Consider the following 56,337-nt stretch of genomic DNA (forward strand, 5'->3'; position numbering starts at 1 on the left):
AGGGCCAGATCTTCGTGAAGGGCGAGGTCATCAAGACCGTCCCCGAGTCACAGATCGTCGAGACCCTCATCGAGCAGGCCCTGCGCCTCGCCGAGGAGATGGGCGTCGACGTCGACCTCGACGACGACGCCGCCGGTCCGGAGGTCGTCGTCCGCTGACCCCGGCATTACAGTTCGCAATGCTCTGACTACACAATGGCAATGATCGGGTAGTACGGACCGTACACGGCCGATCACGTCGCGAAGCTGTCCTCTGCTGTTCGGAAGCAGAGGAGCAATGCCGGTGAAGCGGGTCGTTGGTGTGATCGCGGGCGTGGCGACGCTGGTCGCCGGGCTGGTCGGTCCGGAGGGGGTGGCCGCCGGGTCCGACCGGTCGGGGCACTGGGGGCCGCCGCAGCGTCCGCTCGAATGGAAGCAGTGCCCGCCGGAGACCAAGTCGGCCTCCGGCGGTCTGCTGGGTCTCGGCTCCGCCCGGCCGGTGTGGCCGGCCCGCCGGGGCGACCGGCGGGAGCCGGTGCAGGAGTGCGCGGAGCTACGCGTCCCGCTCGACTACCGCGAGCCGTACGGCCAGCAGATCACGCTGGCGCTCAACCGGATCAAGGGCGCCGCGTCACGTGACGGCAACCACCTCGGCGCGCTACTGGTGAACCCCGGTGGACCGGGCGGCGAGGGGCTCAGCCTGGCCAGATACGTCGCGGCACGGCTGCCGAAGGACGTCGCGGCGCGGTTCGACATCATCGGCTTCGCCCCGCGCGGGGTGGCGCCCAGCCAGCCCGCCATGTCGTGCGTGGACCCGGCCCGCTTCTACGCGCCGCCCCGCCCCGACAACGTGCCGAAGAACGACGCCGAGGAGCAGGTGCTGGTCGGCCGGGCCAGGCAGTACGCCGAGGGCTGCGGCAACCGCTGGGCCTGGTTCCTGCCCTACCTGACCACGGAGAACTCCGCGCGGGACATGGACGCCGTGCGCGCGGCGCTCGGCGAGGAGAAGATCAGCTACCTCGGCTACTCGTACGGCACCTACCTGGGGGCGGTCTACGCCACCCTGTTCCCGCAGCGGGTGCGCCGCCTCGTGCTCGACAGCGTGGTGGACCCCGACGGCGTCTGGTACGAGGCCAACATCGCCCAGGATCACAGCTTCGACCGGCGGCACCGCGACTTCCTCGCCTGGGTGGCCGAACACGACGACGTGTACAAGCTGGGCGCGACGCAGGCGGCGGTGTCCTTCGCGTGGTACTCCATGCGCTCCCGCCTGCACGACAGGCCCGCGGGCGGGGTCGTGGGCCCGAGCGAACTGGACGACGTCTTCTCCAACGGCGCCTACAGCGACCGGCTCTGGCCCTACCTGGGCGCCGCCTTCTCGTCCTACGTCCGCAACGGCGACCCCTCGGTCCTGGTGAAACTGTTCCACGCCGAGGCCGAGATGGACGCGGAGGAGGAGAACTCCTACGCGGTCTACCTGGGCGTGGAGTGCCGCGACGCCGCCTGGCCCCGGTCCTGGGACCGCTGGCGGGCCGACACGCGCCGGGCGCACATCGAGGCACCGTTCATGGCCTGGCCCAACGCCGTCTACAACGCGCCGTGCGCCTTCTGGCCCGAGAAGGGCGGCACGCCGGTCAAGGTGGGCACCTCGCACCTGCCGTCGGTCCTGCTGATCCAGGCCGAGCGCGACGCCGCCACGCCGTACGAGGGGGCGCTGCGCATGCGCCGCCTGTTCCCGACCGCGCGCCTGCTCACCTCGGGCGGCGGCAACCACGGCGTGTCGCTCGCCGGGAACGCCTGCGTGGATCGGCAACTGGCGGCCTACCTGCGCGACGCGGCGCTGTTGCCGCAGCGCAAGGGCAAGCGGGGCGCCGACGCGACCTGCCCGGGGGATCCGGAGCCGCGGGCCGCGCTGATGAAGGTCGCGACGGGTGCGCCGGGAACGGCGTCCCATGTCTCCGCCGTAGGGCGGTGAGCCCGGCCGGGCCGATACCTCCCAAACGCGAACCGTTCGCGTAGGCTGGGCCCGTGATGCTGCGAACATCGGCGTCGCGCGTGCTCGACGACAGCGATCGTGACGAGGTTCTGGCGCTCCTCGACACCGATCCGGTCGCCAATGTGTTCGTAGCGGCCCGGGTGAGGGCCGTCGGCCTCAGCCCTTCACGGCTCGGCGGTCAGATGTGGGGCTACGGCCCGCGCGGAGGGCTGGTGTCCCTGTGCTACGCGGGCGCCAACCTGGTGCCCGTGAACGCCACCCGCGAGGCCGTACACGCCTTCGCCGACCGGGCGCGCAAGCAGGGCCGTCGCTGCTCGTCCATCGTCGGCCCGGCCGGCGCCGTGGAACAGCTCTGGGAGCGGCTGGAGCCGCACTGGGGCGGCGCCCGGGCGATCCGGTGGGCGCAGCCGGTCATGGCGACCAGTTCCGCGCCGGCCGTCGAGCCGGACCCGCTCGTGCGTAGAGTCCGCCCCGAGGAGTTCGGCATCCTGCTGCCCGCCTGCGTGGCGATGTTCACCGAAGAGGTGGGCGTATCGCCGGACAACGGCGACGGTGGAGCGCTCTACCGGTCCAGGGTCGCCGAGCTCATCCGCATCGGGCGGTCGTACGCGCGCATCGACGACGGCCAGGTGGTCTTCAAGGCCGAGATCGGCGCGGTGACGCCGCAGGCCTGCCAGATCCAGGGCGTGTGGGTCCACCCCGACCTGCGCGGGCGCGGCCACGCCGCGGCGGGCATGGCCGCCGTGGTCGAGCAGGCGCTGAAGTACTTCGCCCCGGTCGTCAGCCTCTACGTGAACGACTTCAACCTCCCGGCCAGGGCCGTCTACCGCAAGGTGGGCTTCCAGGAGGTCGACACGTTCATGTCCGTGCTGTTCTGAGCGCGTGCTGTTCTAAGCGCTGAGGCCGGCCTTCGCCGGTCGCACCAGCCGGGTCAGCAGGTGGTCCAGCTCGGCCGCCGGGTCGGAGGTCAGCCCGGCGTGCACCGGCCCGGTCTGCACGACCGTGCTGCGCGGCGCGGTGAGCCAGCGGAACCGGGCGCCCAGCGGCTCCCCGCACAGGGGGCCCGCCTCCTCGCCACACGCCCGCTCGTAGGCGGCCAGGGCCAGCCGTACGCCGGGCATGTCCACCGGCGCGCCCAGCGCCAGCAGCCGGGCCTCGTCCAGCTCCACCCGCGCGCACAGGTAGCCGCGCGGCTGGCAGTAGAGGATGACCCCGGCGTTGACCAGTTCGCCCCGCTCCACGCTGGGCACCACGCGGATCACCGCGTACTCGTAGACGTCCAGGTCGCTCATCGGCCGCCCTCTCGCGCCGCACGCCAGAAACCGCCGATCGTCGCGCTCCGCTCGCCGCGGCGCGGCGCGGGAGCGGCGGCGTTGACGGCGGGGTCGGGCAGCCAGTCGCGGGGCCCGGCGACCCGGGCGAGCAGGTGCTCGGTGTAGGCCCGCCGCACGGCCTGCGCGTCCGCGAAGCCCGGCTCGCCCTCCAGCCACTCGTCCGGCACCAGCGCGGTCACCTCGTCGAGCAGCGGGCGGGTGACGAGCCCGGCCAGGTCCGCGTCGGCCTGCTCCAGCTTCGTCGCGAACGGCGCGAGCACGTGGTCGCGGCCGTCGAATCGGCGGCGGGGGTCGGCCGCCGGCCAGTTGTGGTGGAACCACAGGGCCGCGCCGTGGTCGATCAGCCACACCCCGCCGTGCCAGACCAGCAGGTTCGGGTTGCGCCAGCTCCGGTCGACGTTGTGGACGAACGCGTCGAACCACAGCACCCGGGAGGCGAACTCGGCGTCCGGCTCCCAGGCGAGCGGGTCGAAGCCGAGCGCCCCGGGCAGGAAGTCGATCGCGAGGTTGTGCCCGGCGCTCGCCGTGAGCAGGTCCTGGATCTCCTCGTCGGGCTCGCGGAGGCCGAGCTGCGGGTCGAGGTCGATGACCTTGAGCTCCGGCGTGGCGAAGCCGAGCCGCCTGGCGAGTTCGGCGCAGACGATCTCGGCGACGAGCACCCGCCGGCCCTGCCCTGCGCCGCGGAACTTCACGACGTACGTGCCGAGGTCGTCGGCTTCGACGACTCCGGGCAGCGACCCGCCCTCGCGCAGGGGCGCGACGTACCGGGTCGCCGTGATCTGTTCGAGCACGAGAGGAAGGCTACCGGCAGGACCGGCGGGCGCTCCCCTCCACGCGCCCGCCGGCCGCCCGGCCGACCCAGTCCGGCCGGCTCGGTTCGGTCAGCTCGGTTCGGTCGGTTCGCTTCGTCAGCTCAGCTCGGTCGGCTCAGTCGTCTCAGTTGGCCTTGCTCGGCAGCCACCACATCCGGCCCTCGGCGACGTCGTGATATACGTCGAGCAGGTCCATACCGGTGATCTTGCTGCGTGACTCGGCGGCGGCCCAGGCGTACACGCCGCGCGCGATCGAGCCGCGCTCCTGCTGGACCCGCAGCGCGTAGACGAGGGCCCTGATCTCGTGCACCCTCCGATTCTCCGGCTCGGCCTGCGCGGCGAGCTCGGCGAGCTGGCAGGCCAGGCGCAGGTCGCCGTCGGCCGCCGCGGCGACGGCCCGGCCCGCGACCGACGCCGCGCCCGCCGACAGCTCGGCGACCGCGCGAGCGAACACGGCGTCCGGTGCGGGCTTGAGGTTGGCGGGGTTGCCGTCGTGCCAGCCGCCGTGCAGCCGCCAGATGTTGCGCACGATGAACTCCGGCTCGTCGTGGCGCTCACGCAGGTAGGGCCGCCCGGCGAGCGCGGGCGGCGGCTTGACCGAGTGCAGGATCTCGTCCAGGCGGGCGCCGGCGTTCATCAGGTCGAGCGTCTGCTCCACCAGGCTGTCGAGGTAGTCGGCCGTGTCGGCGAGCGCGCGGCGCACCCGTTCGGGCCCGCGGATCGGCAGTCCCCGTCCGGGGAGCAGCAGATCGGCGTCGAGTGCGGCCATGGCCCGCAGCGCCACCGCCCAGTCGTCCGGATAGCGCTGGATCCGCTGTGGGTCGCCCGCCCCAGGGACCGTCCAGGCGAACAGGTCGCCGGTCAGCAGCACGCCCCGCTCGGGCAGGAACGCCCAGGTGGCGTCGTCGGTGTCACCACGGGCGTGCGTGAGCTGGAAGGTGACGTCTCCCAGTGACAGGGACAGCCGGTCGCGGTAGGTCAGGTCGGGGAGCCGCTGCGGCGGCGGCCAGACCATCCGGGGGAAGCCCTGCTCACGCAGGTCGACGACCGCGTTGTACCCGGCCGTCCTGCCCCGCTGGGCGAGCCTGTGGGCCAGCCCCTCCTGCGCCACTACCAGCGGGCGGGGGCCCGGCTCGGTGTCGAACTCCTCCATCCCGGCCAGCCGGTCCGCCCGGCTGCGGGAGAAGATCGCGTATTTGAGTGGTTCGGCCGACCACTTCCTGATCGCGCGGTACGACTGCTCGGCCTCATGGGCGTCGCCCGTGTCGAAGAGACCCAGCCCGTCTTCGCCACGGACGACGTACACGTTGCCGCACGCCGGCCACATCGCCACGCCGTAGGCGATCTCCTGCACTCCGTCGCGTCGCAGCTCCGCATAGGGCACGTCCTCGGGGCGCACCGAACCACGCCAGACCTCGTCGGCGTACGAAAGGATCGGTGATTCCATGGTCAAGAGCCTGATCCTCCGGGCGGACGGTGCACAGTAGGGAGATCCCTAATGTCAGTGCCGGGCCCTGCTGATTCGGGCCGGCCCGCGCCGAGACGCCGGCACCGATGGCCGGAGGTGCGGTGCCGAAGACATGCGGCGTTCAGACTGGCGGCACCCGTCACAGCTCGCCGCGTTCGACGGCCAGGGCGAGTTCGACGCGCGACCGCAGGCCGGTCTTCGCGTAGACGCGGGTGAGATAGACCTCTACAGTCTTGCGGCTGTAGTGCAGTTCCTCCGCGATCTGGGGGTTGCTCAGCCCGTCGGCGACCAGTTCGATGACGCGGCGCTCGCCGGGAGTGAGGCGGCCCGCCGGTTCGGGGACCATCCCGGCCTCCCGCAGGCGGCGTTCGGACAGCGCCGCCCAGGGCGCCGCGCCGAGCCGGGTGAAGATCGCGTGCGCGCGGGGGAGTTGCGTCGTGTCACCGAGCGCGCCGAGGACCAGCCGGGCCCGGGCCTCCTCGAACGGCAGGCCGTCGGCGCGGGCCTGCTCCAGCGCCGCGTCCGTCCGCGCGCGATCCCTGAACGCCCAGCCCACCGCCAGGTCGGCGGCGAGCCGGGCCCGGGGGGTGCCGTTCGCCGACCGCTCGTCAAGCCGGGAGGCCGCCGCCCGGCAGCCGACGTCGTCGCCCGCCGCTCCCGTCACCAGCACCTTGACCGCCAGGGCCCGGTGCACCACCTCGGGCACCTCGTACGCGAGGGCGCGGTCGAGTTCGCGCCGCGCCGCGGCGATGTCGCCCCGCCCGAGCGCCAGGCGCGCGCGGAACACGCATCGCATGCCCTGCTGCAGCGCGGAGCCGGGCGGCGGCTCGGCGAGGACCCGGGCGGCCTGGTCCAGCCTGCCCTGGTCGAGCAGGATGTCCAGCTCCATGTTGCGCAGCAGGGCGAGGTTCTCCAGAAGGCCCGCCTCGGCCAGTGCCCGGCTCGCGACCGCGATCTCCTCCAGCGCGCGTGCCCATTCGCCGCCCATCCGCCGGATCACGGCGATGGTCCGCACGTGCTGCCCGGCGATGTCGTGCCAGCCGAGGCCGCGGTGGATCTGCTCGGCCTGGTCGAGCACCTCGACGGCGCGGGAGCGCAGCCCGGCGATCGCCAGCACGTGCGCCGCCGACTCCAGCGACGCGAGCCGGGCGCCCGGCGGCAGCGCGGCGGCGAAGGTCAGCAGGTCGTCGACCGCCCGCTGCGTCTCGGCCCAGTCGCCCCGCACGAGCGCGTGGATGGCCAGATAGCCGACCGTGATCGCGCGGTCCTGCGGCGGGCAGTCGGACAGGCCCTCCCAGGCCCGCCGGGCGGTCTCCCTACTGGGGAGGCCCATCTCCGCGCTGACCAGCGCCTGCTGGGCCAGCAGCGCCGAGGCGTCGTCGGCCTTCGGGATCTGGCGGCGGGCCACGTCGAGGGCGATCTCGTACCAGCCCATCGCGTGGGCCGCGCCGACCGCGGTGTAGGCGGCGCGGGTGCGGCGGCGGCCGGAGGGCAATGCGGCGAGCGCCCGTTGCGCCGAGTTGAGCGCCAGCGCGGGACGTGACCCCTTCCAGTAGGCGAGAGCCTGCCTGGCCAGCAGTTCGCCGGGCTCGGGGGACAGCTCGGCGGCCTTGCCGTACCAGTGCGCGGCCGACAGCGGCGCGGTCCAGCGGGTCAGCTCGGCCGCGCGCAGCACCGCGGGCAGGGCCTCTGCGGGCGGCCCGGCCTCGGCCATGTGGGTGGCCCACTCCAGGACCCGCCTGGTCCCGGTCAGCCCCTCGCGATCGAGCATGTCGGCGATGCGGCGGTGCACCTCGCGCCGGCCGGAGGCGCCGAGGTCGTCGTAGAGCGCCTCGGCCACCAGCGGGTGCGCCAGCGCGTAGCCGTCGCCGTTCCTGGTGACCACGCCGTCCCTGACCAGCGCGCCAAAGGCGCGCTCGGCCTGATCAGGGTCGAGCCCGGCCAGTTCGGCGAGCGCGGGGAGGTCGGCGGCCTCCCTCGTGCGCGACAGCGCGGCCAGCACGCGGGCGAGGTCGCGTCCGCCCCGGTCGCGCTGGAACAGCCGGCTGAGGATCGCGCCGCGCCGCGCCCCGGGGTCCGCCGAGCGTACGGCGCCGCCCTGCACCAGGGCCAGCACGGCCTCCTGTGCGAACCACGGGTTGCCCCGGCTCGCGACGTGGATCCGCCGCAGGACGGTGTCGCTCGGCGTACGGCCGAGCAGCGTGGTGACCAGCTCGGCGACCTCGCTCATCGTCAGCGGCTGGAGCCGGACCGACAGGTCCACGTCGAGCGGGGGAGGGTGGCGGGCGGTGCCGAGGATCGCGACGCCATCGTGGCGGCGTGGCAGGGCCCGCAGCACGCTCAGCGTGTCGGCGTCGGCCAGGTGCAGGTCGTCGATGGCGAGGAGGGTGGGGCCGGGCAGCGACTCCAGCAGCCGGGCGGCCATCGCGCCGGGCGCCGCGGCGGGGTGCCCGAGCGCGGCCTGGTCGATCGCGTCGAGCAGGCCGGACAGGACGTCGGCCGCCTCGCCGCCCACTGTCCCGAGCGCCTCGACGAGTGGGGCGTAGGCGCGCCCGCCGTCCAGTTCGCGGGCCTGGCCGCGCAGCACGCGAAAGCCCTTCAGCCGCGCCGCGGCCTCACCGAGCAGATGGGTCTTGCCGATTCCGGGCTCGCCGAGGACGAGGACGGTCCGCGGCGTCTTCGACAGAGCCGAGACCACCTGGCCGAGCGCGCCCGCGCGGCCCTCCCCGACGGCCGGTACGTCCACGGCTGGCCGTCACTCCCTTCGCATCCGTCCCGCTGGTGTCACCTAGGACGCGGCGGAAAGGTTGAACGTTCACACGAAATGTGACGCGCTCCGAGAGTGATCGCAAGGGTATTGGTATATCAAGATTCGAACACGGCCACGGCGGCGGCGGTCAGCGTCTCCTCGACCACCTCGGCGGGCACGTCCATGGTCTTCACCACACCGGACTGCACCGCGCCGAGGGCGGCCCAGGCGCGTACGTGCGTGCCGGGAGAGGGGTCGGGCCCGGCCAGGCGGGCGAACAGCTCCCGGCCGAACTCCCTGATGGCCTCGCCCGGAGATCCGGGAGGGGCGCTGTCGGCGCCGCCGATGTCCTCGGTGAGCAGCCGGATCACCGCGCGGTGCCGTACGGCGAAGGCGGTGAACGCGCGCAGGAACTCCCGGTGGCCGGAGAACTCGCTGCCGAGCAGCGCGAGCAGGTCGTCGGCGGCCGGAGCGATGATCTCGGCCGCCAGCCGGTCCTTCGGATGGAAGTGGTAGGCGACCGCCGTCTTGGTCAGGCCGACCGCCGCTGCGATGTCGGCGAGCGACACGGCGGCGTATCCCCGCTCGGCGAACAGATCGCGAGCCGCGGCCAGGATGCGGGACCGGGTCGCGTTGCCCTGGTCGAGTGTGGTCATCGTCTCATTTTCCGGCGCGACGCTCGCCCGCCGATCAAATCCTTTTACCCTCGTTTTGTACGGCCGTACAGGACGGTCGTCAGACATGCTACCCGGGACGGACGGCGATGAGCGGGCTTCTGGGGCGGCTCGGCGGTTGGTGCGCACGCCACGGCTGGATCGTGCTGACAATGTGGGTGCTGGCGGCGGGCCTGCTGACGGCGGGCACCCTGGTGTGGGGCCGGCCGGTGAACAACAACGTGTCGATTCCCGGCACCGACGCGCAGCGGGCGCACGAGCTCATGCGCGAGGGCTTCGGACCGGGGTACGACCCCGGCGGGACGGTGCAGCTCGTCCTCTACACCGCGAACGGCACGTTGATCGACAAGTCTCGCAAACAGGCCGTCGAGCGGTCGATGGACGCCCTGCGGCGCACGCCGCACGTCGCCGAGGTGGAGACGCCGTACCGGATGGGCGGCATGTCGTCCAGCCTGCGGATCGGGATGATCACCGTACGGCTGAAGGGGCAGGACACCACCAAGCTCGCGCAGACCTCCGAGCAGCTCGTCGCGGCCGCCGCGCCGGCGGTGCGGGCGGGCATCGAGGTCGTCCCCTCCGACAGCTCCACGCCCGCGGACAAGCAGATCAAGACCGGTGCCAGCGAGATCGCCGGTGTCGTCTTCGCGCTGCTGGTGCTGCTGTTCGCCTTCGGGACGCTGGTCGCCGCGCTCGTGCCGATCTTCACCGCGCTGATCAGCATCGGCGTGGGGCTCGGCCTCATCGGGCTGCTCGGCCATGTCGTCGACGTGCCCTCGACCGCGTCGATCCTGGCCACGATGATCGGCCTCGGCGTCGGCATCGACTACGCGTTGTTCCTGCTGTCGCGGCACCGGACGCTGCTGGCCGAGGGCGTGCCCGTCCAGGAGGCGGTCCGGCGTACGGCGGCGTCGTCGGGCGGGGCCGTGCTGTTCGCCGGCGGCACGGTCGTGATCGCGCTGAGCGCGCTGATGTTCGCCGGGTTCCCGCTGCTGCGCACGCTCGGCTGGATCACCGGTGTCTCGGTCGTGTGCGCCGTGCTCACCTCGATCACGCTGGTGCCGGCGCTGCTCGGCCTCCTCGGGCGCCGGATCGACGCGCTGCGGCTGCCGCTGGCCGGGCGCACCGCCCGCCGCGACGGCCCGGCCACGGGCTGGGCCAAGCTGGGCGCATGGGTGGCGCGCCGCCCCTGGCGGGTGCTCGCCGTCACCGCGGTCGTGCTGGCGGCGCTCGCCGCCCCGGCCCTGACGATCAAGCTCGGCCCGCTCGACAACGGGTACGGCGACAAGGGCACCCCCGCCCGGCGGTCGTACGAGCTGATCGAGGCGGGCTTCGGCCCGGGGGCCAACGGCGGGCTCATCGTCGTGGCCGAACTGGACGAGAAGATCGCCAACTCGACCCCGCCCGACCCGGTCGTGCAGGTGCTGCGGCAGCGGGTCGAGCACACCGAGGGCGTCGCGTTCGCCGCCCCGCCGAAGGTCAACGAGGACGGCCGCTCCGTGCTCATCCAGGCCGTCCCCGACTACGCCCCGAGCGACCCGCGGGCCCTCGACGTGGTGAAACGGGTGCGGGCCATCGAGGTGCCGGGGGCGCACGTCCACGTCGGCGGCCAGGTGGCCGGGCTGGCGGACGCGGGTGACCGCATCATGGGCAGGACGCCGCTGGTCGTCGGCATCGTCGTGCTGCTCAGCGCCCTGCTCCTGCTGCTGGCCTTCCGCGCGCCCCTGGTCGCGATCAAGGCGGCGGTGATGAACCTCGTCTCACTCGGCGCCGCCTTCGGCGCGCTTGCCGTGGTGTTCTCCCATGGCCTGGGCAGTCGCCTGGTCGGCATGGACCCCCCGCCCTCGGCCGAGGGGTCCTACCTCGCCACCTTGTTCTTCTCGGTGCCCATCGACACGTACGTGCCGCTCATGCTGTTCGCCGTGCTGTTCGGCCTGTCGATGGACTACGAGGTCTTCCTGCTGACCTCCGTACGGCAGGCCTACTCGCGCAGCGGGGACAACCGGGGCGCGGTGGCCGAGGGACTGGGGTCCACCGGCCGCGTCATCACCTCCGCAGCCCTGATCATGGTGGCGGTGTTCACCGCGTTCATCGCCTACCCCGACCCCCTGGTCAAGGTGTTCGGCGTCGGGCTCGCCGTGGCCATCGCCGTCGACGCGACCCTGATCAGGGGCTTCCTCGTCCCCGCCACGATGGTGCTGCTCGACCGGCTCAACTGGTGGATCCCGCGCTGGCTCGACCGGATCCTGCCGAACCTGTCGATCGAGGGCCGCGAGGAGGACGGCGCGCCCGCCGAGGCGGAGCCCGAACTGGCCGGCACGGGCAGGCACGCCCGCGCCTGAACGCGGCCGCTCGATCGCGTACGGGATCAGAAGTTGCGGGCCGGCCGTCAGGACGGCGGTGAATATTTCACGCCTCCTGCTCGACGTCGCCGGTCAGGAGATCACCGGAGGGCGCGGGCTGTCCTGGGGATCGGGACTCCGCTGCCCCGGGTTTCCCGGTTCGGGGCTCTTCGGCTCGGGGCTATTTGGCTGGGGGTCGCGTGGTTCTGGGCTGCGGGACTCGGGCGGCGCGGGGCTCGTCGCCGGGCTGGGGTCCTTTGTTGGACCCGGACTCTCCTTCGTGGGCTCCGAGGGCGACTCCTGCGGCTTCGGGCACCGGGGGCCGGTGACCCGCACCTCGGCCTGGCGCGGCCCGCCGGGGGCGGCCGGATCGGTCGTGACGCGCACCCCGAACACGGCCCTCTTCCCGCACTCCACGGCGCCGAGGCCGGCGGCCACCGTGAACGAGTAGGACGTGCGGCCCGAGAGCGTGCGGGCGTCGGAGCCCGCCTCGCGGCCGTCGCGCGTGAAGACGCTGGAGACCCCGACCGGGCCCTTGCCCGAGGTCCGCACCGTCACCGCGGCCGTCCTGCCGTCCCAATCGTCGATCGCCACGCCCTCGACCGCGGGGGCCGGGCAGGGCGGCCCGGTCAGTTTCCGCGTGCGCGTACGGATTCCTCCCTGCGCGGCGGGGACCGTGGACACCTCGACCCGCCGGTAGACGGTGATTCCGCAGGCGGGGGAGGGGAAGGGCTGCTGCAGGCCGATGTGATAGGTCATCGCACCCCGCAGCCCGACCGTCTGCGAGGGCGCGGCGGTGAGCGCGTCCGGCGACGGCCCGGAGGCGAAACGCGCGGTGAGCAGGACCCGGGCCGCGGTGCTCGCCCGTACGTCGACCGCGACCGCCTGGCCGTCGAACGCCGCGATGCCGAGGTCGGTCACCCGCGCCGGCGCCGGCGACGCGGTCGCCCCCATGTGGGAGGGGGTGGCGCTCCCCTGCGGCCCGGAAGGTCCCGGCGGCACGGCAGGCCCGGTCGACACGGACGACACCGGTGTGCCGGACAGTTCGGGCGGCGTCGTCCCGGTGTTCTCGTCGGGCCCGGCATCGGCCGGTCCCGAAGCACCCTCCGAGGTATCGCCCGGTGCCGTATCGCCGGGTGCCGTCTCGTTGGTCGCTGATTCGCCGGGCGCCGTCTCGTCGGGCGCTGTCTCGCCGGGAGCGGCCGGCGGGGCCGTCTCGGCCGAGTCCGGAGCCGGGGGAAGCGCCGCCGGGGCGCTGTGCGGCGGCGGGGTGAGCAGGGTGTCCTGCGCGACCGGGGTCTGCCGGTTGGCCGCGACGACCGCCGCGATCACGGCGGCCGACAGCACGGCGGCGCCGATGGCGAACCGGGGCGCGAAGCGCGCGATCCGCTCGGACAGCACGGTCTGGGCGAGGGACGTGGACGCCTCGACCGGCTCGGCCGGAGCGGCCAGGGGAAACGTCAGCGCCAGCAGGGTCGCGAGTTCGGCCAGGTGCCGGCGGCCCCGCTGTTCCCAGTCGGACCCGTACGCGGCGGTCGCGGCGGTCTCCAGGTCGGCGATGAACGCCCGTGCCGTGGGCGGCCGGTCCGCCGGGTTCTTGGCCATGCCGCGCGTCACGAGGCCCCGCACCGAGCTCGGCACGTCCGCCGCGGGGATGGGAGCGCTGCGGTGCAGCATGCGCAGCGCCGTCAGATCGTCGGCCCGGTACGGCCGGCGCCCGGTGAGGCACTCGTAGAAGACGCAGGTGGCGGCGTAGACGTCGGCGGCCGGGCCGGCGGGCCCGCCGTACCACTGCTCGGGGGCCATGTAGGGCGGCGTGCCCGCGGAGGTCTCCGGCGAGCCGCTCGGCGTCGCGATGCCGAAGTCCGACAGCTTGCTGTTGCCGTCGGCCTGGATCAGCACGTTCTCCGGTTTGTAGTCCCGGTGGACGATGCCCGCGGCGTGCGCGGCCGACAGGCCCGCCAGCGAGCCCTTCAGCACGACCAGCGCCGCCTCCGGGCTGGTCGAGCCGTGCTCGGCGAGGATCCTGCGCAGCGAGACCCCGTCGACGAGTTCCATGACGATCGCCGCGCCGTCGCGCGCCTCGACGTACTCGTACAGGCGCACGATGTTCGGATCGTTCAGCTCCACCATGACCCGGGCCTCGTGCCGGAACCCGGCGAGGAAACGCCGATCCCGCCGCAGTTCCTCGCGCAGGTACTTGATCGCGACGTAGGCGCCGGTGGTCACGTAGGTCGCCAGCACGACCCGCCCGGCGCCGCCCGCGCCGAGTTCGCGCACCTCCCGGTAGCCCGGTACCGACCAGGCGTTCATGACGCCGCCCCCTCGGATAGCCCTGACTCAAGGTCTCATCCGAAAGGGCGGTTGTCACCGGAGCAAAAAAGTCACCTTGCGGATGTAGTCCTGGCCTGCGCGGTCACGTGGCGGGCCGCGCGGACGGCGAGGTCGCGGGCGCGGTCCACGTCCAGGCCCACCAGACGGCCCCCGCGCTTGACGACGCGCCCGCCGACCAGCACCGTGTCCACGGCGGCGGTGTCGGCCGCCGTGACGACCGCGGCGACCGGGTCGTGCACGGGCGCGAGGCCGGGGGCTCCGGCGTCCAGGATCACGATGTCGGCCTGCTTGCCGGGGCGCAGCGAGCCGATCCTGCGGTCCATCCCGATCGCGGCCGCGCCCTCGAGCGTCGCCATGCCGAGCACGTCGGACGCGGTGAGCTCCGGCTCCGCCTGTCCGGCGCGTCCGGCCGCGAACGCCGCGCGCATCACGGAGAACATGTCGCCCGGGACGTCGGTGACCGTGTCCACGCCGAGTCCCGTCGTGATCCCGGATGAGCGCAGCCTGCCGGTCTCGGGGTGGCCGTGCCCCATCTGCGACTCCACCGCCGGGGCAACCGAGGCCGTGCCGCCGCTGCCGGCGATCAGCTTCAGCGACTCGTCCGGGATGCCGTTGCAGTGCACGAACAGCACGTCCGGGCCGAGCAGACCGGCGTCGTGCAGCCGCTCGACCGGGCCCTCGCCGGTGGCGTGCAGGCTGAGGCGCAGGCCGAGGTCGCGGGCGAGCGCCCAGTCGGCCCGCGCGGCCTCGACCGAGCCGTAGACCGGGCCCCAGGCGGCGAAGGCGGGAGTGACCAGGTCGTCGTCGGACGGCAGGAGCTCCGAGCGGACCCGGCGCACCTCGTCCTCGGCGCGGTCGGCGTCGCCGGTTCCCCGATGGGCGTACCCGAAGACCGCCCGCAGGCCGGACTCGCGCAACGCCTCCACGGCCGCGTCGGTGTGGCCGGGGGTGAGCTGGATGTGCGACCAGTCGTACACGGTGGTGACGCCGGCGTTGAGCGCCTCGATCGCACCCCAGAGGTTGGCGGCGTACACGTCCTCCGCGCGGAACGCCGGGGTGAGGGTGCCGAGGACCAGGCCGAGGTACGCGCCGAGCGTCGCGTCGGCCGCGATGCCGCGCAGCACGCTCTGCCAGACGTGGCGGTGGGTGTCCACGAAGCCGGGCAGCACGATGCCGCCGGCGGCGTCGATGATCTCGGTGCCCTCCGCCGGGTCGTCCGGCCGCGGGCCGACCGACACGATGACGCCGTCCTCGACGACGACGGCCGCGTCCGGCACGACGTGCGGACGCGGCTCGGTGTCGACGACGGTGCCGTTGACGATGATCGTTCTCACAGCAGACCTCTTTTCGAAATGCTTTCTTAAAAGCTTTTTGAAAAGCTATCAGGGTGAGGGACTAGGCTCAACCTCATGCGACAGCGGGACCGGGTCGACGAGATGATCGAGGGATGGCGGGCCGAACTGCCGGAGGCGGCCACCGTCCAACTGGAGATCGTCAAGCGCGTCAGCCGGCTCAAGGCCCGCATCGAGGAGGTCACACAGGCGGTGCTCGGCCGCTACGGCCTGACGTACGCGGAGTTCGACGTGCTCGCCACCCTCCGTAGGGCCGGTCGGCCCTACCGGCTCAAGCCGAGCAGGCTCGCCTCCCACCTGATGCTCACGACCGGCGGGACGAGCAACATCCTGCAGCGGCTGGTCGCGGCGGGGCTGGTGGAGCGGGAGCCCGATCCGGCCGACGGGCGCAGCTCGTGGGTCCGGCTCACACCGCTCGGCGTCGAGAGGGCCGAGGAGCTGTCGCTGGCCACGACCGAGGCGCACCGGGAACTGCTGGCGGACGTGCCGGAACCGGCCACGCGCGCCCTGGCCGACCTGCTCAGGGACGTCCTGCTCGCACTCGGCGACCGCGCCCGGCCCTGACCGCGGGGCCTAAGGTGCTCTCATGCCGCGCAACCTCATCCTGTCCGGGGGAGTGGCCCACGACTTCCCGGCCACCTCGGCCGCCCTCGCGGGCGTGCTCGCCGAGATCGGCATCGAGTCGGAGATCACCGAGGACGTCGCCGGAGCCCTGGCCGCGCCGGCGCCGGCCGACCTGATCACGGTCAACGCGTTCCGCTGGAGGATGGACGGCGACGACTTCGCGGAGGAGCGGGACCGCTGGCGTTTCGAGACGCCGGACTCCGTCAGGCGGGCGCTGCTCGATCACCTCGCGGGGGGCGGCGGGCTGCTCGCCGTGCACACCGCCTCGCTCTGTTTCGACGACTGGCCCGAGTGGGCCGAGATCCTGGGCGGCGCCTGGAGGTGGGGCACGTCTTATCACCCGCCGATCGGCCCGGCGAAGGTCCGGCTCGGCGCCGGTCACCCGATCGTCGACGGCCTGACCGGTTTCGAGGTGACCGACGAGGTCTACACCGACCTCGACGTCCTCCCGGACGTGGAGCCGCTGGCGTACTCGGGAGACCAGCCCCTGCTGTGGGCGAGAACCGTGGCGGGCGGCAGGGTCGTGTACGACGCGCTCGGCCACGACACCCGGTCGTACGAGAACCCGGTGCGCCGCACCCTGCTGCGGCGGGCGGCGCGGTGGCTCCTCGGGAGCTGACCTCCGGAGACCTACCGCCCCCAGAGCGTCGCGGCGACGAGTTCGGGCACCAGCGTCTCGGTGAGCAGGGCGACGTCCGGGTCGTCGTCGTGGCGGTAGCGCACCGCCGCCGCCTGCCCCTCGACCTCCCCGCTGACGGCCAGCACGCGCGAACCGCGCAGGCGGATCCACTCCATCGCCTGCTCGTCGTAGCGCGACCCGGGGAACAGCACGGCGCGGTAGTCGCGGGTCTTGGTGAGATAGACGTCCACGTGCGCCCAGTCGCCCGTCTCGCACGCGTCCGCCTGGATGCGCGGCCCCTCACGGAACATCAGCGCCGACTGCTCCGCCGACGACAGCCGTTCGGCCGGCGCGATCGTGTAGACGCCGTGCGGCCCGTCGAGCAGCCCCACGGCGTCCGCCAGCCACTCACGCCGCCGCTCCAGCAGGTCGGCGGTGGCCGCCGCGGCCCGCCGTACGAGGCCCGCCACGGTGTCGGGGCCCTCGGCGAGCGTGAGCAGGAGGGCGAGCGTGTGCTGGAAGGTCCGGCAGGCGACGCCGCCCCGCTCCTCGCCCGCGAGCATCGGCACGACCAGGTCGGCGCCCTCGGTCACGGGGGAGCCCGGCCGGTTGGTCAGCGCCACGACGAACGACGTGCCCCGGTGACGGGCGAGGACGTCGAGCGTCTCCCGGCTGCCGCCCGTCGCCGACACGACGACGGCGGCGGTGCGCGGGCCGGGCGGGGTGCCGAGCGCGGCGGAGGCGTACTCCGCGACGGCGTCCACTCCGGCCGCCCGCAGCCGCTGCGCCGCCACCCCGGCCGCGTAGCGCGAACTGCCCATGCCGAGGAACACGACGCGGTCGAACCGCCCCTCCTTGAGCCGGGTGGCCAGCCCCTCGAACGGATCGCCGCCGTCCAGGAGGCCGGCCAGCGCCTCCAGCGCCTCCGGCTTCGCCTCCAGGTCGGCAAGGAAGAGCCCCGCGTCCACGTCCATCTCCTTCGAAGAGTCTTCAGGCGTACCAGGCCCGCAGCACGCCCATCGGCGCGTAACGCCAGCGCGGCAGATGGCGGGCGGCGTAGATCAGTTCGCGGCACTCCTGCTCGACCTCGAACGGCCGCAGCAGCGACCGGTCGAGCAGGTCGGCGCGGCCGGCCCGCGCGAGCGTCCGGGCGTAGGCCGCCGTCAGGGCCCGGCGTGCCGCGGCGGCCCAGGCGGCCGTCGCGTCCGGGTCGGCGGACCTGCGCATGACCGCGACCTGCCCCGCGTGGTCCACGCTGGTCGTGAGCTGCGCGAGGTCGCGGGCCGCGGGCTGGTAGGGGTCGGCGTCCGCCACGGTCGGGTTGCCGTCGAAGTCGACCACCGCGTAGCCGTCCCGCCAGCGCAGGATCTGTCCCACGTGCAGGTCGCCGTGGACGCGGATCAGCGGTGTGGCGGGGGCACGGGCGAGGGCCTCCAGTTCGCGGCGCAGGGCCTCGGCCCGCCCCGCCAGCCACGCGCCGTCCGCGCCGTCCGTCAGCGCCAGTGCCTCACGCAGCGCCTCCTCGGCGCGGGCCCGCCACGCCCCCTCGCCTGGCGGCGACAGCCGTACGGGGTCGGGGAAGACCGCGGACGGGGTGGCCATCGCGAGGTGCAGTTCGGCGGCGAGGCCGCCGACCTCGGCGGCGAAGCCGGTGCGGCCGGCCTCGGCCTCGTCGACGCACCACTCCCAGCCGTCCCGCGCCTCGGGCAGGTACGCCGTCACCAGGGCGACCAGCGCGTCCTCCCAGTAGACCGCCGCGTACGGCGTGGCCGTGCGGGCGAAGCCCGCCAGATGGGCGAGAAGCCCGGGCGCGGGGTGCGGGGCCCGCGACGGCCGGGGGAACCACTTGACGACCACGGTCTCGCCCGCGACGACCGAGTGGTTGGTCTGGTCCACCGTGATGGCCCGTTCCCCGGGGGGCACCGGCGGCAGCGGCCGCAGCGCCCGCACCGAGAAGGGCGGCGGAGCCGCTTCCCTCGCCAGGTCGCGCAGCACGCGCTCGGTGACCCCTTCGGCCGTCTCCAGCGTGAGGACGCCGTCAGGGCCCTCGGTCACTCGAGGCCAACGGGAGCCTTGCACTCGGTCTCCTGAACGTGGGTTCAACGCGGCAACAAAAGGAGCAGGTAGACGTAACGAGAAAAGTCTTGTCTATGTTGATCCGTCCTGCAACACTGGCCGCCATCCTCACGCAAGGGAGCCCCCCATGACGCGTCGCGTGCCCCTCGTCGTGGCCTCTGCCTTTCTGGCGTCCGCCCTGACCGCCTGTGGTGGAGGTGCGGCGACCGACTCCGCGGGTGCGCCCGCGACCCTCGACGCCAAGGCGGACCTGTCCAAGCAGAGCCTGACGATCTCGATCTGGGACGGTTACAGCCCGAAGGATCTTCCGCAGCGGGTGAAGGCCACGCTCGGTTTCGACGCCAAGGTCGCCATCCATGACACGAACGAGACGATCGTGGCCAAGCTGACCGCCGGAGGCGACAGCGGCATCGACGTGGCGTTCGTGTCCGGTCAGTACGCGCAGGCGCTCAACGCGCAGGGCCTGCTGGAGCCCATCCACCGTGAGCTGGTCCCCAACCTGAAGAACCTCTACCCCGAGGCGTCCCAGCTCGCCTACGACAAGGGGAACGTCTTCTCCGTCCCCTACACCTGGGGGACCACCGGGTTGTGTTATCGCAGCGACCTGGTGAAGACGCCGCCGACGAGCTGGAACGACCTGCTCAGCCCGGCTCCAGAGCTGAAGAAGAAGATCACCATGATGACCACCGAGCGGTGGCTGGCGCTTCCGGCGCTCAAGCTGCTCGGAGCCTCGGTCAACACGACCGACCAGGCCACGCTCGACAAGGCCAAGGAGCTGCTGCTGAAGGTCAAGCCCGACCTGCTGGCCTACGACGACACGACGTTCGGCGACCGGCTCAAGTCCGGCGAGGCGGTGATGGTCGAGGCGTGGGACGGCTGGTGCCCGACGTCGGAGAAGAACATCAAGTTCGTGGTGCCGAAGGAGGGCAGCGACCTCTGGGCGGACACGATGGTGATCCTCAAGAGCTCCAAGAACAAGGAGGCGGCGCACGCCTTCGTCAACTACATCCTCGACCCCGAGAACCACGGCTGGGTGCCCGCGAACATCCTCTACAGGATCCCCAACAAGGCGGCCATGGACACGGTCGACCCGGCGCTGCTCAAGAGCTACCCGGCGCTGGCGGAGCCGCCGTCCGAGCTGCTCAAGGGTGAGAGCCTGATCGACCTCGGCGAGGCGTCCACCGCGTACACGCGCCTGTCCACCGAGGTCTCGGCGGCGCAATGACGGCCCGACAGCCCGCCCGTGTCCTCGGCAAGGCGGCGGGCCGCCTCGCGACGATGGGGCCCGGGTTCGGCTACCTGACCGTCTTCCTGCTGGTCCCGCTGGCGCTGGTGCTGAGCTACACCGTGTTCAGGCGGGGCCGGTTCGGGGGAGTGGTCTACGAGCCGACCGGGGAGAACTTCACCCGCCTCGCCGACCCGCTCTACCTCGACGTGGTGATCGGGTCGGTGCGGCTCGCGGCGATCACGACGCTGCTCGCCCTGCTGCTCGGGTATCCGACGGCGTACATGATCGCGAGGCTGCCCGCCCGGTGGAAGGTCGTCGCCCTGGTGGCGGTCGTGCTGCCGTTCTGGACGAACTTCCTCATCCGTACGTACGCCTGGATCGTGCTGCTCAACTCCGAGGGGCCGGTGAACTCCGGGCTGAAGGCGCTCGGCCTGGGGCCGGTGGAGCTGCTCTACACGGACGGCGCCATCGTCGCCGGGCTGCTCTACGCCTATCTCCCGCTGATGATCCTCCCGCTGTACTCCGCCGTGGAGCGGCTGGATCCGCAGCTGCGGGAGGCCTCGGCGAACCTGGGCGCACGGCCGGCCAGGACGTTCTGGTCGGTGACGCTCCCGCTGTCGCTGCCCGGCGTGCTGACGGGATGCGTGTTCGTGTTCGTGCCGAGCCTGGGCAACTTCGTGATCCCGGAGCTGCTCGGCGGCGGACGCCGGATCATGGTCGGCAACCTCATCCGCGACCAGTTCCTCAAGGCCCGCGACTGGCCGTTCGGGTCGGTGCTGGCGCTGGCGGTGATCGCCGTGCTCGTGGTGCTGCTGTTCGCCCAGGCGTGGGCCTCGCGGAGGGCGGGACGCGGTGCGTAGACACGGCTGGCTCCGGCTGCCCTTCTGGCTGACTTATCTGTTCCTGTACGCGCCGATCGTCGTGCTCGTCGTGATGTCGTTCAACCGGAACAGGTCGCCCTACTCGTGGGGCGGCTTCTCGCTCGACTGGTACGGCAGGCTGGCGGGCAACGCGTCGATCCGTACCGGACTGCTGAACACGCTGATCGTCGCTCTCGGCTCGACGGCGCTGTCCACGGTGCTCGGCACGCTGCTCGCGGTCGGGCTGGCCCGCCACACGCGCTCGCGGCTGCTCGACGCGCTCTCGACGCTGCCCGCGATCCTGCCCGACCTCGTCATCGCGATCGGGCTGCTGGCGTTCTACTCCGCGATCAAGCTGACGCTCGGGCTGCACTCCGTGCTGATCGCGCACACCGTCTTCGGCATGGCCTTCGTCGCGGCCGTCGTCCGGGCCCGGCTCGGCGGCATGGACACCTCGCTCGAGGAGGCGTCCCGGGACCTCGGCGCGACCCCGCTGACCACGTTCGTCAAGGTCACCCTGCCCACGCTCGCCCCGGGCATCATCGCGGGCGCGCTGCTCGCCTTCACGCTCTCCCTGGACGAGTTCGTGATCGCGTTCTTCACCGCGGCTCCGTCCGAGCCGACGCTGCCGATCGTCATCTACTCCATGGTGCGGTTCGGCGTGACCCCCGAGATCAACGCGCTGGCGACGCTGCTGCTCGCGGTGAGCTTCACCGTCGTGATCGTCGCGCAGCGCCTGACCAGACTGACCGAGGCCCTGCGATGACTCTCATATCCATCGACGGCGTCAGCCGGCGGTTCGGCGAGGTGACCGCGCTCGACTCGGTCGACCTCGACATCCGGCAGGGCGAGTTCTTCGCCCTGCTGGGGCCGTCCGGCTGCGGCAAGACCACCCTGCTGCGGATCCTCGCCGGGTTCGAGCAGCCGGACACCGGCTCGGTGCGCCTCGACGGCGCCGACCTGCTCGCGATCCCCGCGCACCGCCGCCCGGTCAACCTCATGTTCCAGTCGTACGCCCTGTTCCCGCACATGAGCGTGGAGAAGAACGTGGCGTACGGCCTGGAACGGGAGCGGCTGCCCCGCGCGGAGATCCGCGAGCGGGTCGGCGCGGTGCTGGAGACCGTCGGCCTGGCCGCGCAGGCCCGCCGCAGGCCGCACGAGCTGTCGGGAGGGCAACGCCAGCGCGTCGCCCTGGCCAGGGCCGTCGTCAAGCGTCCCCGGCTGCTGCTGCTCGACGAGCCGCTGAGCGCCCTGGACAAGAAGGTCCGCTCCGAGATGCAGCTCGAACTCAAGCGGCTGCAGCACGAGGTCGGCATCACCTTCGTCGTGGTCACCCACGACCAGGAGGAGGCCATGTCGCTCGCCGACCGGATCGCGGTGATGAACGGCGGCAGGGTCGAGCAGGTGGACGCCCCCGTGGACCTCTACGAACGGCCGCGCACGCCCTTCGTGGCCGGCTTCATCGGGGCCAACAACCTCTTCACCGGCCGGGTCACGGGCAAGGGTCTGGAGGTCGGCGGGCTGGGCGTGCTCCCCGCGCCCGCGGGGAGCGGGGAGGGCGGGACGGCGATGCTCGCGGTGCGGCCGGAACGGATCCGCCTGGGCCCGGTCGCGGCCGGAGAAGGGGTGCTGCGCGGCCGGGTCGTCGACGTCAGCTTCTACGGCGGCGTCTCCCACGTGGCGCTGAGCGTGCCCGGTCACGACCGCGCGGTGCTGGCGGCCACGCAGGGGCGGGCGAGGGTGGAGGCCGGCGCCGAGGTCGCCGTCTCCTGGGACGCCGACGACGCCGCCCTCGTCGACGGGGTCAGCGGCGATCGGCGGGCCTGAGCGGGTTGCCCGTGGCCAGGCGGGCGTAGTCGAGGATCAGCTCGACGGCCTTGTCCGGGTCGATCGAGTGGTGCCGGGCGATGATGCGGTAGCCGTACGCGTCCTCGAGAGCGACGAGGTTGCGGGCGATGGTCTCGGAGTCCTGCGCCAGCGTGAAGACGCCGTGGGCGGCGCCCGTCTCCAGGATCGTCTGGTACATCGACACCTGCCGGTCGAACAGCGTGGTCAGCAGCGTCGCGTAGACGCGGTTGCGGCCGGCGGCGCCGCCGAGCTCGCACAGCAGCCGCACCCCCGCGTCGTCCGGGCCGTCGGGCAGGCCCGAGCGGATCGTGACGACGAGCCTGTCCGCCGGGTCGGAGATGCCGCTGATCTTCTTCATGCGCCGCTCGTAGAAGCGCTCCATGCCGGCGTGCTGGGCCTCGATCAGCAGCTCGCGCAGGTCGGGGTAGTGATAGAGCACCGCGCCGGAGGTGAGCCCCGCCTCCTCGGCGATCTGGTTGAGGTGGACCCCCTCGGCGCCGTGCTGGAGCATCGCCCTGTGAGCCGCGTCGATGAGGTCGAGCCGCCGGTCCGCCTTGCTCTTGCGCTGCGTCATCCCACCCCTCTCATTGCACCTCGCTTCACATCGCGCACACGATACTCCCCCAGCTCTTGACGGGTGTATCCCCCTCGTATTTGAATCTCGCTTCAATTAGCTTCGGAGGAGCCCCCCAATGACGGCCACGCCTTTGACGATCCTGTTCATGCCGGAGAGCGCCTACGGGCCGACGAACAACTGCGTCGGGATCGGCGACGTCCTGCGCCGCCGCGGCCACCGTGTGGTGTTCGCCGCCGAGGCGTCGTGGAAGGGCAAGCTGGAGGCGCTCGGTTTCGAGGAGGACCTGGTCGACCTGGCGCCGCCGGCGCCGGAGGAGGACGGGGCGGAGCAGGACCCGGGCCAGTTCTGGAAGGACTTCATCCGCGACACGGCGCCGGAGTACCGCAAGAGCACCCTGGACCAGCTGGAGACGGTCATCAAGCCGATCTGGGAGGCGCTCATCGACGGTGCCAAGTACTGCGAGCCGCAGCTCAAGGCCATCATCGAGCGGGTGCGGCCGGACGTGATCGTCGAGGACAACGTGGTGGCCTTCCCCGCCCTGGTGACGGCGGGCGTCCCGTTCGTACGGATCGTCTCGTGCAACCCGCTGGAGGTGAAGGGCCCGGGCGTGGCCCCGCCGTTCTCCGGACTGCCGGCCGACGGCGCCGGGTGGGCGGAGTTCCGGGCGGAGTACGACCGGACCCACCGGGAGATGTGGGAGGCGTTCAACGCGTGGGTGGTCGAGCAGGGCGCCCCGGCCCTGCAGGACCTGGAGTTCGTCCATGAGGGCGACGCGAACCTGTACGTGTATCCCGAGATCGCGGACTACACGGCGGAGCGTCCCCTGGGGGACTCCTGGACCCGCGTCGACTCGTCCGTGCGGGAGACCGACGAGGAGTTCACGCTGCCGGACATCCCCGGCGAGGGCGCGCTGATCTACTTCTCGCTGGGTTCGCTCGGCTCGGCCGACGTCGAGCTGATGCGCCGCGTGATCTCCGTGCTGGCCCGCACGCCGCATCGGTACATCGTCTCCAAGGGCCCGCTGCACGAGGAGATCGAGCTGGCCCCCAACATGTGGGGCGCGGAGTTCGTCCCGCAGACGAAGATCATTCCGCTGGTCGACCTGGTGATCACGCACGGTGGGAACAACACGACGACCGAGGCGTTCCACTTCGGCAAGCCCATGATCGTCATGCCGCTGTTCTGGGACCAGTACGACAACGCCCAGCGCGTGCACGAGACCGGGTACGGCATCCGCCTGGACACCTACGGATTCGCCGACGAGGAGCTGACCGGGGCCATCGAGAGACTGCTCGGCGACCAGGACCTGCGCGACCGGCTCGCGGCGGCCGGCGAGGAGATCCGCCGCCGCGACGGCCTGCGCGTGGCCGCGGACGTCATCGAGAACATCGCGACCAAATGACCAAGGGCAGCCGTCTGATCGAGGACGCCGCTCCACGGGTCTTCTGGACCGACCGGCCCGGGGCGCCCGGCCCGTACGAGCCCCTGCACGGCCGCAGCACGGCGGACCTGCTGGTGGTCGGCGGCGGCTTCACCGGCCTGTGGGCCGCCGTGCTGGCCAAGGAGGAGAACCCCGCCTGCGACGTCGTCCTGCTGGAGGCGCGCTCGATCGCCTACGGCGCGAGCGGCCGCAACGGCGGGTTCGTCTCCGACTCCCTGACCCACGGGCTGGGCCAGGGAGCCAGGCTGTGGCCGTCGGAGAACGCGGCCCTGCTCGCGCTCGGACGGGCGAACCTCGCGGCAATCGCCCGCTTCGCCGACGACCACGGCATCGACGCCGACCTCCGCCTGGTCGGCAAGACCACGGTCGCGGTGGCGCCCCACCAGGTGGAGGAGCTGAGGCGGGCCGAGAAGCTGCACCGCGAGCACGGCGAGGACGCGGTGTTCCTCGGCCGCGACGAGATGCGCGCGGACGTCGAATCGCCCACCTATCTCGCGGGGCTGCGCCTGCGCGGCACCGGCGGCGTCCTCGATCCCGCCGCGCTCGCGTGGGGCCTGGCCCGCGTCGCCGCGCGGCTCGGGGTGCGCGTCCACGAGGGCACCGAGGTCACCGCGCTGACCCGGACGCGGACCGGCGTGGAGGCCCGGACGGGAAACCGCGGCGCAGTGAGCGCCGGGCAGGTGCTGCTGGCCACCAACGCCTTTCCCTCGCCCCTGCGCAGGCTGGGCCTGTTCGTGCTGCCGGTCTGGGACTACGTGCTCGTCACCGAGCCGCTGTCGCCCGAGCGGCGGGCGTCGCTCCGGTGGCCGGAGGGCCAGGGCCTGACCGACGCGGGCAACCGGTTCCACTACTACCGGCTCACCCGCGACGATCGCATCCTGTGGGGCGGGTACGACGCGATCTACAACTTCGGGGGCGGCGGATCCGAGCAGCGCGACGCCACGCACGAGCGGCTCGCGCGGCACTTCTTCGCGACGTTCCCGCAGCTGCGTGGCCTGCGCTTCACGCACAGGTGGGGCGGGATGATCGACTCGACCAGCCGGTTCACCCCGTTCTTCGGCACGGCGATGGGCGGGCGGCTGGCCTACGCCCTTGGATACACCGGCCTCGGCGTCGGCGCGTCCAGGTTCGGCGCGCTGACCGGCCTCGACCTGCTGGCCCGGCGGTCCACCGCGCGGACGCGGCTGCGCATGGCCCGTCGCCACCCGGTGCCGTTCCCACCCGAGCCGCTGCGCTGGCCGGTGGTGCAGCTCACCCGCCGCGAACTCGCCCGCGCCGACGCGAACGAGGGCCGCAGGGGGCCCTGGTTGCGGTCACTCGACCGTTTCGGCATCGGATTCGACAGCTGAGGACGACCTCATGACGACATTGATCAATCCCGCCGACGGCCGGGCTGTCGAGGACGTGCCCGACACCCCGGTCGACGGGGTGGCGCGGGCCGTACGCCTGGCCAGGGAGGCCTTCGAGCAGTGGCGCGAGACGACGCCGGGGGAGCGGGCGCTGGTGCTGCTGCGCCTGGCGGACCTCGTCGAGCGGGACGCCGCGGAGCTGACCCGGCTGGAGGTCGAGGAGACCGGCAAGCCCGCCGCCGTGTTCCGGGACGGCGAACTGCCGTTCGCCGTCGACAACCTCCGGTTCTTCGCCGGCGCGGCCAGGTCCCTGGACGGCACGGGTGCCGGCGTGTTCAGCGCCGGATACACGTCCGTGCTGATCAGGCGGCCGATCGGGGTCGTGGGGGCGATCGCGCCGTGGAACTTCCCCCTCATCATGGCGGTCTGGAAGATCGGCCCGGCCGTCGCCGCGGGGAACGCCGTCGTGATCAAGCCGGCTCCCCGGACGCCCCGCACCACGCTACGGCTCGCCGAGCTGTTCGTCGAGGCCGGTGCCCCGGAGGGCCTCGTACGGGTGGTGACCGGCGGGGCGGACGTGGGGCGGGCCCTGGTGACCGACCCCGGCGTGGACATGGTCAGCGTCACCGGGTCCACCGCCACGGGCCGCGAGGTCATGCGCGGCGCTGTGGACGGCCTCAAGCGGGTCCATCTGGAGCTGGGCGGCAAGGCCCCCGCGCTCGTGTTCGCCGACGCCTCGCTGGAGGACATGGCGGCCGGGGTGGTCATGGGCGCCACCTACAACACCGGTCAGGACTGCACGGCCGCGACGAGGGTGTACGTCGAGAGATCGCGGTACGCCGAGGCGGTCGAGGCGCTGCGGGAGGCCGTCGCCCGCGTCCGGCCCGGCGACCCCTGGGCGCCGGACGCCGACATCGGGCCGCTGATCAGCGCCGAGCACCGTGAGCGGGTCCACGGCTTCGTGACCAGGGCGTCCGGCCGCGTCGTCCACGGGGGCGCGCCGATCGACGGCCCCGGCTTCCACTACGCGCCGACGCTGATCGCCGACGCCGACCCGGCGAGCGAGATCGTGCGGAGCGAGGTCTTCGGCCCGGTGCTGGTGGCGATGCCGTTCGACGGCGAGGACGAGGCGGTGCGGCTCGCCAACGCCACGCCGTACGGGCTGGCCTCGTCGGTGTGGTCCACGGACGTGTCCCGCGCCCTGCGCGTCTCCCACCGGCTGGACGTGGGCGTGACGTGGGTGAACGACCACCTGCCGATCGCCTCGGAGGCGCCGCACGGAGGCGTGAAGGGCAGCGGCTTCGGCAAGGACATGAGCCAGGAGGCCGTGCTGGAGTATTCGGTCACCCGGCACCTCATGATCAAGCACGCGGCCCCGCAGGCGCGCGACTCGTTCCGCCCCGCCTGAGCAGACCGCCCGCTCTACGCGTCAGGGAGGTTGCGCAGCGCCTCGCGGCGGCTCAGCCCGCTGATGCCCTGGTGCTTCACGTAGCGGAGCACCTCCTGCGGGTTGGTCTTCGCGTACTCCCGCAGCGCCCAGCCGATCGCCTTGCGGGCGAAGAAGTCGGTGTCCGACAGGCTCGGCTCGATGCAGGCGTAGAGCAGGTGGACGTCGGTGCGGTCCTTGAAGGAGTTCTGGCACAGGATGGCGGTGCGCCGCTTCCACAGGTCGGGGTCGTGCGCCCACTCCAGCACCAGGCGGCGCATGCTCTCGGGATACAGCCGCAGCAGCGTGCCGATCCGGTGCACGGCGATGTCGTCCACCAGGTCCCACCAGGCCCCGGTGACGATCATCTCCTCATACATGGGGATCGTGTAGAGCGTCTGCCAGGACCGGTAGAAGCGGTGCGCGGACAGCTCGATGGCGGCGTAGCGCTCCTCGCGGTATTCCGCCTCGCGCCACAGCGCCAGCACCGCCCTGCGCCACTCGGGGGCGCTGTCCAGCCGGTGCTCGGCGAAGACCTTGCGCAGCGCGGCCCGCCGCGGCACGGCCGTGACCCCGAGGAAGGGCATCTCCGACTTCATGTACGACCGCATGCCCTCGGCGCGCGCGGGGTCGGCCAGCTCGGTCAGCGCGAGCCGTACGGCCTTGAGTAGCGTCATGACGGCTGGCTCGCCCGCTCGCCGGTCGCCAGGCCGTCGAACAGCAGCTTGACGAAGTGGTCGGCCAGGGCGTCGGTGTCGAGCCTGCCGCCGGGGCGGAACCAGCGCACGGTCACCCAGATCGTGTCGCGGATCATCCGGTAGGTGAGCTTGGGATCGACGTCGGGGCGGAACTGGCCGGCGGCCTGGCCGCTCGTGATCTGCTCCACCCACATGCGCTCGACCTCGTCCTCGGCCCGCACCAGGTAGTCGAACCGGTCGCCGGGCAGCGAGCGCAGGTAGTTCCAGTCGTTCTGCATGACCGTGATGGCCGCCCGGTGGTCCTCCAGCGTGCCGAAGCCGATGCGGACCATCTCCGCCAGGACCGAGCGCGGGTCGGCGTGCGTGCCCAGCGCCGCGCGGTAGCGGTTGATCAGATCCTCGAGGAAGGTGCGCAGCACCTCGTCGACGATCGTCTCCTTGGAGTCGAAGTGGTGGTAGAGACTGCCGGACAGGATGCCGGCCTCCAACGCGATCTCCCGCACGGTGGTGGCCTGGAAGCCCTTGCGCGCGAACAACTCGGCGGCGAGCTTGACGAGGTGGTCGCGCCGTTCGGACGCCGAACCGGTCGCCCCCCGCTTCGCCTTGACCGGCGCGGCCGTGCCGCCGGAGTCCTTACGCTGGTTCACGGCTCCCATTATGGCCGTCGAGCAAGAGCTTGTTCACATTCTCGCCTCGTCCGACCTCCCCGCACGGGCGGGATCGGTAGGGCAGGATCGAACCCATGGCGAAAATGGGCTATCCGTTCACCTTGGGGGTGGCGTCAGGAGAGCCGTTATCCGACGGCGTGATCCTGTGGACCCGTCTGGCCCCCGAGCCGCTGCATCCGACACAGCCCGGCGGCATGCCCAACCGGGCGATGACCGTACGGTGGGAGCTCGCCGAGGACGAGGCGTTCACGAAGGTGATCCAGTCGGGCACCGCGCCCGCGCAGCCGGACTGGGCGCACAGCGTGCACGTACGGGTGACCGGGCTGCGACCCGCGGCCGACTACTTCTACCGCTTCTCCGCCGAGGGCCATGTCAGCCCGGTGGGCCGCACCAGGACGGCGCCCGGCCCGGATTCGACCGCCCCCGTCCGGTTCTGTTTCGTCTCCTGCCAGCGCTACGAGCACGGCTACTTCACGGCGCTGCGCCACCTCGCCGCCGAGCGGCCCGACCTGGTCCTCCACCTCGGCGACTACATCTACGAGTACGGCAAGCCGAAGAACCCCAAGCCGGGCCGCTGGGTGCGCCCGCTCGAGTCGACGGCCGAGGCAACGACGCTCGGCGCCTACCGCGACCGCTACGCCCGCTACAAGATGGACCCGGACCTGCAGGCCGCCCACGCCGCCGCGCCGTGGGTCGCGATCCCCGACGACCACGAGGTCCGCGACAACTGGGCGGGCGCGCTGCCCGGTGACGGCGGCAGCCCCGCCGCCTTCCTCAAGCGCAGGGCCGCCGCGTTCAAGGCGTACTACGAGCACCAGCCGCTGCGCGTCCATCCGTCCGGCTCCGGCCTGCAGAACTACCGCTGGCGGCCGTACGGCCGGGTGGCCGACTTCCTGCTCGCCGACACGCGGCAGTATCGCGAGGGGCGCGACATGCTCGGCGCCGAGCAGGAGAAGTGGCTGAAGGACCGGCTGCACGGCTCGACGGCCCGGTGGAAGGTGCTCGCGCAGGCGGTGTTCTTCTCCCAGCGGAAGTTCCCGCTCGAACCCGTCAGCGCCGACGCCTGGGACGGCTACCCCGACTCCCGCGCCCGCGTGCTCGCCGCCGCCCCCGACGGGCTGGTCGTGCTGAGCGGCGACGTGCACAGCGCGTACGCCTGCGACGTGCGCGCCGACTGGGCGGATCCGGCCTCCCGCGCGCTCGGGGTCGAGTTCGTCGGGCCGTCGGTGACGAGCATGCCGGGCGTCACCGACGCGAGCGCGATCCTCGATCTGAACCCGCACATCGCGTTCTTCGACAGCCGCCACGGCTACGTGTCCTGCGTGGCGGACATGGAGAACTTCCGGGCGGACTACCGGGCCGTGGCCTTCGTGGACCGTCCCGGCGCGCCGCTGACGACGATCGCCGGCTTCGAGGTGAAGGAGAACAGGCTCCACCGCACCGACGTGTGATCAGGAAACGGCGACAACCCAGGCATGCCCCCTAGCAAATAGGAAACTTTCCTATTAGATTGCGGGGCATGCCTGAGCGATGCCCTGCGGGCGCAGCATGAAGCGAAGCCCTGACCTGCTCCGACTGGCCGATACGGTCCTGTTGCCCGGCTTCACCGGGACCACCGCCCCCGACTGGGTGCGGCGGCGGCTCGCCGGCGGGCTCGCCGGTGTGGTGCTGTTCTCCCGGAACGTCGACACCCCGGCCCAGCTCGCCGCACTCACCTCGGCCCTGCGCGCGGAGAACCCCGAGATCCTGATCGGCATCGACGAGGAGGCCGGGGAGGTGACGAGGCTCGAGGCCCGCACGGGCAGCTCACGGCCGGGCAACTACGCCCTGGGCGTCGTGGACGACGTCGAGCTGACCGAGCGGGTGGCCCGGGCCATCGGGCGGGACCTGCGGGCGGCGGGGGTGAACATCGACTTCGCCCCGGCCGCCGACGTCAACTCCAACCCGGACAATCCCGTCATCGGTCTGCGGTCGTTCGGCGCCGATCCGCTGCTCGTCGCGCGGCACACGGCCGCCTGGATCCGCGGTCTGCAGTCCACCGGCGTGGCGGCCTGCGCCAAGCACTTCCCCGGGCACGGCGACACGTCGGTCGACTCCCATCACGGAGTCCCGCGCGTCACGGCCTCCCGGGAGGAGCTGGCCGAGGTCGAGCTGGAGCCGTTCCGGGTGGCCATCGACGAGGGCGTGCGCTCGATCATGACCGGCCACCTGCTGGTCACGGCGTACGACGAGGAGCTGCCTGCGACGCTCAGCCCCCGCGTCCTCACCGGCCTGCTGCGGGAGGAGCTGGGCTTCGAGGGCCTGATCGTCACCGACGGCATCGAGATGGCCGCCGTCTCGGGCCGGTACGGCCTGGGCGGCGCGAGCGCGATGGCCGTGGCGGCGGGGGCCGACGCGGTCTGCGTGGGCGGGGAGAACGCCGACGAGGCGACCCACGAGCACATCCGTGACGCCGTCGCGGACGCGGTGACCGAGGGCAGGCTGTCGGAGGAGCGGCTCGCGGACGCCGCCGCGCGGGTGCGCGCCCTGACCGCCTGGCAGGCGCAGGCCCCGTCCATGGACGACCGCCAGGACGAGATCGGGCTGGTCGCCGCCCGCCGGGCCGTACGCGTGACCCGGCGCGGGGCCGGCGTGCTGCCGCTGGCCGCCGCCCCGCACGTGGTGGAGCTGGCGCCGGAGACCAACCTCGCAATCGACAAGGACATGCCGTGGGGCGCGGGGGAGCCGCTGGGTAAGCTGCTGCCCGGCACCACGGTCGCCCGGCTGCGGCAGCCGGACGTCCACAACGGCGCCGCCGGCACGGTGCTGAGCCAGGCCGCCGACCGGCCGCTCGTCATCGTGGTGCGGGACGCCCACCGGCACCCCTGGCAGACCGACCTGCTGGAGCGCCTGCTGGCCGCCCGGCCGGACGGCGTCGTGGTCGAGATGGGGCTGCCGGGCCGTACGGACCTGGGGGCGGTGCACATCGCCACGCACGGCGCCGCGCGCGTCTGCGGCCAGGCGGCGGCGGAGGTGCTGGCCGGCCTCGCCTGACATTTCCCATAGCATTGGTCACTGCTGACATGCGGATGGGAGCGTCATGAAGGTCGCCTACGTCACCACCGACCATCCGGCCGCCGAGCACGACGACGAGCGGGAGATCGCTCTCGCCGCCTGGCTCGGGGCCGGCATCGAGGGCTCGCCGGTGAACTGGCGCGACCCCCGCGTCGACTGGTCCGAGTTCGACGCGGCGGTCGTCCGCTCCCCCTGGGACTACATCGACCGCCGTGACGAGTTCGTCGCGTGGGCCCACCGGGTGGAGTCGGTGACGCGGCTGTTCAACCCGGCGCAGGTGATCGAGTGGAACACCGACAAGACCTACCTGCGCACGCTCGGCGTGCCCACCGTCCCCACGCACTGGGCCGAACCCGGGACGGACCTGCCCGAATGGGACGAGTACGTGGTCAAGCCCGCCGTGTCCGCGGGGGCCCGTGACACCATCCGCACCACGGACCGGGACGCCGCCGCGAGCCACGCGGCGACGCTGCTCGCCGCGGGCCGCACGGTCATGGTGCAGCCGTACATCCCGTCCGTCGAGCAGGAGGGGGAGCTGTCGCTGCTGTATTTCGGCGGCCGGTTCAGCCACGCCGTACGACGGCACCCGATGCTCACCGGGGTGGCGGAGACCGCGGACAACCGCGCCACGCTGCGCGACCCGGACGACGACCAGTTCGCCCTCGCGGAGCGGGTCCTGGCCGCCGTGCCGGAAACCCTGCTGTACGCCCGGGTGGACCTGGTGCGGATGCCGGACGGCGAGCCGGTCCTGATCGAGCTGGAGCTCACCGAGCCCTACCTGTTCCTGCGGGACGAACTGGCCGCGCCCGACCTGTTCGCCGAGACCCTCGCCGAGATGCTCAAGGGCTGAGATCGTCTAGGGGCTGAGCGGGCGGGCCCGTCCGGCTGCGGCGAGCGCCAGCCATACGGCCTCGGCAGGGCCGGCGGCGGCCACCGGACCGGTCAGGGGACGGCCCTCGGCGTCGAGGATCCGCCAGCCCCCGAGGGTGATCACCGGCGTGCCGCCCCGTTGGGCGAGCGCCAGCTCCGAGAGCGTGCCCCAGGAGCCGCCCACGACGACGACCGCGTCGGCGGCGCGCACGATCAGCGCGTTGCGGGCCTCGCCCAGGCCGGTGGGAAGGGCCACGGTGAGGTCCGGGCTCGCCCCGGCGCGGTCCCGGCCGGACAGGACGCCGACCACGACGCCTCCGGCCTCCCGCGCGCCCGCCGCCGCGGCGGCCATCACCCCGCCGTACCCGCCGCACAGCACGACCGCGCCGCGCTCGGCCAGCAGGCGGCCCACGTCGCGGGCCGCCTCGGCCTCCTGCGGGGTGCACTCGCCCGGCCCGCACACCGCCACCTGCCGCATGCGCACAAGGCTAGGCGGAGATGCCGCCGTCCACCGGGATCACGGCGCCGGTCAGGTAGGACCCGGCGCGTGAGGCCAGGAAGACGGCCGCGCCCGCCATGTCGTCGGGCCTGCCGATGCGGCCGAGCGGGACGTTGCTCTCGATCGCGCCGCGCATCTGGGGGTCGTCGAGCGCGAAGGCCATCATCTTCGACTCGAACGGCCCGGGCGCGATCGCGTTGACCGTGATCGACTCCCGGGCGAGCTGGTGGGCGAGGTGCCGGGTCAGCATGTGGACGCCCGCCTTGGCCGCCGAGTACGCGTAGTTCTCCATGAACGGCACCCGGAGCCCGTCGATCGACCCGATGTTGATCACGCGTGCCGGGTCGTCGGGCGACGCGGCGGCGCGCAGCAGCGGCAGGAAGCGGCGGGTGAGGAAGAAGACGCCCTTGACGTTGATGTTCCAGAGCTTGTCGAAGGCGTGCTCCGGATACTCCTCCAGCGGCGCGCCCCAGCTCGCCCCCGCGTTGTTGACGAGCACGTCGAGCCGGCTCTCCCGCTCCGACACCGCCTGCGCCAGCGCCTCGACGCCGTCGGGGGTGGACAGGTCCGCCTGTACGGCGTGGCAGCCCAGCTCGGCGGCCGTGGCCTCCAGCTCGTCCTTCTTCCGTGAGGAGATGTAGACGGTGGCGCCCCCGTCGAGGAACCCCCGCGCGATCATCTTCCCGATGCCCCGGGACCCGCCCGTGACGACGACCGTCTTGCCTTCCACCGAGAACAGAGTCATGCGGGCAGCATACCGACCGGTCGGTTCCGCGTCAGGCACGTCTTCAGGACCGGAAGCCCCCGTACGCTCCGCGGAAGAACACCAGCGGGCCGCCGTCGTCGTGCCGGTCGAGCCCGGTGACCCGGGCGACGACGATCACGTGGTCGCCGGCCGGGTGCTCCTTGTCCACCGTGCAGTCGATCCAGGCGAGCGCGCCGTCCAGCACGGGCGCGCCGCCGGGGGACAGGGCCCACGACAGGCCGCCGAACTTGTCCCCGCCCTTCGCGGCGAGCCGATCGCACACCTGCTGCTGGTGGTCGGCGAGGACGTTGACGCAGAGGGCCGTCGCGGCCCTGAGGCGCGGCCAGCTCGTGCTGGTCCGCGAGACGCAGAACGACACCAGCGGCGGATCGAGGCTCACGGACGTGAAGGAGTTGACGGCCAGTCCGCACGGCTCCCCGGTCTCCGGGTCGGTCGCGGTGACGGCCACGACGCCGGTGGCGTACCTGCCGAGGACGTTCCTGAAGTGCTGGGGATTGACGGCCGGAATCCTCCTGGCGCCGTCATGGCCGACCCTCCGGACCACAGGGGTGCTCATCGCGCACGTGCCTCCTCAGTCGCCTCCCCATGAGTCAAGGAGGGCCGGAGTCGATGCATTCCCTGTGGGTGGTTAACGGTGGCGCGTCCTGGCGGGCGTGGGGGACCCGCCAGGACGCGCTCCGCCCCGGCGCGAGACCTCGACCCCGGCGAGGGTTGGGGTCGAGATCTCGTTCAATCGCACGGAGTCCAGGGGGAGCGGCCGTCCTCGACCGGCCGCTCCTGTGTGCGGTGGTACCGCGTGCTCGGGCATGTCACGCCGTTCCCGCACAAGGCGGTCATGTCGGTGGATACCGACAGCTCTGACATGTCGTTCCCGTCACTCTGATAGGTCTGGGCTCTGGTGGGCCTGGGCTCTGCAGGCCTGGGTCGGGGCTCGCGCCAGGGCGACTTCGGCGTTCTCGCACCGACCGCCCTCACGGGCCCACCTCCATTGGATGGATTTGTACCAACGTTTGGATAATGCGCGGCTGGGTGGGCTCTGGTCAAGGGGTTGTTTCCCGGTAGACCGAGATCCTCTAGATTTGTTGGAACAAAAGGGTGGATTGAGGAAAGATGGCACGATCGTCGCTCTACCAGCAGGTGGCCGCCGAGGTACGCAGGGCCATCTACGCGGGCGAACTCGCGCCGGGCGACCAGATCCCGACCGAGGCCGACCTCATGGAGGCGCACGGCGTCAGCCGCAACACCGTACGGCTGGCCCTGGGCGAGCTGGAGAACGAGGGTCTCATCCTGCGGATGCGCCGGCGTGGAACGTTCGTACGCGAGCGCCGTCCCCTCCTCATGCGCCCCCAGGACGAGTTCCTCCCGTACGACCACGAGGGGCGGCGGTTCGACACGTTCGTCCACGCGGTCCGCTCCGAGGGCCGTACGGCGGACCAGAGGATCGAGGTCTCGATCGTCGAGCCGCCCGAGGACGTGGCCACCCGCCTCGCCCTCGCCGACGGCGCACTGGCCGTCGTGCGCCGCCGGCTGCGCTTCGTGGACGGCCAGCCGTACAACACGCTGGACTCGTACTTCCCCCTGGAGATCGTGGGGGGCTCCGAGATCGCCCGGCCCGGCGACATCACGCGCGGGGCCAACAGGGTGCTGGAGGAGCTGGGCCATCTCCAGGTTCGCGTGATCGACGACCTGTCGGCTCGCATGCCGACCTCCGACGAGTCGTCGCGGCTCCAGCTGGAGCCCGGCACTCCGGTCGTCGTCCACACCCGGGTCGGCTACGACGCCGACGACACGCCCGTCCGCGTCGCCGTGTCCGTGCTGCCCGCCGACAAGCATCTGATCCGATACGAGCTGGAACGTCATTGACGAGGCCCGGACGCCCCCTGGCCTGAGCGGGCGTCCCCGGCCGCCGGGCCCTCCTCCGGAGGGCCGCTTCCGCGATTCCCGTCCTGACCCCGGCAGGGGACCGCGCCGCACCCGCGCGCCCTAGCGGGGTCCGCCGTCTCCGGACGGACGCTGTACGGCATTCAGCCGTCACTCTCAGTGATCAAACCGCCGCCGTCGGCACGAAAGGAATCAGGCATGCCCGCGAACACCCTGGATCTTGTTACGGAACTCACGCTGCGTCGCGCCACCCCGGCCGATCTGCAGGGGGTCCTCGCCCTGCTGGCGCGCACCGCCGGGTGGCTGAACGGTCTCGGCGTACGGCAGTGGCCCGCCGGGGGCTTTCCCGCCGAGCGCATCGAACCGCTGATCGGCGAGGGCGTCATGTACCTCCTGGACGCCGGCGAAGAGGCCGGACGGATGCCGGCCGCCACGATCGCCGTGGACGGCCATGCCGACCCGGAGTTCTGGACCCCCGCCGACCGCCCCGGGGACGCGCTCTACGTCCACAAGCTCGCCGTGGGCAGGACCTACTCGGGCCGGGGGCTGGGGGAGGCACTCCTCGACTGGGCCGCCCTGCGGGCCGCCGCTCACGACCGGCCGTACCTGCGGCTGGACTGCGCCAAGGACAACGCCCGCCTGCAGTCGTACTACCGGAAGGCGGGCTTCCGGCACGTCCGCACCGTCGACCTGCCGCACCGCGCCTCCGGCGCGTTGTTCGAGCGGGACGCCAGCGCCGCGATCCCGGCCGCGTTGTCCTATCACCGCACGCCGGCGGTGCCGGCCCAGCGCTCGGGACATGCGGCGCAAGCCTGGAGGGTTCTTGACATCACCGCCCACAACGAGTTGATCGAGTGCTGAACAGGGCGGATGCCGTGAGGCGCCGCAAAGGGACCGGATACTGTTCACTTCATGACGGGATCCCTCCTTGAAGTGATCGCGCTCGACCTGCGTGACGCCGTGGCCGCCGAGGAGGGCGGAGCGGATCGCCTGGAGATCGTGTCCGACATGGACTCGGACGGGCTCACCCCCTCGGCGGACCTCGTCGCGGCGATCGCGCGCGAGTGCGGGCTGCCGCAGATGGTCATGCTCCGCTGCAACGCCGGGTTCACCGTGACCCCGGAGGAGCTCGACCGGCTGCGCGGCCATGTCAAGGAACTCGCCGAGGCCGGCGCGGCGGGCTTCGTCTTCGGCTTCCTGTCCGAGGACGGGTCGGTCGACAGGGAGGCGACGGACGCGCTGATCCACGCGGTCTCGCCGCTGCCCTGGACCTTCCACCGCGCCGTGGACCACGCCGCCGACGTGCGGGCCGCCTGGCGTGCCGTACGGCTGCTGCCGAACCTGGCGACCGTACTCACGTCCGGTTCGCCCGAGGGCGTCGGCAGCGGCCTCGGCGTGTTACGCGCGCGGGCCGAGGCCGGGGACGCCTCGCTCGTGCTCGCCGGCGGCGGCCTGCGCGAGGAGCACGTGCCGGTGCTGCTCGATTACGGCGTCCGCGCCTTCCACGTGGGCAGCGCCGTGCGGGGTTCGTGGCGCGAGCCGGTCGACCCGGATCGCGTCCGGCGCTGGCGCCGCGTCGTCGACCGGCTGTGACCGCGCGGTTGTGACAGCACGGCTCAGGCGCGGCGGCGGGCGACCAGGACGGCGTCGCGGATGGTGACCTCGACGCCGTCCGGGTCCACCGCCGTGCGCGGCCGGGCCTCGGCCGCAGTGACCTCCCACTCGGCCGGATCGAGCGACGCCGCGACCTCCTCGGCCGTGAACATCATCTGCGGGAAGTGCATCCGCCGGGCCTTGGTCAGCAGGTCCGACGGGTGGTGCCCGACGATCAGCAGGGTGCCGCCAGGAGCCACCGAGGCGGCCAGCCGGGCGAACAGCGTCCGCCTGGCCTCGCCCGGCAGGTGCATGTACTGCGCCGACACCAGGTCGTACGCGCCCTCGGGAAGGGCGTGGTCGCGCAGGTCCGCGCGCACCCACTCGGTGCGGTCCGCGACGCCCGCGTCGGCGGCGTGGGCGGCGGCCCGCTCCAGCGCCGTGGCGGAGATGTCGGCTCCCGTCACCCGCCAGCCCCTTGTGGCGAGCCAGACGGCGTCGGCGCCCTCGCCGCTGCCGACGTCGAGGGCCCGGCCCGGGGGCAGCTGTTCGGCCTCGGCGACGAGCTGCGGGTTCGGGCGGCCGCTCCAGATCGCCGGGCGGGAGCGGTAGCGCTCCTCCCAGGCCGCCTCCTCGAACAGCGTGCGCACCTCGTGCCGGTAGGCGCCGACGGCCTCCCGGGTCTCCTCGGCGATGAGATCCATGTTGATCGCCGCGCCGGCGGCCAGGCCCGCCGCGGCGGACGCGATCACCACGGCGCGCACGTCCGTCACGTTCCCCGCCACCCAGACACCGGGCACGGCGGTCGCCCCGGTCGGATCCGCGGGGATCCGGGTGCCTGCCACGTGACCGCCGAGCTCCACCTCGACCGGCTTGAGCCCGAGCGATTCCAGCACCCCGGACCGGGCGGTGAGCGGCGCGCCGACGACGAGCGCGTCGAGCGCGACGACCTCGCCGGAGGCAAGCCGCACCCCGGTGAGCGCGTCGCCGCTCACCTCGATCTCCGTGACCGGGCCGTCGGCGACGGGGATCCTGCGCGCGGCGAGCCGCTCGGCGTCCTCCTCGGACGGCGCGGGGTAGTGGTGGGCCAGGACCACCACGTCCTCGCTCCACTGCCGCCACAGAAGGGCCTGCTCGACGGCGAGCGGCCCGGTGGCCAGCACGCCGATGCGCCGGTCGCGGACCTCCCACCCGTGGCAGTACGGGCAGTGCAGCACGTCGCGGCCCCAGCGCTCGGCCAGGCCCGGCACGTCGGGCAACTCGTCCACGGCCCCGGTCGCCACCAGCAGGCGGCGGGCCAGGACGGCCCGGCCGTCGTCCAGCGTCACGAGGAAGTCGTCGCCCTCCCGCGTCGCGGTCTCGGCCCGCCCGGCGACGACCTCGCCGCCGTAGCCGATCACTTCCTCGCGCCCGGCCGCCCGCAACTCGGCGGGCGGCGTGCCGTCCCGGCCGAGGTAGTTGTGCATGTGCGCGGCCGGTGCGTTGCGCGGCTCTCCGGCGTCCACCACCAGCACCGACCGCCGTGCCCGCGCCAGCGCCAGGGCGCCGCTGAGCCCCGCGGCGCCGCCGCCCACCACGACCACGTCGTACTTCTTCTTCTCGTCCACCCGTGTCTCCTGCGTCGACGTCCGCTTCAGATGTCTGCCGTCGAACAGTGCGGCACAGGCGGCGGGAGCGGCAAGCAATCTTGCCGATACGGCAAACCTCAGCAGAGGGCGCGGTCGGCCCGGGCCAGGGCGGCGACCAACGTCTTGATCGTCGCGGGCTCGTCCAGCACGCCTCCCGCGGCCTCGCGGCGTTCCTGCCAGGCGCGCACCCGGTCGGCGTACTTCTCGTAGCAGGCGAGGTGGAAGGCGTACACGGTCGTGAAGCGGCTGACGAGGTGCGAGGGGTGCATGTCCCAGCCCTGGTAGAAGCCGTGCGCCAGCGAGTGCGACACCAGCGCCGAGTGCCTGCGCAGCAGGGCGTGCACGTCGGCCGCCGCGTCCGAGGCCGGGGCCGCGGCCAGCGAGCCGTCCGACAGCTCCACTCCCGTCCCCGACAGCGCCGTCTGCATGACGTGCCGCGCGTGGTCGCAGGCGGGGTGGTCGAGCCGCTGCTCGTCCGGCGGCAGCCCGAGCGCGGCCGTGTAGTCGAACACCCCGAAGTGGGCGGCCGCCAGCCGGCCGCCCAGCGAGGGCACCAGGTCGGCCGACCGCTGGAGCATGAGCACGGTCTGCGGGGCCTCCACCTGCATCTCGAAGCGCAGCGTGCCCGCGGGCAGGCGCAACGCGCGCTCCAGCGCCTCCAGGCAGCCGGCGAACTGGCGCAGGTAGTCCTCCATCAGGACCTTGGGGAAGGTCACCGTGAACCCGTCAGGGAGCCTGCCGGCCCGCCGTACGACCCCGGTCAGGAACCCGTCCAGCGTGCGCACCGAGCGCAGGGGGTCGCCGTCGGCGAACGACTTCACCCGCAGCCCCCACCTGCGGGGCAGCGTGCCCGCCTCGTGCATCGCGGCCACGGCCGCCGCCGCCGACTCGGCGTGCCGGTCCTCCTCCTCCGGGGAGCGCCCGCCGTATCCGTCCTCGAAGTCGATCCGCAGGTCCTCGATCGGCTCGGCGTGCAGCTTCCTGCGTACGCGGTCGTGCACGGGCTGGGCCAGCTCGGGGTCGAGCTCGAACAGCGCGGCCAGCTCGGCGGGGGTGAACAGGAGCCGGTGGAGGAGGTCGGTCGCGGCGTGCCGCCACTGCTGGACGATCTCCGCCGTCATCCGGTCCGCGGGCACGTACACCGTGTGCACCGGCTGCCACGCGGGTTCCCGTACGGGAAACCTGGCGAGCTGCTCGCGATGGGCGCCGGCGAAGCCGTCGAGCAGCCCGTCCACGCCGGTCAGCGTCGTCTCCATGGGGACGATCCTCGCAGAGTCCCGCCACGGTGAGGGCAATCACGCAACGTCGCTGCATGACGACGCAGCGTTGGCTATCCTTTTCCTCGAACAGCCGATCGAACAGGTGAGCGAAAAAGAAACGGCCCCCTGTCGGGGGCCGTAGAGCCCGGGGACGTAACCTCGGGCGCGGTGACTCCATGTTAGGAGATGATGGCGGTGCGCGACAACCCCGTTCCTCACGTCGTGCGTGTCGGGGTCTACGTCGACGGGTTCAACCTCTACTACGGACTGCGCTCCCTGCGGGGACGCCGCTATCTCTGGCTCGATCTCCACGCACTGGCGCGCCGGCTGCTGCGGCCCGGGCAGACACTGACGGCCGTCCGCTACTTCAGCGCGCACGTGCGCGGCGAACCGGCCGCGCTGCTGCGCCAGAAGACCTACCTCGCGGTCTTGGAGAGCCTGGGGGTCGAGGTGGTGCTCGGGCGTTTCCAGGAGCAGCGGCCCTCCTGCCGGGCCTGTGGCGTCTCCTGGCGAACCTACGAGGAGAAGCAGTCCGACGTCGCCCTGGCCGCCGCCATGGTCGGCGACGTCGCGCTCGACCTGGTCGACACGGTGCTGCTGCTGTCGGCGGACTCCGACCTGTGCGCGGCCATCGAGGCGGTGCGCGAGGTGGACGCCCGGCGCGGCGGCAAGACCCGGGTCGTCACCGTCTTCCCGCCCGGCAGGCGCTCGGACGGCCTGCGCCTCACGAGCGACGCCTGGTTTCCCCTCGGCGAGGCGCTCATCAGGCAGTCGCAGCTGCCCGACCACGTGCCGGGGCGCGACGGCGCGCGCTACCACCGGCCGGCCCACTGGTCCTGACCACGACACCCCTGAGGACGCGATCCGTCAGGACGCGCCCCCCGGCCGGGCGAGCCGGCCGCACGCGCCCAGCATCGCGTCCCTGCCCACCAGCTTCACCCGCTCGCCCCTCCTCAGACTGCCGGCCAGCGAGGCCTCCGCGGCCTCGATCGCGAGCCAGTCCTCGTACGTCACCGGGCTCAGCCCGCGCGCGGCGAGCAGGTCGTCCAGCCGGGCGGTCGCGATTCCCGGCACCGCCTCGGCGAGCAGCGTGCGCACGGTCTCGGCGGCGTCGGACTTGTTGGTCCCGATCACGCCCGTCGGCCCCCGCTTGAGCCAGCCCGCGACGTACTGCCGGTCCGCCGCCTTGCCGGCGACGTTCGGCACCGTCATCGACCCCGGGTCGAACGGCACCCCGGGCAGCGCCACGCTCTGGTAGCCCACCGAGCGCATCACCATGTCCGCCGGGATCGTCTCGAAGTCGCCGGTCCCGACCACCCGCCCGTTCTCCAGCCGGGTCCGCTCCAGCCGTACGCCCTCGACCCGGGACACGCCGAGGATCTCCACGGGGCGCAGCCAGAAGCGCACCTCCAGGCGGCGGGGCCGGTCGGCCGGCTTGCGCTCCGACCACGACCGCAGGACGTCCACGTTGCCTTTGACCTGGCGCGACAGCGTGGTCAGGTCGGCGACCGCGATCTCGTCGGGGAAGGTGAGGACGTCGGCGTTCAGCAGCTCGCCGAGCTCGCGCAGCTCCTTCAGGGTGAACTTCGCGTGCTCCGGGCCGCGCCTGCCGACCATGTGGATCCGCTTCACCTTGGAGGCGGCCAGCCGGTCGAGCACCTCCTCGGGCACGTCGGTGCCGCGCAGCTCGTCGGCCGTCTTGGCCATGATCCGCACCACGTCCACGGCGACGTTGCCGACGCCGATGACGACGACCTCCTCCGCGTCGAGGGAGAAGGCGTCCGGCGGGACGTCGGGATGGCCGCAGTACCAGTTGACGAAGTCGGTCGCCGCGACGCTGCCCGGCAGGTCCTCGCCCGGGACGCCGAGGTGCCTGTCGACCATCGCCCCCGTGCAGTAGACGACGGCGTCGTAGCAGGACAGCAGGTCGTCCACCGAGAGGTCCGCGCCCAGCTCGACGCCGCCCAGGAAACGCACCCCCGGAGTCTCCAGCACCCTTCGCAGGTAGCCGGCGATCGACTTGATCGACGTGTGGTCGGGGGCCACGCCGTACCGGACGAGCCCGTACGGCGTCGGCAGGCGTTCGAGGACGTCCACCTCGACGGGGTCGTGCGACTGTTTGACCAGTGCCTCGGCCGTGTAGATGCCGGCCGGGCCCGACCCGACGATCGCGACGCGCAGTGTCACCATGGCCTCCAGCAGCGGCGGACGCTCCTATCAGTGATTCTTTATCACCGCCGGTCCCGCTGCCAGTGGAACGCCGTGCCGTGCACCGGATTGTCATCCGTGTTGTGATGGTTCGCGGGGTTGCGGCGACCATGCGGCCACGATCAAAGTGATGGCCGTGGGCAGTGGGGCTAAAAGACGGGGAAACCCGCGGACGAGAAGGCCGGGCGGTGGCACCCTCCCTGACATGAGGGGACTCCGCGGGGGGCGGGACGAGTCCGGGGCCTCACCGGCCACGGCGTACGGCCCGCAGAACGGTCAGGACGACGGCGACGCGCCGTCGCCGCACGGCTCGGGGCAGGACGGGCTCAGGTACGAGGCGCTGGGGCGGGTCATGGCCGCCTTATCGGGTGAGGCGGAGACGCTGGAGGCCTGCCGCGACCTCACGTGGTGGCGGGGCACCGACCGCTCCTGGCACATCGAGTGGCGCGACGGCCCGTACGCCGCCGAGGTGGCGGCGCTGCTCCTGGAACGGATCGGCGAGCCGGGTCCGGACGCCGTGCGGGCGGCGCCCTCGGGCCCGGCGACCACGTCGACGGCGATGCTGAACGTGATGGGCGTCACCTTCGTGCTGCGGGCCATCGACCCGTTCGGCATGGAGCGGCTGCGTACCAGGCCCGGCCTGTGGCGGCTGTCGGCGGCGCTGGACGGCCCGGCGGGCCCCGTCGGCACGGGCGGGCGGTCCCGTCAGCACTGGGAGGAACTGCTCGGCGGCTGACATCGGCGGGCCGATATCGGCTCGCCCGTCGTTTACGTGAGGCGGTGGGGCCCCCGGAGTCGATAGCCTTGGGAGCACATCGTCTTCGTCTCGTCTCTCCGGTCGTCTCCGAGGGTCCGCGAGGAGATCCGCATCGCGCTTCCGAGGAGGCACCGCGGACGAGACCTCTCACGAGCAAGGAGTAGCCGTGCTGCTGCGTATGTCGACCCTGTTCCTGCGCACCCTGCGTGAGGATCCGGCGGACGCGGAAGTGCCGAGCCACAAGCTGCTCGTCCGCGCCGGGTACATCCGCCGCGTCGCGCCGGGCATCTACTCCTGGCTGCCGCTCGGCAAGATCGTGCTGGAGAACGTCGCGCGGGTCGTGCGCGAGGAGATGGACCGGATGGGCGCGCAGGAGGTGCTGTTCCCCGCGCTGCTGCCCCGGGACTTCTACGAGCCCACGGGCCGCTGGACCGAGTACGGCGACACGCTGTTCCGGCTGAAGGACCGCAAGGGCGCCGACTACCTCCTCGGGCCGACCCACGAGGAGATGTTCACCGACATGGTGAAGGGGGAGTACTCCTCTTACAAGGACTATCCCGTCACCCTGTACCAGATCCAGACCAAATACCGCGACGAGGCCCGGCCCCGGGCGGGCATCCTGCGGGGCCGCGAGTTCGTCATGAAGGACTCCTACTCCTTCGACCTCGACGACGACGGCCTGAAGCGGTCCTACGAGATGCACCGCGAGGCGTACATCCGCATCTTCGAGCGTCTCGGCATCGACTACCGGATCTGCTTCGCGATGTCGGGAGCGATGGGCGGGTCGGCCTCCGAGGAGTTCCTCGCCCCCTGCCCGACCGGTGAGGACACCTTCGTGGCCTGCCACAACTGCGGCTACGCGGCCAACGCCGAGGCCGTCGTCACGCCCGCGCCGCCCGCCGTCACCGCCGCGCAGCCGCCCATGAAGGTGCTCGACACGCCCGACACCCCGACGATCGAGTCGCTCGTCTCGTACGTCAACGAGCACCACGGCCTCGGCATCACCGCCGCCGACACGCTGAAGAACCTCGTCGTCAAGGTCCGCACGCCGGGCTCCGACGAGATCAAGACGGTGATCGTCGGCGTGCCCGGCGACCGCGAGGTCGACTTCAAGCGCCTGGAGGCGGCGCTCTCGCCCGGCGTGCCCGAGATCTTCGAGGCCGAGGACTTCGCCCGCCACCCGGGCCTGGTGCGCGGCTACATCGGCCCGCAGGTGCTCAGGGACCTGGGGATCACCTACCTGGTCGACCCGCGCGTGGTGGACGGCTCGGCCTGGGTCACGGGCGCCAACGAGCCGGGCAAGCACGCCGCGCACGTGGTCGCGGGCCGCGACTTCCAGCCCGACGGCACGATCGAGGCCGCCGAGGTGCGGGCGGGCGACTCCTGCCCCCGCTGCGCGCACCCGCTGTCGATCGACCGGGGCATCGAGATCGGTCACATCTTCCAGCTCGGCCGCAAGTACGCCGACGCCGCCCAGCTCGACGCGCTCGGGCCCGACGGCAAGCCCATCCGCATCACCATGGGCTCGTACGGCGTCGGCGTGTCCCGGGCGGTGGCCGTGCTCGCCGAGCAGCGCCACGACGAGCTGGGCCTGGTGTGGCCCAGGGAGGTGGCGCCCGCCGACGTGCACATCGTCGGCACCGGCAAGGAGAACCAGATCGAGGTCGCGAGCACGCTCGCCGAGACCCTCGAGGCGCGGGGGCTGCGGGTGCTCGTGGACGACCGTCCCGGTGTGTCGCCCGGCGTCAAGTTCAAGGACTCAGAGCTGCTCGGCCTGCCCACCGTGCTGATCGTCGGCCGGGGCCTGGCCAACGGCGTGGTCGAGCTGCGCGACCGGGTCACGGGGACCAAGGAGGAGATCCCGCTGGACGAGGCCGTCGAGCGGGTGCTGGCCGCCTGCCGGGCCTGATCACCGGACACACGGCGCCGCCGTCCCCTCCCGGGGGCGGCGGCGCCGCCTTTGGCGGGAGCCCGGGAGCCGCTCCTTGTGCGGGAGCCGCTCGTGGCCGTGCGCCGTGGCCCGTCGCCGCCTACTGGCCGTCCGCCGCGGACGGCTCCGGCTGGGCCTCCTCGGAACCGGACGTCCCCGCGGGCCCCTCCGATCCGGATACGTCCGGCGCGGGGGTCTCGGCCCCCTGGGCGGGGACGGCGACGTCGAAGTCGGCGCCGCCTCGGCCCATGCCCGGGAACGGGTCGCCGATCTTCGGCTGCCAGCCGTACGCCCGGGTCGCGCACTCCTGCGCGGCCAGCGCGGCGATCCGGCGCAGCGCCGGGTCGCGGTCGGCGGCGAGCTCCAGGTAGGCGGTGGTCACCCGCTGCTCCACCAGCACGGCCAGGCGCACCGCGTCGGCCGGTCTGCGCACCTCGAAGGGCAGGCGGTAGGTGGGGCCGGGCTCGGCGGGCGTGCCGCCCCGCTGCGTGATGAGCGTGCGGAGCTGGTCGCGCCGCGCCCGGTGGGCGTCGAACCCCGCGGTGGCGCGCCTGAGCAGCGCGCCGCTCGTCTTCCCGCCGATCACCCCGTACGCGTACACGGCGGCGTGCTCGGCGGACAGGGCCCGGCCGAGCGCGTCGCCGGCCGGTGCCCCGGCCGGCGTCCGGGTGGGCTCGGTCGCGCTCTCAGTCACGCACCCTCCCCAGGGCGACGACGTGGACGGCCTCGCACGCGCCGATGCTCGCCAGGAGCTGGGAGAGCGCGGGGGAGGCCGTGGCCATCTGCGCCGGTCGCGCCGACGCCGCGCGCCGCTCGGCGTCCCTGAGCGCCCCGACGGAGATTGCGGACGGGCTCTCCGACGGGGACACGGTGGGCGAGGCGGGCGGCGGCGCGGGGCTCGCGGGGAACGTTCCCGTGCCGCCCCCGGCGGGCAGGAGCGCGCGCAGGGCCTGCAGATGGGCCGCGTGACGCTGGCGGAACGGCTCCAGCACGGCGGCCCGGCCCGGCAGGGCGGCGGCCGCGCGCCCGTAGAGCGACACCAGTTGCTCCTTGCCCGCGATCAGCGAGGTGAGCAGCATGGTCTGCGGATCCGGAGGGGCCGGCGCGGCGGGTTTCCGCGGGGCCGAGGAGCAGCCGGCCGCGGCCAGACCGGCCACGGCGGCGGAGCCCAGCAACGCGCGTCTCGTCACCTGTGCCCCGCCGCTGTGTCTCACGACACAGCATCGTACGGCGCGCCGCCCACTGGTCATCGCCCGTGGAGCGTGATGATCGTGCACGTGTCGGACCGCCGCTCGGGTGTGGCGCTGTTTCCACCTCCCGGTGTCGATAGGCTGTTGGCACATCGGGCTAGGCACACGGTCACAGCCACACGGTCATTGGGAGGTCGGCATGGGCAGCGACGCTCGACGCGACCGCCTGGTTGAGCTGCTCGGCCCGGTGGTCGCCGCCGAGGGATTCGACCTGGAGGACGTCACGGTCACACCGGCGGGTCGCCGGCGGCTGGTGCGCGTCGTGGTGGACCGGGACGGCGGCGTGAGCCTGGACGACGTGGCCGACGTGAGCCAGTCCGTCTCCAAGCGGCTGGACGAGGTGGACGTCCTCGGCGGCAGCCCGTACGTCCTGGAGGTCACCTCTCCCGGAGTCGACAGGCCGCTCACCGAGCCGCGCCACTGGCGCCGGGCGCGCGGGCGGCTGGTGAAGGCGGAGCTGCGTGACGGCACCTCCGCGGAGGGCCGCGTGACCGAGGCCGACGAGACCGGTGTGGAGTTGGACGGCGCGCGCCGCATCGCGTACGGCGATCTGGTGCGCGGCCGGGTGCAGGTCGAGTTCAACCGGCGCGACGCCGGGCTCGACGACGAACTTGATGAGGACCTCGATGTCGACGAAGACATCGACGACGCCGACGACGAGGGCTAGGGGGGAGCCTTGTGGACATTGACATGAGCGTCCTGCGCAGCCTGGAGCGGGAGAAGGACATCTCCTTCGACCTGGTCGTCAAGGCGATCGAGGACGCATTGCTCATCGCGTACTTCCGCACGGAGGGCGCGGCGCAGAAGGCGCGGGCCGAGCTGGACCGCGACACGGGCCATGTGATCATCTGGGCCGCGGAGCTGGACGAGAGCGGCGAGGTCGTGCGGGAGTACGACGACACCCCGTCCAACTTCAGCCGGATCGCCGCCACCACGGCCAAGCAGGTGATCCTCCAGCAGTTGCGCGACGCCGAGGACGAGGTCAACTTCGGCGAGTTCGCCAGCCGCGAGGGCGAGCTGGTCGCGGGCGTCATCCAGCAGGGCAAGGACCCGCGGGTGGTGCTGGTCGACCTCGGCAAGATCGAGGCGGTCCTGCCGCACAACGAGCAGGTCCCGGGCGAGGAGTACGCGCACGGCGAGCGCATCCGCTGCTACGTGGTGCAGGTGAAGAAGGGCCCCAAGGGTCCCTCCGTCACCCTCTCGCGCACGCACCCCAACCTCGTGAAGAAGCTCTTCGCGCTGGAGGTGCCGGAGATCGCCGACGGCACGGTGGAGATCGCGGCCATCGCCCGCGAGGCCGGCCACCGCACGAAGATCGCGGTGAGGTCGCGCAAGCCCGGCGTGAACGCCAAGGGCGCCTGCATCGGCCCGATGGGCTCGCGCGTGCGCAACGTCATGACGGAACTGCACGGCGAGAAGATCGACATCATCGACTGGTCGGAGGATCCGGCCGAGTTCGTCGGGAATGCCCTGTCGCCCGCGCGTGTTTCCCGTGTCGAGGTGGTCGACGCCGACAACCGCACCGCGCGTGTGATCGTGCCCGACTACCAGTTGTCCCTGGCGATCGGCAAGGAGGGCCAGAACGCCCGCCTCGCCAACCGCCTCACGGGCTGGCGGATCGACATCCGGCCGGACACCGAGCAGGCACCTGCTGATCCCGCTGATGCGTCGGCAAGGTAAGCTGGAATATGGTTGCCAGGCAGCCCCGCTGAGAACGTGTGTGGGCTGCCGGGTTCGCACGGTAAAGTCCGAGTTGCTCCGCCTGGTCGTGGTCGAGGGCGTGATCGTCCCCGACACGCGAGGACGGCTCCCGGGACGTGGTGCCTCGTTGCACCCGTCCCCGCGCTGTCTGGAGCTCGCAGAGCGCCGCCGGGCGTTCCCACGCGCGTTCCGCGCGGAGGGATCGCTTGACACGTCGCTCTTGCAAGCTCACTTGGAGGGGTTGACGCCGGGGCGGTCCGGGTGAATGGTTACCGCTGGCCCTCGGTATCGGCTCCGGGAGCCAGGGCACGACGAAATTGTCATGTAGGACGCCGAGTTGATGGGCGGAGTCAGATTGCTATGAGCGCCTGATGAGCACGCGGCGATGAGTACGTTCAGGTAGCGACGGTCCGGCGGCACTGCGAGCCTCCCGGGCCGAGTTAGGGAGTGCAGTGGCGAAGGTCCGGGTATACGAGCTCGCCAAGGAGTTCGGGGTCGAGAGCAAGGTCGTCATGGCCAAGCTCACCGAAATGGGCGAGTTCGTAAGGTCGGCGTCCTCGACAATCGAGGCGCCGGTCGTCCGCAAACTGACCGAGGCGTTCAAGGGTGACGCCTCCAAGGGCGGGGGTAGGCCCGCCCGTCCGGCGCAGCCGAAGCCTGCGCCGAGGCCGGCAGAGAGCCAGGCCAACGGGGGCGCCCCACAGGCGCCCGTTTCCCAGTCCACCGGCGCGGTGGCCAAGCCGGGCCCGAAGCCCGGTCCGCGGCCCGCTCCGCGTCCGGTTCCGATGCCTCACCCGCCGGTGTCACAGCCGGACGCGGCGCGCCCCGAGGCCGCCCGTCCGCAGGCGCCTCGCCCGGAGGGCCCGCGTCCCGCGGCCGCCGGCTCGAGGCCGGGTGGCCCCGGCGCCGGTGCGCCCAAGCCGGGCCCCAGGCCGGCTCCGGCTCCGCGCCCGGGTGGCGCACCCGCCGGTCCCGGCGCGCCCACCGGTGGCGCTCCGCGTCCCGGCGCGCCCAAGCCGGGCCCGCGTGGCCCGCGTCCGGGCAACAACCCGTTCTCCTCGACCGCGAGCGGCATGGGCCAGCGCCCCGCGCGGCCCGGCGGCCGTGACGGTGGTCGTCCCGACCGCGGGGACCGTCCCGAGCGTGGCGACGGCGCCCCCCGCGAGCCGCGTCGTGACGGCGCGCGCGACGGCGCCATGCCGCGTCCGCCTGGCGCGCGTTCCGGCGCTCCGGGCGCGGGCGGCCCGCGTCCCGGACCCGCGGGTCCGCGTCCCGGGCCGGGCATGGGCGGTCCGCGTCCCGGCCCCGGCGCGGGTGGTCCGCGTCCCGGTGGTCCGCGGCCGAACCCGATGATGATGCCGCAGGGTCGTCCGGCCGCGCCGGGCGGCGGTGGCCCGCGTCCCGGCGGCGGCGGTCGTCCCGGTGGTCCCGGCGGCGGTGGCCGTCCGGGTGGCGGCGGCGGTCGTCCCGGTGGGGGCTTCGGCGGTCCGCGTCCCGGCGCCACGGGTGCCGGTCGTCCCGGTGGTCCCGGCGGCGGTCCGGGCGGTGGCGGCGGCGGTTTCGCCGGCCGTCCGGGTGGCGGCGGCGGCCGTGGCCGCGGTGGCGGCACGGCGGGCGCGTTCGGGCGTCCGGGTGGCCGTCCGACCCGTGGCCGCAAGTCCAAGCGCCAGAGGCGCCAGGAGTTCGACAACATGCAGGCCCCGTCGATCGGCGGCGTGCAGGCTCCGCGTGGCGGCGGCCAGACCATCCGCCTCCCGCGCGGCGCGTCCCTGTCGGACTTCGCCGACCGGATCGGCGCCAACCCCGCCTCGCTCGTGCAGATCATGCTGCACCTCGGCGAGATGGTGACGGCGACCCAGTCGGTCAACGAGGAGACGCTGCAGCTTCTCGGCGCCGAGCTGGACTACGACGTCCAGGTCGTCAGCCCGGAGGAGGAGGACCGCGAGCTCCTCGAGTCCTTCAAGATCGAGTTCGGTGAGGACGAGGGTGACGAGGGCGACCTCGCGCCGCGTCCGCCGGTCGTGACCGTCATGGGTCACGTCGACCACGGTAAGACGAAGCTGCTCGACGCGATCCGCCACACCAACGTGGTGGCCCGCGAGGCCGGCGGCATCACCCAGCACATCGGCGCCTACCAGGTGGCGACGACGCACGAGGGCGAGCACCGGAAGATCACCTTCATCGACACCCCGGGTCACGAGGCGTTCACCGCCATGCGTGCCCGTGGTGCGCAGGCCACCGACATCGCGGTGCTGGTGGTCGCGGCCGACGACGGTGTGAAGCCGCAGACCATCGAGGCGCTGAACCACGCCCAGGCGGCGAACGTCCCGGTCGTGGTGGCGGTCAACAAGATCGACAAGGAGGGCGCGGACCCGACCAAGGTGCGGGCCCAGCTCACCGAGTACGGCCTGGTGGCCGAGGAGTTCGGTGGCTCCACCCTGTTCGTGGACATCTCCGCCAAGCAGGGCGTCGGCATCGACAACCTGCTCGAGGCCATCCTGCTGACCGCGGACGCCGAGCTCGACCTGCGGGCCAACCCGGAGATGGACGCTCAGGGCCTCGCGATCGAGGCGCACCTCGACAAGGGCCGCGGCCCGGTCGCGACCGTGCTCGTGCAGCGCGGCACGCTGCGGGTGGGCGACTCGATCGTCTGTGGTGAGGCGTTCGGCCGCGTCCGCGCCATGCTGGACGACAACGGCGAGACGGTCGACGAGGCCGACCCGTCGCGTCCGGTCCTGGTCCTCGGTCTGACGGCCGTCCCGCGCGCCGGTGACAACTTCATCGTCGTCACCGACGACCGCATGGCCCGCCAGATCGCCCAGCAGCGGGCGGCCAGGCAGCGGATCGCCGACATGGCCAAGTCCGGCCGCCGGCGCACTCTCGAGGAGCTGTTCAAGGACCTCGAGAAGGGCCAGGTCGACGAGCTCAAGCTCATCATCAAGGGTGACGTCTCCGGTTCCGTCGAGGCCCTGGAAGACGCGCTGCTCAAGATCGACGTCGGCGAGGAGGTGCGCCTGCGGGTGCTCCACCGCGCGGTCGGCGCCATCACCGAGCACGACGTCAACCTGGCGATGGGCGACGACAACGCCGTCATCATCGGCTTCAACGTGCGTCCCGAGGTGCGGGCGCGCGACCTGGCCGAGCGCGAGGGCGTGGACATCCGGTACTACTCGGTCATCTACCAGGCGATCGAGGAGATCGAGGCGGCCCTCAAGGGCATGCTCAAGCCGGAGTTCGAGGAGGTCAGGACCGGCACCGCCGAGATCCGCGAGGTCTTCAAGGTCCCGCGGATCGGCAACGTCGCCGGTTCGATCGTCCGCTCGGGCGTGATCACCCGCAACAGCAAGGCCCGGCTCATCCGCGACGGTGTCGTGGTGGCCGACAACCTCACCGTCTCGTCGCTTCGCCGCTTCAAGGACGACGCGACCGAGGTCCGCGAGGGCTTCGAGTGCGGTATCGGTATCGGCTACAGCGACATCAAGATCGAGGACGTCATCGAGACGTTCGAGATGCAGGAGAAGCCGCGCGTCTGACGCTCCGTCCCGCCGCCCCCGCCACGCGCGGGGGCGGCGGCCGGGCGTCCCTGACGTGGTGACAACCCATGTTCATCGGTGCTCTTACTCTTGACATCCTGCTCGGCGACGTCCGTTCGCTGAAGCAGAAGCGCTCGGTGGTCCGGCCGATCGTCGCCGAGATCCAGCGGAAGTACCCCGCCGTCGCCGTCGCCGAGGCGGGCCACCTCGACCTGCACCGGCGTGCCGAGATCGGCGTCGCCGTGATATCGGCGTCCGCGGCCAACTGCGACGAGGTGCTGGACGCCTGCGAACGCCTGGTCGCCTACCACCCCGAGATCGAGTTGCTGTCCGCGCGGCGGCGGCTCTTCAACGACCACGAGGAATAGACGCCGGGGCCCGCGCGTCAGCCGTACAGATACGAGGGAGCGTGAGCATGGACGCAGCGCGTGCCAGGAAGCTGGCCGATCGCATCCAGCAGGTGGTCGCGGAGATGCTGGAGCGGCGGATCAAGGATCCGCGGCTGGGCTTCGTGACGGTGACAGACGCGAGGGTCACCGCCGACCTGAGCGACGCGACCGTCTACTACACGGTTTTCGGCTCGGAGGCGGAGCGGGCCGACACGGCCGCCGCCCTGGAGAGCGCGAAGGGCATCATCCGGTCGGAGGTCGGGCGGCAGACCGGCCTGCGGCACACCCCCGGCCTCACGTTCGTGCACGACCCGCTCCCCGACAGCGCCCGCCACATGAACGACCTGTTCGCGCTGGCCAAGGCGAAGGACGCGGAGATCGCCCGTCAGGCGGAGGGCGCGGAGTTCGCCGGGGACGCCGACCCCTACCGCTTCGAGGAGGACCTCGACGCCGAGGCGGCCGAGGAGGAGGGCGAGGACGAGCCCACCGGCCGGGCGGGGCGCCCCGCCCGGTGACAACGAACGAAAGCGCCGCCGGCGAGGCGGACTGGCGGCGCGCGACCGAACTGATCCGCGGGGCCGACACGCTGGCGCTCGCCTGCCACGTGTCCCCGGACGGGGACGCCCTCGGCTCGATGCTGGGTCTCGGGCTGGCGCTCGCGTCCGCGGGGGCGCAGACGGGCAAGAAGGTCGTCGCGTCCTTCGGCGACCGCGTGTTCGCCGTGCCCCGGCTGCTGCGGTTCCTGCCCGGGCAGCACCTGCTGGTGGAACCCTCGGCCTACCCCGCCGAGCCCGACCTGATGATCACCTTCGACGCCTCCACGATGGAGCGGCTGGGCCTGCTCGCGCCCCACGCGGGCAAGGCCGGCGAACTTCTGGTGATCGACCATCACGTGTCGAACACCCGCTTCGGGACGGTCCACCTCGTGGATCCCGGGGCGGCCTCGACCACGATGGTCGTCGAGGAGCTCATCAACCGGCTCGGCCTCCCGATCGACCGGGAGGTCGCCACCTGCCTCTACACGGGGCTGGTGACCGACACCGGCTCCTTCCGGCACTCCATCACCACCCCGGCCGCGCACGCCATGGCCGGCCGGTTGCTGGCCACGGGGCTGCGCCCCGAGGAGATCGCCAGGGACCTGTGGGACCGCTCGCCGTTCGCGTACCTGCGGGTGCTCGGCACGGCGCTCGGGCGGGCCACCCTGGAGCCGGACGCCGCAGGCGGCCTGGGGCTGGTGTGGACCTACGTGAGCCGCGCCGACCGCGCCGCGGAGGGCCTGCCGTACGACGAGGTGGAGGGCATGATCGACGTCGTGCGCCGGGTCGACGAGGCGGAGGTCGCGGTCGTGCTCAAGGAGGACGACGAGGGCGGCTGGAACGTCTCGACCCGGTCGAAGGGCGCGGTGGACGTGGCCCGGGCCTGCGCCGCGCTCGGCGGCGGCGGTCACCCGCGTGCCGCCGGGTTCTCCTCGGTGCTGTCCGCGGCGGACACGATGGCCGCCCTGCGTCCCCTCCTCGCTCCGGAAGGGAGCCGGTCGTGAGCACGGCCAAAGCCAGAAGGACCCCGCCGCCGAGCGGTCTGATCATCGTGGACAAGCCCGCGGACTGGACGTCGCACGACGTCGTCGGCAAGATGCGCGGCGTCGCGGGGACCCGCAAGGTCGGCCACGCGGGCACGCTCGACCCGATGGCCACCGGAGTGCTGGTGATCGGAGTGGAGAAGGCGACCCGCCTCCTCGGGCACCTCGCGCTGACCGAGAAGGTCTACGAGGCGACTATCCGCCTCGGCGTGACGACGAACACCGACGACGCCGAGGGAGAGGTGGTCGCCACCGCCCTCGCCGGGCACATCACAGACGAGCAGGTGCGCAAGGGCGTCGCCGCGCTCACCGGCGAGATCATGCAGGTGCCGCCGCAGGTGAGCGCCATCAAGGTCGACGGGCAGCGGGCCTACAAACGGGCCCGCGCCGGCGAGGAGGTGGCGCTGGCCGCCCGGCCGGTCACGATCCACGCGTTCGAGGTCGGGGAGATCCGGCGGACCCCCGAGACGGTGGACCTGGACGCCGTGATCACCTGTTCCAGCGGCACCTACATACGGGCGCTGGCCCGCGACCTCGGCGCGTCGCTCGGCGTCGGCGGCCATCTCACCCGGCTGCGCCGCACCCGGGTCGGGCCGTACGGCATCGAGGCGGCGCGCACGATCGAGGACCTCGCCCGGGAGTGCGTGATCATGCCCATGGCCGACGCGGTGGCGGCGGCCTTCCCCCGCAGGGACGTGGGCGAGGACGAGGCGCGGCTGGTCGCGCACGGCGGGAGGCTGCGCGCGGCGGGCCTCGGGCCGGGCCCGATCGGCGTCTTCGGGCCCGACGGCGCGCTGCTCGCGCTCGCCGAGGAGCGCGGCGGGACGGCCAGGCCTCTGGTGGTCTTCGCCTCCTGACGCCGGGGGCTGGTTCCCCGGCACCCCGTGGGGCATGGCAGTCTTGTCTACTGCGCGCTTCCCGGGCGAGGCAGCTCAGCCGCCTTGCCGAAGGCAAGGCAATTGGACACAGAAGCGAGGTCGAGGTGCAGAGCTGGCACGGGCTGGACGAGGTCCCGCAGGACTGGGGCAGGTCCGTCGTCACGATCGGCGTGTTCGACGGTGTGCATCTCGGTCACCAGCGGATGGTGGCCCGCGCGGTGGACATGGCCCGCGATCTGGAGCTGCCCGCCGTGGCGGTCACCTTCGACCCGCACCCCGACGAGGTGGTACGGCCCGGTAGTCACCCGCCGCGGCTCACCACGACCGACCGGCGGGCCGAGTTGCTCTTCGCGCTGGGCGTGGACGCGGTGTGCGTGCTGCCGTTCACGCTGGAGTTCTCCCGGATGTCGCCGGACGAGTTCGTCCAGACGGCTCTAGTCGACCGGCTGCACGCGGCGGGGGTCGTGGTGGGGGAGAACTTCCGCTTCGGCCACAAGGCGTCGGGCGACCTGGAGACCCTGCGGACGCTGGGGGAGAAGTACGACTTCCAGGCCGAGGGTGTGCCCCTGGTCAGCGACGGCGACGCCATCTCCTCCACGGTGATCCGGGAGCGGCTGGCCGTGGGTGACGTCACGGGCGCGGCCGTCCTGCTCGGCCGTCCCCACCGGGTGGAGGGCGTGGTGGTCCGCGGCCACCAGCGCGGCCGGGCGCTCGGCTTTCCCACCGCCAACGTCGAGTCGCCGCAGCACACCGCCATCCCCGCCGAGGGCGTCTACGCGGGATGGCTGCAGTGCACCCAGAGCCCGTCGCCGTACGAGGGGGAGCGCTGGCCGGCCGCGATCTCGATCGGGACCAACCCCACCTTCGACGGGGTGGAGCGCACGGTCGAGGCGTACGCGCTGGACCGCGACGACCTGGACCTGTACGGCGCGCACGTGGCCGTGGACTTCGGCGAGCGGCTGCGCGACACGCTCAGGTTCGACTCGATCGAGGCGCTGATCGAGCAGATGCACGACGACGTGGCCCGGGCCCGCGAGTTCACCTCCTGAACCTGCCGCTCCCGAACCTTCTGCGTGGCGCGCCGTGACAGGGTGTGTCCGACAAGCTGGTAGGGTTGTATGTCAGCCATGTTCAGGTGGTGTGAGCCACCCGGCTGTCCTGTCACGGCGACTGTAGGCACGCACGGTCGTTCGCGGGATGGGAACCGTTGCGCGTGCCATTTCACCAGAACGGAGAAGCAGTGTCGCTTGACGCCGCTACCACCAAGTCCATCATCGGCGAGTACGGCACCAGCGAGGGTGACACCGGGTCGCCGGAGGTCCAGATCGCGCTTCTGAGCAAGCGGATCAGCGACCTCACCGAGCACCTGAAGACCCACAAGCACGACCACCACAGCCGTCGTGGTCTGCTCCTGCTGGTGGGTCGCCGGCGCCGGCTGCTGAAGTACCTGCAGGCCAAGGACATCACCCGCTACCGCTCCCTCATTGAGCGGCTGGGCCTTCGCCGATAAGGTGAGGAAGGAGCGGCGATTCTTCGCCGCTCCTTTTCCATAACCGGCCACAATGGTCGGAGCGAAACAACTGAATAGCCGAGACAACTGAATAGCCGAGACACAGTGCCCCGCGTCCGCAAGCAAGCCGCAGCGCGATCCCGCGGCGTGAGAGGGCCGGTCCTCGGTAGTGGCCCCCGGTCGGCACGGCGACAGCCGTGCGGACGGACCGGGCGCTTCGATCGAAGACCGGCACTGCACCTGAACGGGGAGCCCGGCGACAGAGGACGCGGGAGACCGACCCGAAGAGGAGGTCCCCCGTGGAGGGTGTCCACAGCACAGAGGCCGTTATCGACAACGGTCCCTTCGGCACGCGCACGATCAGGTTCGAGACCGGGCGGCTGGCCCGGCAGGCGGCGGGAAGCGCCGTCGCGTACCTGGACGACGAGACGATGATCCTGTCCGCGACCACCGCGTCCAAGCATCCCAAGGAGAACCTGGACTTCTTTCCGCTCACGGTCGACGTCGAGGAGCGGATGTACGCGGCCGGCCGCATCCCCGGCTCGTTCTTCCGCCGGGAGGGCAGGCCGTCCGAGGACGCGATCCTCACCTGCCGTCTCATC

The 56,337-nt window shown here is 72.5% G+C and carries 52 protein-coding genes and 1 pseudogene (1 of these 53 only partly in view); 33 read left to right on the forward strand and 20 right to left on the reverse strand.

Annotated features, from left to right (window positions below; translation table 11 throughout):
• The 3 genes and pseudogenes from FLW16_RS44985 to FLW16_RS05465 form a co-directional block, all read left to right on the forward strand.
• Positions 1 to 158 (forward strand): annotated as a pseudogene (locus FLW16_RS44985) (4-hydroxy-3-methylbut-2-en-1-yl diphosphate synthase); the annotation flags it as partial.
• Between the two features lie 124 nt (positions 159 to 282).
• Entirely contained in the window at positions 283 to 1,953 is a 1,671-nt protein-coding gene (locus FLW16_RS05460; protein WP_142558274.1) for an alpha/beta hydrolase, read from the forward strand.
• Positions 1,954 to 2,009: 56 nt separating this feature from the next.
• Complete coding sequence (locus tag FLW16_RS05465) at positions 2,010 to 2,852, forward strand: GNAT family N-acetyltransferase (protein WP_142559045.1); 843 nt, start codon at positions 2,010 to 2,012, stop codon at positions 2,850 to 2,852.
• A gap of 12 nt (positions 2,853 to 2,864) precedes the next feature.
• Here FLW16_RS05465 and FLW16_RS05470 read toward each other — a convergent pair whose 3' ends face one another.
• The 5 genes from FLW16_RS05470 to FLW16_RS05490 form a co-directional block, all read right to left on the reverse strand.
• Positions 2,865 to 3,266 (reverse strand): DUF3037 domain-containing protein, encoded by a 402-nt coding sequence (locus FLW16_RS05470; protein ID WP_142558276.1) that lies wholly within the window; start codon positions 3,264 to 3,266, stop codon positions 2,865 to 2,867.
• Positions 3,263 to 4,099: a HipA family kinase gene (locus FLW16_RS05475; RefSeq protein ID WP_142558278.1), complete on the reverse strand. Its 837-nt coding sequence runs from the start codon at positions 4,097 to 4,099 to the stop codon at positions 3,263 to 3,265. Before FLW16_RS05475 ends, FLW16_RS05470 begins: the two co-directional genes overlap by 4 nt.
• Before the next feature lie 145 nt (positions 4,100 to 4,244).
• Positions 4,245 to 5,567: an alkyl sulfatase dimerization domain-containing protein gene (locus tag FLW16_RS05480; protein ID WP_142558280.1), complete on the reverse strand. Its 1,323-nt coding sequence runs from the start codon at positions 5,565 to 5,567 to the stop codon at positions 4,245 to 4,247.
• 160 nt (positions 5,568 to 5,727) lie between these two features.
• A complete protein-coding gene (locus FLW16_RS05485) occupies positions 5,728 to 8,334 on the reverse strand; it encodes an AAA family ATPase (RefSeq protein ID WP_142558282.1) in 2,607 nt (868 codons plus the stop codon).
• Between the two features lie 119 nt (positions 8,335 to 8,453).
• On the reverse strand, positions 8,454 to 8,993 hold the full coding sequence (locus tag FLW16_RS05490; protein ID WP_142558283.1) for a TetR/AcrR family transcriptional regulator: 540 nt from the start codon (positions 8,991 to 8,993) through the stop codon (positions 8,454 to 8,456).
• A 107-nt stretch (positions 8,994 to 9,100) separates the two neighbouring features.
• Between FLW16_RS05490 and FLW16_RS05495 the strand changes: the two genes are divergently transcribed.
• Complete coding sequence (locus FLW16_RS05495; RefSeq protein WP_142558285.1) at positions 9,101 to 11,350, forward strand: MMPL family transporter; 2,250 nt, start codon at positions 9,101 to 9,103, stop codon at positions 11,348 to 11,350.
• 93 nt (positions 11,351 to 11,443) lie between these two features.
• On the opposite strand, the gene FLW16_RS45890 is transcribed toward FLW16_RS05495, so the two are convergent.
• Positions 11,444 to 13,663, reverse strand: a complete 2,220-nt coding sequence (locus FLW16_RS45890) for a protein kinase domain-containing protein (RefSeq protein ID WP_312847120.1) — start codon at positions 13,661 to 13,663, stop codon at positions 11,444 to 11,446.
• A gap of 71 nt (positions 13,664 to 13,734) precedes the next feature.
• Positions 13,735 to 15,018, reverse strand: a complete 1,284-nt coding sequence (locus FLW16_RS05505) for an amidohydrolase family protein (protein ID WP_142558287.1) — start codon at positions 15,016 to 15,018, stop codon at positions 13,735 to 13,737.
• A 75-nt stretch (positions 15,019 to 15,093) separates the two neighbouring features.
• On the opposite strand from FLW16_RS05505, the gene FLW16_RS05510 reads away from it, so the two are divergent.
• The gene (locus FLW16_RS05510; protein ID WP_142558289.1) at positions 15,094 to 15,600 is read left to right on the forward strand and encodes a MarR family winged helix-turn-helix transcriptional regulator; all 507 of its coding nucleotides are present in this window, start codon (positions 15,094 to 15,096) and stop codon (positions 15,598 to 15,600) included.
• A 22-nt stretch (positions 15,601 to 15,622) separates the two neighbouring features.
• Positions 15,623 to 16,279 carry a ThuA domain-containing protein gene (locus FLW16_RS05515; RefSeq protein WP_142558291.1) on the forward strand — a complete coding sequence of 219 codons (657 nt, stop codon included), beginning with the start codon at positions 15,623 to 15,625 and terminating at the stop codon, positions 16,277 to 16,279.
• A gap of 11 nt (positions 16,280 to 16,290) precedes the next feature.
• On the opposite strand, the gene FLW16_RS05520 is transcribed toward FLW16_RS05515, so the two are convergent.
• A complete protein-coding gene (locus FLW16_RS05520) occupies positions 16,291 to 17,247 on the reverse strand; it encodes an SIS domain-containing protein (protein WP_142558293.1) in 957 nt (318 codons plus the stop codon).
• 22 nt (positions 17,248 to 17,269) lie between these two features.
• A complete protein-coding gene (locus FLW16_RS05525) occupies positions 17,270 to 18,334 on the reverse strand; it encodes an aminoglycoside phosphotransferase (protein WP_142558295.1) in 1,065 nt (354 codons plus the stop codon).
• 148 nt (positions 18,335 to 18,482) lie between these two features.
• Between FLW16_RS05525 and FLW16_RS05530 the strand changes: the two genes are divergently transcribed.
• From FLW16_RS05530 to FLW16_RS05545, 4 genes are read left to right on the forward strand one after another with little or no spacing between them, the layout of a single operon-like run.
• Positions 18,483 to 19,580, forward strand: a complete 1,098-nt coding sequence (locus tag FLW16_RS05530; RefSeq protein WP_142558297.1) for a spermidine/putrescine ABC transporter substrate-binding protein — start codon at positions 18,483 to 18,485, stop codon at positions 19,578 to 19,580.
• Positions 19,577 to 20,443 (forward strand): ABC transporter permease, encoded by an 867-nt coding sequence (locus FLW16_RS05535; RefSeq protein ID WP_142558299.1) that lies wholly within the window; start codon positions 19,577 to 19,579, stop codon positions 20,441 to 20,443. The genes FLW16_RS05530 and FLW16_RS05535 overlap by 4 nt, the downstream gene beginning before the upstream one ends.
• Complete coding sequence (locus FLW16_RS05540; RefSeq protein WP_221890919.1) at positions 20,436 to 21,209, forward strand: ABC transporter permease; 774 nt, start codon at positions 20,436 to 20,438, stop codon at positions 21,207 to 21,209. The genes FLW16_RS05535 and FLW16_RS05540 overlap by 8 nt, the downstream gene beginning before the upstream one ends.
• Complete coding sequence (locus FLW16_RS05545; protein ID WP_142558301.1) at positions 21,206 to 22,270, forward strand: ABC transporter ATP-binding protein; 1,065 nt, start codon at positions 21,206 to 21,208, stop codon at positions 22,268 to 22,270. The genes FLW16_RS05540 and FLW16_RS05545 overlap by 4 nt, the downstream gene beginning before the upstream one ends.
• Here the strand turns inward: FLW16_RS05545 and FLW16_RS05550 are convergent.
• Complete coding sequence (locus tag FLW16_RS05550; protein ID WP_142558303.1) at positions 22,248 to 22,865, reverse strand: TetR/AcrR family transcriptional regulator; 618 nt, start codon at positions 22,863 to 22,865, stop codon at positions 22,248 to 22,250. The genes FLW16_RS05545 and FLW16_RS05550 overlap by 23 nt on opposite strands.
• A 118-nt stretch (positions 22,866 to 22,983) precedes the next feature.
• Here FLW16_RS05550 and FLW16_RS05555 point away from each other — a divergent pair, with 118 nt between their 5' ends.
• The 3 genes from FLW16_RS05555 to FLW16_RS05565 are packed head-to-tail and all read left to right on the forward strand — an operon-like array spanning position 22,984 to position 27,066.
• Positions 22,984 to 24,270 carry a glycosyltransferase gene (locus FLW16_RS05555; RefSeq protein WP_142558305.1) on the forward strand — a complete coding sequence of 429 codons (1,287 nt, stop codon included), beginning with the start codon at positions 22,984 to 22,986 and terminating at the stop codon, positions 24,268 to 24,270.
• Positions 24,267 to 25,658, forward strand: a complete 1,392-nt coding sequence (locus FLW16_RS05560) for an FAD-binding oxidoreductase (RefSeq protein WP_142558306.1) — start codon at positions 24,267 to 24,269, stop codon at positions 25,656 to 25,658. Before FLW16_RS05555 ends, FLW16_RS05560 begins: the two co-directional genes overlap by 4 nt.
• Before the next feature lie 10 nt (positions 25,659 to 25,668).
• Positions 25,669 to 27,066, forward strand: coding sequence for an aldehyde dehydrogenase family protein (locus FLW16_RS05565; RefSeq protein WP_142558308.1), 1,398 nt, complete (start codon positions 25,669 to 25,671; stop codon positions 27,064 to 27,066).
• 14 nt (positions 27,067 to 27,080) lie between these two features.
• Here FLW16_RS05565 and FLW16_RS05570 read toward each other — a convergent pair whose 3' ends face one another.
• Both FLW16_RS05570 and FLW16_RS05575 read right to left on the reverse strand, forming a co-directional pair.
• The gene (locus FLW16_RS05570) at positions 27,081 to 27,761 is read right to left on the reverse strand and encodes a DNA alkylation repair protein (RefSeq protein ID WP_142558311.1); all 681 of its coding nucleotides are present in this window, start codon (positions 27,759 to 27,761) and stop codon (positions 27,081 to 27,083) included.
• Positions 27,758 to 28,438 carry a TetR/AcrR family transcriptional regulator gene (locus tag FLW16_RS05575; protein ID WP_142558313.1) on the reverse strand — a complete coding sequence of 227 codons (681 nt, stop codon included), beginning with the start codon at positions 28,436 to 28,438 and terminating at the stop codon, positions 27,758 to 27,760. Before FLW16_RS05575 ends, FLW16_RS05570 begins: the two co-directional genes overlap by 4 nt.
• 86 nt (positions 28,439 to 28,524) lie before the next feature.
• On the opposite strand from FLW16_RS05575, the gene FLW16_RS05580 reads away from it, so the two are divergent.
• From FLW16_RS05580 to FLW16_RS05590, 3 genes are all read left to right on the forward strand, one after another.
• Positions 28,525 to 29,901 (forward strand): alkaline phosphatase, encoded by a 1,377-nt coding sequence (locus FLW16_RS05580; RefSeq protein WP_142558315.1) that lies wholly within the window; start codon positions 28,525 to 28,527, stop codon positions 29,899 to 29,901.
• Positions 29,902 to 29,998: 97 nt separating this feature from the next.
• Complete coding sequence (locus tag FLW16_RS05585) at positions 29,999 to 31,483, forward strand: glycoside hydrolase family 3 protein (RefSeq protein ID WP_142558317.1); 1,485 nt, start codon at positions 29,999 to 30,001, stop codon at positions 31,481 to 31,483.
• 46 nt (positions 31,484 to 31,529) lie between these two features.
• Complete coding sequence (locus FLW16_RS05590; RefSeq protein WP_142558319.1) at positions 31,530 to 32,354, forward strand: RimK family alpha-L-glutamate ligase; 825 nt, start codon at positions 31,530 to 31,532, stop codon at positions 32,352 to 32,354.
• A gap of 6 nt (positions 32,355 to 32,360) precedes the next feature.
• Here the strand turns inward: FLW16_RS05590 and FLW16_RS05595 are convergent, their stop codons facing one another.
• From FLW16_RS05595 to FLW16_RS05605, 3 genes are read right to left on the reverse strand one after another with little or no spacing between them, the layout of a single operon-like run.
• Positions 32,361 to 32,852: a TIGR00725 family protein gene (locus tag FLW16_RS05595; protein ID WP_142558322.1), complete on the reverse strand. Its 492-nt coding sequence runs from the start codon at positions 32,850 to 32,852 to the stop codon at positions 32,361 to 32,363.
• 10 nt (positions 32,853 to 32,862) lie between these two features.
• Positions 32,863 to 33,618: an SDR family oxidoreductase gene (locus FLW16_RS05600; RefSeq protein ID WP_142558324.1), complete on the reverse strand. Its 756-nt coding sequence runs from the start codon at positions 33,616 to 33,618 to the stop codon at positions 32,863 to 32,865.
• Between the two features lie 43 nt (positions 33,619 to 33,661).
• The gene (locus FLW16_RS05605; RefSeq protein WP_142558326.1) at positions 33,662 to 34,195 is read right to left on the reverse strand and encodes a flavin reductase family protein; all 534 of its coding nucleotides are present in this window, start codon (positions 34,193 to 34,195) and stop codon (positions 33,662 to 33,664) included.
• Between the two features lie 554 nt (positions 34,196 to 34,749).
• Here FLW16_RS05605 and FLW16_RS05610 point away from each other — a divergent pair.
• From FLW16_RS05610 to FLW16_RS05620, 3 genes are all read left to right on the forward strand, one after another.
• Positions 34,750 to 35,502, forward strand: a complete 753-nt coding sequence (locus FLW16_RS05610; protein ID WP_142558329.1) for a GntR family transcriptional regulator — start codon at positions 34,750 to 34,752, stop codon at positions 35,500 to 35,502.
• A gap of 216 nt (positions 35,503 to 35,718) precedes the next feature.
• Complete coding sequence (locus FLW16_RS05615; protein WP_142558332.1) at positions 35,719 to 36,381, forward strand: GNAT family N-acetyltransferase; 663 nt, start codon at positions 35,719 to 35,721, stop codon at positions 36,379 to 36,381.
• Between the two features lie 51 nt (positions 36,382 to 36,432).
• A complete protein-coding gene (locus FLW16_RS05620) occupies positions 36,433 to 37,113 on the forward strand; it encodes a copper homeostasis protein CutC (protein WP_142558334.1) in 681 nt (226 codons plus the stop codon).
• A 23-nt stretch (positions 37,114 to 37,136) separates the two neighbouring features.
• Here the strand turns inward: FLW16_RS05620 and FLW16_RS05625 are convergent, their stop codons facing one another.
• Together FLW16_RS05625 and FLW16_RS05630 are read right to left on the reverse strand one after the other, a co-directional pair.
• Complete coding sequence (locus FLW16_RS05625; protein ID WP_142558336.1) at positions 37,137 to 38,720, reverse strand: FAD-dependent oxidoreductase; 1,584 nt, start codon at positions 38,718 to 38,720, stop codon at positions 37,137 to 37,139.
• 98 nt (positions 38,721 to 38,818) lie between these two features.
• Positions 38,819 to 39,997, reverse strand: coding sequence for a DUF6986 family protein (locus tag FLW16_RS05630; protein ID WP_142558338.1), 1,179 nt, complete (start codon positions 39,995 to 39,997; stop codon positions 38,819 to 38,821).
• Positions 39,998 to 40,195: 198 nt separating this feature from the next.
• Between FLW16_RS05630 and FLW16_RS05635 the strand changes: the two genes are divergently transcribed.
• Positions 40,196 to 40,840: an NYN domain-containing protein gene (locus FLW16_RS05635; protein WP_185949267.1), complete on the forward strand. Its 645-nt coding sequence runs from the start codon at positions 40,196 to 40,198 to the stop codon at positions 40,838 to 40,840.
• Between the two features lie 27 nt (positions 40,841 to 40,867).
• Here the strand turns inward: FLW16_RS05635 and FLW16_RS05640 are convergent, their stop codons facing one another.
• Complete coding sequence (locus tag FLW16_RS05640) at positions 40,868 to 42,190, reverse strand: FAD-dependent oxidoreductase (protein WP_142558342.1); 1,323 nt, start codon at positions 42,188 to 42,190, stop codon at positions 40,868 to 40,870.
• A 223-nt stretch (positions 42,191 to 42,413) separates the two neighbouring features.
• Between FLW16_RS05640 and FLW16_RS43430 the strand changes: the two genes are divergently transcribed.
• Both FLW16_RS43430 and FLW16_RS05650 read left to right on the forward strand, forming a co-directional pair.
• The gene (locus FLW16_RS43430) at positions 42,414 to 42,944 is read left to right on the forward strand and encodes a hypothetical protein (RefSeq protein WP_185949268.1); all 531 of its coding nucleotides are present in this window, start codon (positions 42,414 to 42,416) and stop codon (positions 42,942 to 42,944) included.
• Positions 42,945 to 43,131: 187 nt separating this feature from the next.
• The gene (locus FLW16_RS05650; protein WP_185949269.1) at positions 43,132 to 44,874 is read left to right on the forward strand and encodes a proline--tRNA ligase; all 1,743 of its coding nucleotides are present in this window, start codon (positions 43,132 to 43,134) and stop codon (positions 44,872 to 44,874) included.
• A 121-nt stretch (positions 44,875 to 44,995) separates the two neighbouring features.
• Here FLW16_RS05650 and FLW16_RS05655 read toward each other — a convergent pair whose 3' ends face one another.
• Both FLW16_RS05655 and FLW16_RS05660 read right to left on the reverse strand, forming a co-directional pair.
• Entirely contained in the window at positions 44,996 to 45,589 is a 594-nt protein-coding gene (locus FLW16_RS05655) for a ferritin-like domain-containing protein (RefSeq protein WP_142558344.1), read from the reverse strand.
• Entirely contained in the window at positions 45,582 to 46,109 is a 528-nt protein-coding gene (locus tag FLW16_RS05660; protein WP_142558346.1) for a hypothetical protein, read from the reverse strand. The genes FLW16_RS05655 and FLW16_RS05660 overlap by 8 nt, the downstream gene beginning before the upstream one ends.
• A gap of 175 nt (positions 46,110 to 46,284) precedes the next feature.
• Here FLW16_RS05660 and rimP point away from each other — a divergent pair, with 175 nt between their 5' ends.
• The 11 genes from rimP to FLW16_RS05715 all read left to right on the forward strand — a co-directional run.
• On the forward strand, positions 46,285 to 46,812 hold the full coding sequence (gene rimP, locus FLW16_RS05665; protein ID WP_142558348.1) for a ribosome maturation factor RimP: 528 nt from the start codon (positions 46,285 to 46,287) through the stop codon (positions 46,810 to 46,812).
• 23 nt (positions 46,813 to 46,835) lie between these two features.
• Positions 46,836 to 47,825, forward strand: a complete 990-nt coding sequence (gene nusA, locus FLW16_RS05670; RefSeq protein WP_221890920.1) for a transcription termination factor NusA — start codon at positions 46,836 to 46,838, stop codon at positions 47,823 to 47,825.
• Positions 47,809 to 48,111 carry a YlxR family protein gene (locus FLW16_RS05675; protein WP_142558352.1) on the forward strand — a complete coding sequence of 101 codons (303 nt, stop codon included), beginning with the start codon at positions 47,809 to 47,811 and terminating at the stop codon, positions 48,109 to 48,111. Before nusA ends, FLW16_RS05675 begins: the two co-directional genes overlap by 17 nt.
• Positions 48,112 to 48,298: 187 nt before the next feature.
• Positions 48,299 to 51,379 (forward strand): translation initiation factor IF-2, encoded by a 3,081-nt coding sequence (infB, locus tag FLW16_RS05680; RefSeq protein ID WP_142558354.1) that lies wholly within the window; start codon positions 48,299 to 48,301, stop codon positions 51,377 to 51,379.
• 68 nt (positions 51,380 to 51,447) lie between these two features.
• A complete protein-coding gene (locus FLW16_RS05685; RefSeq protein ID WP_142558356.1) occupies positions 51,448 to 51,747 on the forward strand; it encodes a DUF503 domain-containing protein in 300 nt (99 codons plus the stop codon).
• A 47-nt stretch (positions 51,748 to 51,794) separates the two neighbouring features.
• Positions 51,795 to 52,283, forward strand: coding sequence for a 30S ribosome-binding factor RbfA (gene rbfA, locus FLW16_RS05690; protein ID WP_142558358.1), 489 nt, complete (start codon positions 51,795 to 51,797; stop codon positions 52,281 to 52,283).
• A complete protein-coding gene (locus FLW16_RS05695) occupies positions 52,280 to 53,308 on the forward strand; it encodes a bifunctional oligoribonuclease/PAP phosphatase NrnA (protein WP_142558360.1) in 1,029 nt (342 codons plus the stop codon). The genes rbfA and FLW16_RS05695 overlap by 4 nt, the downstream gene beginning before the upstream one ends.
• Entirely contained in the window at positions 53,305 to 54,204 is a 900-nt protein-coding gene (gene truB, locus FLW16_RS05700) for a tRNA pseudouridine(55) synthase TruB (RefSeq protein WP_142558362.1), read from the forward strand. Before FLW16_RS05695 ends, truB begins: the two co-directional genes overlap by 4 nt.
• A 125-nt stretch (positions 54,205 to 54,329) precedes the next feature.
• Positions 54,330 to 55,274, forward strand: a complete 945-nt coding sequence (locus FLW16_RS05705) for a bifunctional riboflavin kinase/FAD synthetase (protein WP_142558364.1) — start codon at positions 54,330 to 54,332, stop codon at positions 55,272 to 55,274.
• Between the two features lie 191 nt (positions 55,275 to 55,465).
• On the forward strand, positions 55,466 to 55,735 hold the full coding sequence (gene rpsO / locus FLW16_RS05710; RefSeq protein ID WP_030510715.1) for a 30S ribosomal protein S15: 270 nt from the start codon (positions 55,466 to 55,468) through the stop codon (positions 55,733 to 55,735).
• A gap of 299 nt (positions 55,736 to 56,034) precedes the next feature.
• Positions 56,035 to 56,337, forward strand: the start of a protein-coding gene (locus tag FLW16_RS05715) for a polyribonucleotide nucleotidyltransferase (RefSeq protein ID WP_142558366.1). It continues 2,019 nt past the right edge of the window; the window shows 303 of its 2,322 coding nt (coding positions 1–303); it begins with the start codon at positions 56,035 to 56,037; its stop codon lies beyond the right edge, outside the window.

Source organism: Microbispora sp. KK1-11 (genome assembly GCF_006874435.1).
Lineage (GTDB): Bacteria > Actinomycetota > Actinomycetes > Streptosporangiales > Streptosporangiaceae > Microbispora > Microbispora catharanthi.

Excerpts from the sequence above, each read along its gene's own strand:
- FLW16_RS05465 (WP_142559045.1), top strand. The coding sequence starts at position 2,010 with ATGCTGCGAACATCGGCGTCGCGCGTGCTCGACGACAGCGATCGTGAC.
- FLW16_RS05470 (WP_142558276.1), bottom strand. The coding sequence starts at position 3,266 with ATGAGCGACCTGGACGTCTACGAGTACGCGGTGATCCGCGTGGTGCCC.
- FLW16_RS05480 (WP_142558280.1), bottom strand. The coding sequence starts at position 5,567 with ATGGAATCACCGATCCTTTCGTACGCCGACGAGGTCTGGCGTGGTTCG.
- FLW16_RS05490 (WP_142558283.1), bottom strand. The coding sequence starts at position 8,993 with ATGACCACACTCGACCAGGGCAACGCGACCCGGTCCCGCATCCTGGCC.
- FLW16_RS05495 (WP_142558285.1), top strand. The coding sequence starts at position 9,101 with ATGAGCGGGCTTCTGGGGCGGCTCGGCGGTTGGTGCGCACGCCACGGC.
- FLW16_RS45890 (WP_312847120.1), bottom strand. The coding sequence starts at position 13,663 with ATGAACGCCTGGTCGGTACCGGGCTACCGGGAGGTGCGCGAACTCGGC.
- FLW16_RS05510 (WP_142558289.1), top strand. The coding sequence starts at position 15,094 with ATGCGACAGCGGGACCGGGTCGACGAGATGATCGAGGGATGGCGGGCC.
- FLW16_RS05515 (WP_142558291.1), top strand. The coding sequence starts at position 15,623 with ATGCCGCGCAACCTCATCCTGTCCGGGGGAGTGGCCCACGACTTCCCG.
- FLW16_RS05530 (WP_142558297.1), top strand. The coding sequence starts at position 18,483 with ATGACGCGTCGCGTGCCCCTCGTCGTGGCCTCTGCCTTTCTGGCGTCC.
- FLW16_RS05535 (WP_142558299.1), top strand. The coding sequence starts at position 19,577 with ATGACGGCCCGACAGCCCGCCCGTGTCCTCGGCAAGGCGGCGGGCCGC.
- FLW16_RS05545 (WP_142558301.1), top strand. The coding sequence starts at position 21,206 with ATGACTCTCATATCCATCGACGGCGTCAGCCGGCGGTTCGGCGAGGTG.
- FLW16_RS05550 (WP_142558303.1), bottom strand. The coding sequence starts at position 22,865 with ATGACGCAGCGCAAGAGCAAGGCGGACCGGCGGCTCGACCTCATCGAC.
- FLW16_RS05555 (WP_142558305.1), top strand. The coding sequence starts at position 22,984 with ATGACGGCCACGCCTTTGACGATCCTGTTCATGCCGGAGAGCGCCTAC.
- FLW16_RS05560 (WP_142558306.1), top strand. The coding sequence starts at position 24,267 with ATGACCAAGGGCAGCCGTCTGATCGAGGACGCCGCTCCACGGGTCTTC.
- FLW16_RS05565 (WP_142558308.1), top strand. The coding sequence starts at position 25,669 with ATGACGACATTGATCAATCCCGCCGACGGCCGGGCTGTCGAGGACGTG.
- FLW16_RS05570 (WP_142558311.1), bottom strand. The coding sequence starts at position 27,761 with ATGACGCTACTCAAGGCCGTACGGCTCGCGCTGACCGAGCTGGCCGAC.
- FLW16_RS05575 (WP_142558313.1), bottom strand. The coding sequence starts at position 28,438 with ATGGGAGCCGTGAACCAGCGTAAGGACTCCGGCGGCACGGCCGCGCCG.
- FLW16_RS05580 (WP_142558315.1), top strand. The coding sequence starts at position 28,525 with ATGGCGAAAATGGGCTATCCGTTCACCTTGGGGGTGGCGTCAGGAGAG.
- FLW16_RS05585 (WP_142558317.1), top strand. The coding sequence starts at position 29,999 with ATGAAGCGAAGCCCTGACCTGCTCCGACTGGCCGATACGGTCCTGTTG.
- FLW16_RS05590 (WP_142558319.1), top strand. The coding sequence starts at position 31,530 with ATGAAGGTCGCCTACGTCACCACCGACCATCCGGCCGCCGAGCACGAC.
- FLW16_RS05595 (WP_142558322.1), bottom strand. The coding sequence starts at position 32,852 with ATGCGGCAGGTGGCGGTGTGCGGGCCGGGCGAGTGCACCCCGCAGGAG.
- FLW16_RS05600 (WP_142558324.1), bottom strand. The coding sequence starts at position 33,618 with ATGACTCTGTTCTCGGTGGAAGGCAAGACGGTCGTCGTCACGGGCGGG.
- FLW16_RS05605 (WP_142558326.1), bottom strand. The coding sequence starts at position 34,195 with ATGAGCACCCCTGTGGTCCGGAGGGTCGGCCATGACGGCGCCAGGAGG.
- FLW16_RS05610 (WP_142558329.1), top strand. The coding sequence starts at position 34,750 with ATGGCACGATCGTCGCTCTACCAGCAGGTGGCCGCCGAGGTACGCAGG.
- FLW16_RS05615 (WP_142558332.1), top strand. The coding sequence starts at position 35,719 with ATGCCCGCGAACACCCTGGATCTTGTTACGGAACTCACGCTGCGTCGC.
- FLW16_RS05620 (WP_142558334.1), top strand. The coding sequence starts at position 36,433 with ATGACGGGATCCCTCCTTGAAGTGATCGCGCTCGACCTGCGTGACGCC.
- FLW16_RS05630 (WP_142558338.1), bottom strand. The coding sequence starts at position 39,997 with ATGGAGACGACGCTGACCGGCGTGGACGGGCTGCTCGACGGCTTCGCC.
- FLW16_RS05640 (WP_142558342.1), bottom strand. The coding sequence starts at position 42,190 with ATGGTGACACTGCGCGTCGCGATCGTCGGGTCGGGCCCGGCCGGCATC.
- FLW16_RS43430 (WP_185949268.1), top strand. The coding sequence starts at position 42,414 with ATGAGGGGACTCCGCGGGGGGCGGGACGAGTCCGGGGCCTCACCGGCC.
- rimP (WP_142558348.1), top strand. The coding sequence starts at position 46,285 with ATGGGCAGCGACGCTCGACGCGACCGCCTGGTTGAGCTGCTCGGCCCG.
- nusA (WP_221890920.1), top strand. The coding sequence starts at position 46,836 with ATGAGCGTCCTGCGCAGCCTGGAGCGGGAGAAGGACATCTCCTTCGAC.
- FLW16_RS05675 (WP_142558352.1), top strand. The coding sequence starts at position 47,809 with ATGCGTCGGCAAGGTAAGCTGGAATATGGTTGCCAGGCAGCCCCGCTG.
- FLW16_RS05685 (WP_142558356.1), top strand. The coding sequence starts at position 51,448 with ATGTTCATCGGTGCTCTTACTCTTGACATCCTGCTCGGCGACGTCCGT.
- rbfA (WP_142558358.1), top strand. The coding sequence starts at position 51,795 with ATGGACGCAGCGCGTGCCAGGAAGCTGGCCGATCGCATCCAGCAGGTG.